The following is a 55797-nucleotide window of genomic DNA, read 5'->3' on the forward strand; positions in this document are numbered from 1 at the left end:
GCGAAAAAGGGGCTTCGACCGGCCCATATCGAAGTTTGCGTATCCACAAAATGAACAGCTTTTGATCCTTCCGCTCTACTCAACGCTCAATCTTCATCAACATCTCATCGATCTTGTCAAACAGAAGACCGTTATAATCCTGCTCAGCGTCCTTCAATTGCAACAACTGGCAAATGTCTTCCACCGACAAGCTCAAGATCAGCTTTCCGTGTTCGCGAAGCGCCCCTCTTGCTGCCATGAGAGCGCTCTTGTGGGGGCCCTTGGGCGAGATAATAACAGCGAAGCCGCGTAGCGCTCTTTGGTAGAGATACTTCTCGGTCGAATAGATTTCGGCCTGCCGGATGAATGAAGAGTAGTTCTTGCACTCAAAGACCACGTATTGGGATTGGAAGCGCTCTCTAATCATCTTCCATACGTCGTCGTTCGAGGATATTCTCGCTATGAGGTCGAACCGCGATATGCCGGTATCTGTCACCTTTTGCGACGACCAGGACACAAGATCTGTTGCGAATATGTATCTAAGCGCGACCTCTACGGCCACTTCGAACTGACGCGAAGTCTTTCTTGAAGCACTTATTCGCTTTAAATTGGTGCAGAAGCCAGAACCTGCCGATATCTCCGGATCAAATTGTTCAGGGAGTTGCGGTGTTGTCGCTGGTTCTTTTAGAACGTCGATCGTTGGCGGTTGGGTAGTTGATAGTTGTCCTTCGTCGTTATTGATCAAGGTTTCCCGAAGAAGCTCTTCGAGCTTTGATATTAATCGATAATGTCGTGCAGTGATCGCTCGTAGTGCATCCTGATCAAAAATCACAATACTGGGGGCGTCTTTTGTAAGAGCTTGCTTTGCAGTCGCCGGTATTCTTGTGGAAGTTACAAAAACACCCCAGTTGATGTTGTTCCGACGCCTCGCTTGCTCGATTCTGGCAATTATACGCGACAGCATCTCGGTGGGGAGCGACGACGAGCGGAATAGCTTTATCTCAACTACCGCCGTTGATTGCGTTGGTCCAAAACTTACCAGTAGATCGGCTTCGTGGATCTGCGCAGACTTGGTGGCGTAACGCCTTACGTCAAAACCTTCGACTTGAAATAGGTCGATAACCCAATCTTCGAATTCTAAATATCTATTCTTATGAGGCATTGCTGGGCCAATTGTCTAAACGTTTGTTGCTTAAGTCAAAAGCTCGCGATATTTGCGATGTAAAAGCTCTGCAATGTGCTCGTCTTGAAGCTGCGACTTCGCAGTCAACATTTCCATCATGTCGCTGTCAGTCAGGACGATGATGTATCCTTGTGAGCGCGAGGCCGCGTCCAGGCAACGGCGCTTTACCGTGCTGTAGTCCTCGATCTTACGGCATGTAATGATACCGAAGCGCCCACGATTATTATCAAACCTTCCGATGAGTTGGTCGAACTCCGGATTCGCAAGGTCATTCGAATAATTCTTGCATTCTACGATCACTAGGTTGGCACTCAGCTTCGGATCGTCGCGCCGCTGCGCAAAAAAGCCAATGTTGGCGTTGTTCGTGAATACGATGTCAATTCGTTTGCGACCGTCATTCACTTCCCACTCCTTTTGAGGAAGGATCAAGTCGGGGTAGAAAAGTGCGGTCAGGGCCCCCATTGTCAGGCGATGGTACGCGTCAGCATGCTTTGCGCCGGATGGTACTTTGGCGAATTCCTGCGCCAATCGAGCGCAGACTGTCGTGATGGTTGGAATGTCGTCGCGGTCGTCGAAGGTCGATAAGCTCCGCTCTCCTTGCGCAATGTTCTTGTACAACGCGAGAAGCTCGGGATGGGCTTTGACTACATCAGCAATAAATGCCTTCGATTTCGGGTTCTTCTCTCTTACGTCACGCTTGTAAACCTTGCGCTCGCCACTCTGTAGAACCTGCACAAGAGAGCTGTTTGCTCGTAGATTCTCCGCAACAAGAAAATCAGTTATCTGCTTGTTGTAGAATTCTTGACTGTCGAGGGAGAGCTTTCGTCGCACGATGTATTTGGGTACGAGCAAAATGGGAGTGCTCTTTATAAACGGTAGCTGGACGTATTTCGCGACCCAGTTCTTCCGATCGCCATCCCAAAGAGCCGGTCCGGAGTATCGCGTTGTCGGAACGTCGTACAGGTCGCACTGTTGTTGCGTGTAGTCGATCAGCAGTTCGCGGATAATATTTGTGGTCAGATCGGAGATCTTATCTCGATCGATGCCCTCGACGTAAAGGGCCATTTCTGAGAGGTCAGAGAGTAGACCTGTCTTGTACGCTTTGCTACGCGCAATCGCTGTGATCAACTGGCGGGCTTGGCGGGGGCCGACACCGCGACCCTGAGGATTTCCTGTTGAGACGCCGAGAAAGGTCTCTCTCGGCTCAGTAAGATGAGACATCAAGTTGACTGCCCGTTGCAGATCAGGCTTTCGAATTGCGTTCAATACTTCTTTGAAAAATCCTCTTATCAGCTCTGAAGCCTGAGACGCCCAAACATCGTTCTGTATTTCGATCGCAAACGGATCGACGTACACAGGCGTATCGAAAGTGTTGCTTACATCGACGAAATCGAGTTCGTGTTGTGTCAGGTTCAAAGAAAAGTGCTTTGAGAAGCGAGGCATATCCGGCGGCCACCCAAAATTGCATGCATTGCGATGCAACGATAGGTGGTGCTCGGGGCGTCACGCAAGGCGAAAAATGAGTTCTCCAACCTAGACTTTCGACCAGAGCATTAGGGAGCAAATAAGCCCTGCTCGGTGCACTCTGCTAGATGTGCTGCGCGCGCCCGTCTTGCTTAAGCGCGGGGCTTAACGTTCGGCCAAATAGGTGCATAAAGGCGTGTGGTTTACCTATCACTGCATTCTCGGTGTGACCGGGTCAGTTCTCAATCAACACTGAATGAAGAAAGTTACCCGATCGTTCCTGCTTGGTTGCAGACTCGGGTGCCTCGCATTAGGGCTTCTTCAAAGGGGAGCTGTCCGAAGTGATGCCCTTAATCTCGCTCCAAGGTACGAACCTCAAGTTGTTCGACGGGGATTCAAAGAACAGCAAACCTCGCTCGCCTGATCTCACAACTCTTGCCTTAAGCTCTGTCCCTTCTGCCTTCACCGTGTACTTATATAGGTCACTCTTGCGGTAAGCAGTTCCCTTGTCCAATCCGTATGCAAACGATCCCACGAAGCCATACGCGGCTAATATCGCCGCTACAGACCGGATGCTCACTTCCTCTGCACGGAAAAGGATATTGAGTCCCAGAAACAGGAAGGCGAAAACAGTCGAAGCCCAATAGAATACCGACGTTGGGTCGCTCCACACATCCGCTACATTCCAGAGCGCGATCAGCAAGAAGAACCAAAAGAAGCCGTCTTTGTAGAAGCGAATGCGTCTCTTCCCGGCTTCTTTCGAAGTGGCAGCCGCAATTGATCCTCTCTGGCTTCGTCTCTTCCGCATATAATCTAGACCTAAGGGCACAATCGTCAGCAGTATCACGATGGATATGGCGAACGGGAGAGCTTCGAGTGCAAAAGCCACATGTTCGCTGACGGAAAAGAGCGTGAAGTAGTTTATATCAATCCCATGCAAGTATCCCACGTCAAATGTAACCGCCACGGCTGTGCCGATAACGGGCAAAACAAGAAGGAAGTCCTTTGCAGTAGTATCAGCCATGCTATCTGCTCGTTCTCTTGCCGCGTGCGGTTACTCGCGCCGTCTTGAGTTGCGATAGCCAAATTTACACCAACAATTTTTAGCTGTGCAACTCGGGCTATTAGGATGATTGCTGCAATCATTCCATGTCGCCGCCACTGGTTGCCTCAATCCAGGGTCGGCAATTGCATTTCATACATTTAGCGACAGTTCGCGTCTAACATGCTTTCGCCGTGAACAGGTCACTTTCCGAATTCGCGGAATCCCACGGTTCGCTTGTGCGTTTCTTACCTATCGATAAATTCGGCTTGCGCGACGGGGGCGGTGTACTCCAAGGACAATCAGAATACTGACGTTGATCGTCCGGGGTGAGGATCAAGACACATCGGGCAGGAAAAAATGGATCCACGTAATAATGCTTTGCGTACCAGGTTAGCGCCGTTGAGGTAGCCGCAAGCAGCAAGCCGCCCCAAATCACCGAACGCCCGCGTGTCGCACTTATCGAGCGGAGGTAGAGGAAAGCTCCAATGAACGTTCCGTAGTTCCGCTTGAACTCACCGTTCAACTTGCTGATCTGGACTAACTCGGACGACGCGTCGGACATTGGAGAAACCCTCACCACGACCACGCAAGGATCGTACTTCGGATTTGGCGAAATTGCAAGCATTATTCTGGTTAGCGGAATTGCGATAATCGCTTTTCCGCACCCACGACCCCCAGTGTTTCGTTCCACTGCCAACACGCTACTGATTGACAATTTGCGGGTTGCTTATCGCTGCGCTTTTGTAGCGGCATGACCACCAAGTCCCGCGAGCGAATCTACGGTTCTTCAATCCGCGCCGCTGCCGAGAAGGCGAAGGAAGCACGTAAGGAAGCCGATCGGCTGGCTTGCGAAGCGTGGAACGCGCGCATGCTCGGCTACAAGGGACCGGCTCAACCATCCCCCACGTTGGGAGACGCGTTGAATGCAGGATACGGCTACCTTGAGGTCCGTTGCCTGGGCTGCGACACCAACCAGACCGTGGCGCTCGATATCGTGCGACGCGCAAAGAGCACGCCGGTTCATGAGTTAGAGCGGTATATGAGGTGTAAGGATTGCTCGCAGGCGCGAGGACATGCCTATAGACGAAGTTGCCTTGTGGCACTGAGGCCAACGAAAATTTCGGCAGGCCATCCATCGTCAATATGGTGGCCGGGAGAGCGGTGAAGCTTATGAAGAAAGAGCGCAGATCGAGCCATCGCACTCAGTGGACCGCGCAGTTTGCTGTGGCCAGCGAGTTATGCAAGCGCGGTTACGAAGTTGCCTTCACGATGGGAAATCATCCTTCCGTAGATTTGATGGTGCACAGCCCCAATCAAGAAGCGTTTCTGATCGACGTGAAGGGTCTCTACAAAAAGAACTACTGGGCCATCAGCACGAAGAAGGAAAAGCCGAACTTGTTCTACGTCCTCGCGTTCGTGCCCGACCACGACCACAATAGGTATTTCATTCTGACGCAGGCGCAGGTCAATAGTGAGGTAGAAGCTGATATCGCTGTCGCGCGGTCACGAAACGCTTCCGAGAATTTTACCGGAATTACTTGGAAACGCGCTGAACAGTACGAAGGCGCATGGCAGGTTCTGCCGAAGTAGTGCAAGGGATTGGCCGGACCAGGTCGTGGAGAACAAGCTCCCATGTGCAATCTCTACAGCATCACCACCAACCAAGCCGCGATTGCCACGCTATTTCGCGTGGTAAACCGCTACGTCGGTAATCTCGCGCCCATGCCCGGAGTTTTTCCCGACTACCCTGCACCAGTGGTCCGTAACACCGAACAGGGGACTGAACTGGCGTTGATGCGGTGGGGCATGCCACCACCGCCACGCACGGGTGGGCCGCCCGTAACGAACATCCGCAATACTTCTTCGCCGCACTGGCGCGGCTGGCTCAAGACTGAGAACCGCTGCCTTGTCCTGTTCAACAGCTTCGCCGAATACGCACCAGAACCGAACCCAGAGACAAAGAAAAAGGACGTGGTGTGGTTCGCGCTGAGCGAAGACAGGCCGCTCACCGCGTTCGCGGGCATCTGGACGACTGTCAATGGTGATCGAGGCACCAATTCCAAACCTGTACCTGGACCGCATCAAGTCTACGGATTCTTGACGACCTCGCCCAATGCTGTAGTTGAGCCAATCCATCCCAAAGCCATGCCGGTCATCCTGACAACGGATGAAGAGCATGACGTTTGGATGCGCGCGCCTTGGGACGAGGCCAAGGCGCTACAGCGGCCATTGGCAGATGATGCGCTCATGATTGTGAGGCGAGGTACTGATAAGGAAGATGTCGCAGGTGAGAATTGACGCATGAAGCGATGGGACAACCTGAATCACGCATTTGAGTATTTAAAGCGATATATCAATGGTAAGCCCCGCGAGACCCGATTCAAAGTTTCTGAGATTGATCTGGCGCTGGTCAGCAACTTCAAGGGAGGGAATGCTTCTGTGGTCGAGCCTGTCGATCGCCTCACGTTGAAATTGGTTTCATACGGTGATGTGCTCGGCACTTTGGCTGGCACGATCGATGGGAAGCCACTTCGGTCCTTTGTGGATACCGGCGAATTAGCAGGGCAAGCGACCGCGTTTCTTCGGTTGACGAAAGTTCGGGACACCGCAATCGCCGGGTTTGGCGCGTCCTACGCGTCGGCACTACTTGCTGCCTATTTCCCTGAGACGCTTCCGGTCCTGGATCGCAGGGTCTTGAGCGGCGCTCGAATTGATCATGCGCGCAATAGTCAGGGGCAAGTTCTCGAAATCGAGAAGCACTATCCAGAATTGATCGCGAGGTTTCACGCGGAAATGTTGCGGCGTCCGAACTTGCGTTTGCGTGATCTGGATCGAGAATGGTTTTCAATCGGAAACAACGAATCTCAATTGAAATCTGAGTGATAAGAATGCGAGTTCGAAAATTTTGGTCTATCTACAAAAAAATAGCAGTTGGGATCCTCGCGACTCTTCTGCCTTACACAGCCTCAATCGCTTTAGCGAAAGCCGATGAATGCGAAGCTCTGGCGGGCGAAGTAGCTGCTCGGGTCCCCGACGTTACTGTAGAGCGTAGAAGTTCAGTGGTCATGTTTCTCTCTCACCCTTCGGTCAAATACGCATCGATCGGCTGCTTGCCGTTTAGAAATTTCGTCGCAGTCGCGGAGGGGAAGTATCCAAAGAGTGGTTACTTTGACTTTCTTGCGTTAGCCGGGGCGATCGTATTGAGCGGCGACTCTGAGGTCGTCCGAGAGGGCGCGATCAGATGCCTAAAGCGAGCCTTATCGCGGTCTGACGATGACACAAGTCTGGACTATAAGTTGATGTCATTTAGCTGCTCTGCGGCAAAGCTCTCGTCCATCGTAACGGTGGAGAAGCGGCGATAGCCGACCGGATGTCGAAATTGGGGTTGCAAGCCGCTGTCGCGTTTGTCTTGTTTGTTTGCCTTTCGTGTCGATTGGTGGCTGGCGATCTGACCGGCCAAGCCAGCGTCACTGACGGCGACACGATCGATATCCACGGTCAGCGCATTCGTCTGTGGGGCATCGACGCGCCAGAAAGCGATCAGCTTTGTCGCGGCGACGACAGCATCCAGTATCGTTGCGGTGCGAAGGCAGCAAACGAACTCGATGCGTTCCTGGCGTTGCGGCTGGTTCGGTGTGTCCCGCTCAACACGGACCGTTACGGGCACTGTCGCGGCTTGTAGCGTGGATGGGACTGATTTGGCTCAGTGGCTTGTATCGCACGGTCACGCGTTAGACTGGCCCCGGTACTCGAAGGGCAAATACGCCGCAGATCAGCGAGCCGCCGAACAGGCCGGTCTAGGTATTTGGGCTGGTTCGTTCGCGGCGCCGTGGCAGTATCGCGACTGTGTCCGGGCGCGTGGCAAGTCGAGCAAGTGCCCGGATGAATAGAAGAATTTGGATAGAGCAGTGCAACATTCAATCGATGGCGATGGCATGAACGCAGTCAAGGCAAGCATCTTTGTAGATGCAATAGTAGCTCTTGTGAGAGCCAGAATTCCGTATAGCTTTTATGTCAGCAAGATACTGTGGGGGCTGTCGCTTTTCTTGCAGACTGGTTCATTTCGTGAATGCTGGCATGACTACCCGCGCATTAGCGATGAAGCCAAACGCATCAGAGAACTGCGGCGTCCAGAGTGGCGCAAACAGCTAACATTCGAGCACGCGAGACCGCTGAGTCAGATGTACGAAATGCTTTTCAGTCTTGGGTCCTCGGTCACGCGTGATGCGGTCGTGAAAATCGTCGGCGAGTATCCGCCAGTCCTAATTACGCGAAGCGAGAATGACGATCTGAATGCTAGGGGTTTTAAGGTGCTAGGTATGCCGCAAGAAAGATACGAGAACATTCCGATTTCAGGTTTCTCATTACGTGCTTCTGATGGATCAGAGGAGATTTGAAAGTGCCGACTGCCCGACAAATACTAGGCCACTTTGGCGAAACCGCGATTTATAAGAACTGTAATTGTCCTAAGTGCAAGCGGCCAAAAACGCTCAAACGTCTGCCAAATAATTTCAAATGCGCCGACTTAATCTGCGATTTTTGCGGCTACCTCGCGCAGGTGAAAACCGCCAGTGTCACGAATCACGAGATTATCCCAAAGGCCGTATTGGGCGCAGCGTGGGGTCCGCAGAAGGAGCGTATGGACGCTGCCATATACTTTCCGCTGTTTTTGGTTTTGGTCAGTGGCAGGAAGTTCGGCATCTATTATCTTTCGGCCGATTTGCAGGAGCCAAAAATATTCAAGTCGAGGAAGCCTCTTTCCCAAGCGGCTCGACGCGCAGGTTGGCAGGGGTTTGTCTACGATCTGGACGGTGTAACCGATAGGTTCGTTCGATTGAGATAAGTCTGGAGAAGTTCGGAAAGGGAATTCGGGTGCGTCGCCATAAGTTTTGGCTTGACGACGCAAACTAAATGCGGCCTGCACGGTCACCTTCGAACTATGCTGGAATTGCATCTAGCTTGCGTAGAACCGAGTCGCTTCTTGCGTGCGCATATCTCAGCAGCATCGTTGCGTCCCTGTGACCGCTAATCATTGCTACTTCTGGAATGGTCAAGCCCTGTTCGAAGAATCGACTGATTGCTTCATGGCGCAAGTCGTGAAATCGCAAGCCATCTATCTTGGCGCGATGCACCGCGCGACCGAACGCTAAATGGATTGCATTGCCAGTCATTGTGAAGACTAGATTATCCGGCTTGGACCGCTTCGGCAAAGTCCAGATGGCAGCATTGGACAGCGGGATCGTTCTGGCATGACCGTTTTTAGTTCGCGGGATTGTCAGTCGCCGTCTCTTCACGTCAACATCATGCCAGCGCATGGATGCTATTTCTCCTCGCCTCATGCCGGTTGCCAAGGCGAAGCGGATGATAGACGCGATGAGTGGAGTCCGACATTTGCGCGTCGCCTTGATTAGCCGATCGAGTTCGCCGGGATAAAGCCGCCGCGTTCGCAACCGGGGCGTCGCGACGAAGCGAAGGGACTTCACGGGGTTGTCCCTAATCGGGATCGCCCAATCGCGCTTCGCGACTTCAAACATATGCTGTATCGGATTTAGCTGTCGCTTGAGCGTTGTTGGTGCAACTTCGATTAATTTCCGATCGCGATACCCCGCGAACTCAGGCACTCCCAACTGCGAGAGGGGTGTTTTGCAGATCGGGTCGCGCAGCATTCGCGCTAGAACGGCGTCCTCAACGCGTGCGCCGCGCTTCTGCGGCGTGACATCATTCCGGTAGCGTTCGATCAGATCGGACAGCCTCAACGTCTTGAGGACGCTGGTATCGGCAGGCAGATCGGACCGGTCCGCCCGGACCTCCATATCCCTTGCCCAGGCTTCCGCATCCTTCCTCCTGAGGAAGGATTTGGAGAGCGGCCGGGCGCCTGACCGCCTGACCTGCACCTGCCATTTTGCGCCTCTTTGCCGGATCGTAGCCATGGGTCCTCTCGCTGTGACACAGTTGTGACAGCGAGGTTTTCGGGGGCTGGGACAGGTCGGATCCGACGGGCCAGAAATGCCAGCAAACAAGGCATTTTAGCACTGGCGCACCCGACACGATTCGAACGTGTGACCTTTGCCTTCGGAGGGCAACGCTCTATCCAGCTGAGCTACGGGTGCGTGCAGGCCACCATTTAGCTGATTGGCTCCGGGTCGGCAACGGCGTTGTCCGGCCGGTTAACGGCTGTAAACTGCCTGCACCAATATGACAGGCCTGCCGGAAACGGCCGTCTTTCGAGGGAGTTTGCCCATGCGTCCGCTGGAATTCGGCTGGTATCTGCCCACGCATGGCGACACCACGGCCTATGGGCTGATGGAGGCGCAGATCGCGGGGTCGCCGGAACTCTGCGACCGCGTGGTCAAGGCGGCCGAGGATGCCGGGTTCGAATATCTGCTGATCCCGGTCGGCTCGGTGTGCTGGGAGGCCTGGATATCCGGTGCCTTCATGGCGGCGCGCTCGGCACGGATCAAGCCGCTGATCGCAGCACGGCCCGGCTATATCAACCCGGTGCTGATGGCCAAGATGATCTCGACCTTCGACCAGATGTCGGGCGGGCGGATCTGCATCAATTTGATCGCCGGCCAGAACGAGAGCGAGGTCGAGGCCGAAGGCGTGCGCTACGCCAAGGAAGAACGCTACGCGCTGATGGAGGAGGAGGTCTCGATCCTTAAGGCGCTGTGGACGACGCGCGGGCCGGTGAACTTCCAAGGCAGGTTTCACACCATCTCGGGCGCGCATATCCGCCCGCGTCCGCTGCAGCAGCCGTTTCCAAAATTCTATCTCGGCGGCGGCTCGCGGCAGGCCTGGGAGGTGTCGGCGAAGCATTCCGACGTCCATCTGTTCTGGGGCGATCTGCCGGAGCGCATCGCGGACAATATCGCCGAGATCAGGCGGATGGCGCGGGCGCATGACCGCGAGGACGCGATCGGCTTCGGCATGCGGCTGCAGGTGATCTGCCGCGAGAGCGAGGCGGACGCCTGGGAGGCGGCCGACCAGCTGGTGCGCCACGCCACCGAGCGGCAGAAGCAGGAGATGAAGACGCTCTACGTCCGCTCCGAGGCCAATCAGCGCGTGCAGCAGCTCGCGCGCGACTATGGCGATCTCCTGATGCCGCATCTGTGGACCGGGATCACCAAGGTGCGGCCCGGTGCCGGCATCGCGGTTGTCGGCAATCCCGAGCAATGTGCCACGACCTTGCAGCAGTTCATCGACGCCGGCTGCCACTCGTTTTGCCTGTCCGGCTATCTGCACGACGAGGAGGCCGAGCGGTTCGGCCGCCTGATCCGTCCGATCCTCGCCGCGAATAACCGCGGGCGGCTCGCGGCGTGAGGTGTCTTGCCTTTCCGAAGTGTCCTGCCTTTCCGAAATTTCATGCGTGATCCGGCGTCCAATGCGCGATGATCCCGCCGGATCGCATCGCCGCTCGCGGCACCAACGGAGAATGAACCATGCATCATCGGGGCTGGCTTGCGGCGTTGACACTGCTGATCGCGACAGCTCACGCACCGGTCGCGTCGGCAACGCAGGCACAGATCGAGCGTGACAAAAAGCCGGTCAAGGAGATCGCGAGCGGTCGCATTGCCGTCGGCGGCGCGATGTTTCCCGTCTACCTCTCGGCCGACTGGTCCAATCCGCTGCCGGACGTCACCCGCGCGGTGCTGGTGCTGCACGGCGTGCTGCGCAATGCCGACGATTATTTTCGCGCGGCGCTGAGCGCGCAGGCCGCGGCCGGCGACGTTGGCAAGGGCACGCTGATGATCGCGCCGCAATTCTTGATCGAGCCCGACGTCGAGGCGTTCAAGCTGCCGGCGGAAACCCTGCGCTGGAGCCTCTATGGCTGGCAGGGCGGCGAGCCTGCGCTTGCGCCGAACCCGGCCAGCTCGTTCGAAGCGCTCGACGCGATCCTGGCCAGGCTCGGCGACCGCAAGCTGTTTCCCAACCTGAAACAGGTCGTCGTGTTCGGCCATTCCGGCGGCGGCCAGGTGGTGCAGCGCTATGCGATCGCCGTGAAGGGCGACCAGGTGCTGCTGCACGAGGGCATCGGCGTGCGCTACGTCGTCGCCAATCCGTCCTCCTACGCCTATTTCACCAAGGAGCGACCGGAGCCCGCGATCGCCGCGAAGTGCGAAGGCTACAACAGCTGGAAGTTCGGCATGGACGACCGTCCGCCCTATCTCGCCGAGCCTTCGCCAACGGCGCTGGAGCAGGCCTATGTCGCGCGCCGCGTGATCTATCTATTGGGAACGCTCGACACTAACCCAAATCATCCCGCGCTCGACAAATCCTGCATGGCGGAAGCCGAAGGGCCGTATCGCTACGCGCGCGGGCATTCCTATGTCGCGGCGATGCAGGCCCGCGACCACGGCGCGCCGAACCACAGCCTGTGGGATGTGCCCGGCGTCGGCCACGAGGGCGGCAAGATGCTCAACTCGCCCTGCGGCCTGACTGCGGTGTTCGACATCCCCGGCTGCGAGGCGTCGCGCTGATACCGCACACCGGAATTTGTGCGTGAAATCGGTGGCAAGCGGCGTGGGGATTGCCTACGCTCGTCTCGCGAATGGAGTATCAGAACCGACAGCTCGATGGAGAACATCATGAGAGCAGGTTTGATCACGCTTCTGACAGCCAGCGCGTTCCTCAGCTTGACCCCCGCCAACGCCGCAGAGGGATGTGGCGACGGTTGCCACAGGACCTCACGAGGTGCCTGCGTGATCGACGGCTGGGCCACCAGCGCGCCGGTCAGGAACGAGTGCCCCGCCACCTCGCGCCCACGTCCCCCCTGTGGTGGCGGCGGCTTCATCTGGCGGCGCGACTACCAGGCTTGCGCCCAGACGACGAAGGATTGGCTCTAGGCACCGAGGCCGCCGGTGCGTATGTCGCGCGGCGACCCGGTCCACGCGCCTTAGGACTTCGCGGCCGACGCCTGCGCCGGCCGATAGGCGGCGGCGTCCGTCGTGAACTCGGCGTGGCCGTAGTCCTTCAGCAGGCTTTCGATTCGCTTGACCAGCCGCCGGTCGGCTGCCTCGCGCAGGCCGGGAATCCGCGACGCCAGCCGATAGAGCGCAAGCCGGGTGAACAGGAAGATCCCGACCAGTGCCGTCACAGTGCGATCCCTCGCCGTGATCGGCACGCCGATCGATGCGGCCCTGGCCCTGTCGCCGTTCATGAAGCTGTTCAGGAAGAACGTTTTCGCGAAGCTGCGCTCGAATAATTCGAAGAGGCGGCTGCCGAAGGACTCGTCGGAGCGCAAGGTTGCCGCCATCGTGGCCCGGACCAGTTCGCCGCAGGTCCTGTCGTCATAGCCGGCCCGCAGCGTCGCGGAACGCAGCACCATGAGATCGACAATTCCCTTCGGCGTTTCGGCGAGCAGGTCCTCCGGCAGGCCGAGCAGGACGCAGCGGTAGCGCGCGAGCTCGACGCGGGCCCGTTCCTCCGGCGTGAACTGGGTGCGGCCGTCGGCCAGCACCTTCTGTGCCAGCAGGAAGATCGGGATCAGTCCGGCGGGCATCTGGTCGACCTGCGGAATCGGGATGCCGTAGACCGAGATGTCCCAGTTGTCGGCGCGGCGCATCACGTTGGCGCGCACCATCGAATGCATTAGCCGCACCATCGCCGCTGCCTTGAAGCCTGCGCCGAACCGGCCGAGCGCACCGGGCAGCACAGACGTCGCGAAGAATGTCGCGGTCTCCTTGACGCGTCGTGCCGACGAGCCGCTCGACAAGGCGTTGGTGATCGCCATCGGCAGCGCCGCATACTTGTTCATGAAGGTGGCGAGAAACGCGCCGCGGATGATGAAGGGACTGAGATTGGCGGCCGCGTTGCGATCGATCCGCGCGCCTTCCTCGACCAGCTTCATGTCGAGCCAGGCGGGCGTGCGCTCCATGTCGCGGATCAGCGCGATCAGCTCGGGCGGCGCATCGGCCACCGCCTCGACGCCGGCATCGCAGGCCTGAACCAGCATGGTGACCAGCCGGCGGAAGCCGTATTCGCGCATCAGCGCCGCATAGGCGTCCGCGGGCGGATCGCCCATCATCGTGTAGCTGCGGATGAACGCCATGCGGTCGGGATCGGTCAGCAACGCCGCGCGGGCGGCGGCGAATTTTTCAGGAAGCACGCTCGGGGTGCCGGCATCTTGCGCAAATCGTTCCGGGACGATGGAGAAATCGACCTTGCCGTAGATACCGGGATTCCTCTCCTTCTGCGCGGCGACGTTGCTGCGCAGCTTTTCCAGCGTTCCGGCCTGCATCCGCGGCTCTCCCTGATCTTGATTGGCTGCTGCGAATTTATATCAAGCGATAGAAAATGCAATAAATAATATCGTGTGATATGATTTTCCGATGAGCGCACGAAACAGCCCCCTCCCGCCGCCGACGCGATCGGCCATGACCCCCTACAAGAAGGGTGACGAGACCCGCGACCGCATCCTCAACGCCGCACTCTTAGCGTTCGGCAACAGCGGCTTTGCGCGGGTGACGACCCGCCAGATCGCCGAGGAGGCGGGCATCAATCTGCCGGCGCTCAACTATTATTTCGGCAACAAGGAAGGCCTCTATCTCGCCTGCGCCCATGAAATCCTGGCGCGCTATCGCGAGAGCATGGCAGCGGTCGGCGGGGCCGCCCTCGCATCGCTAGAGGGGCCACCCGATCCGGACGGCGCCCGCGCGCAGTTGAAGCTGCTGCTCACGGCGCTGGCGCGGTTCCTTCTGACATCGGCAAGCGAGCAGAATCGGCTGTTCGTCCAGCGCGAGCTGGCGGACCCCGGGCGGGCATTCGAGGTTCTCTATGCCGGGCTGTGGCGGCCGGGAATCGAGCTCGTGGCCCAACTGATCATCGCAGCTTCCAGCGCGCGATTGACGACGGCGCAGGCGCGTGTCCGCGCCGTGATGATGATTGCCGGGCTAACCGGCTTCCAGTCCGGCGCGCCGATCATTTCGCGGACGATGGGCAAGGCGGCCTCGCTGACGATGGTGATCGAAGCGCTCGAAGCGCAGGTCGACGCGCTGGCGCGCTGACGAGCGCCTCGCGATCCGCCTGCAGACTGCGCCTTACGCCGGCACGATCACCTTGCCGATCGGCCACAGCGCGATGCCGGCAAGCTTGAGATGCGCCCAGGCGAAGGGGATGCCGATGATGGTCACCGCAAGCAGGATCGCGGTGATCAGATGGCCGATCGCAAGCCACCAGCCGGCCAGGATGAACCAGATCAGATTGCCGATCACGCCGAGCGGTCCGGTTCCGATATCGGACATGCCGGTGACTTCATCGCGGCGCACCGCACGCGAGCCGAACGGCAGCAGCGTGTAGACCGCGATGTTGAAGGCCGCGCGCGCCCAGGGCAGCCCGATAATGGTGACCGCCATGATGACGGCGGCGATCAGCCAGCCGAACGCCATCCACGCGCCGCCGATCAGGATCCATAGGATATTGAGGAGGATAGACACAGGCTGCATGGCTGACACCTTCGCGCCGCTTCGGACGCCCTCAATATAGGCTGATGTCGGCTGCGGCGGTAGGTGCGGCCCGAACGCGCGCCGACCTCGTTGCATCTCTTTTGATCGCGACTAAGCTCGCGCCGCCGCGCAGGACCCGAGAAGCCTGCATCGGAAAGGGAGAGCAACAATGAGAAAATTACTTGGGCCAACTATTCTGGCGGCACTGGCATTTTCAGTGCAGGCCGCGCGCAGCGAGGACGCCGCGCGTTTCGCACCACTCAAGGCCGAGGAGCTGTCGCCGCCGCAAAAGGCCTGGGCCGACCTGATCAGCGCACCGCCGCGCAACGCCAAATTCGCCGCGCCGCCTTACCGCGCCTATATCCGCAATCCCGATCTGGCGCCGAAGCTGTCGAACCTGTCGGATTATCTTCGCTGGAACACCTCGCTGCCGCCGCGGCTGAGCGAAATGGCGATCCTGATCACGGCGCGGCACTGGACCGCGCAATATGAATGGTCCGCGCACTACCCGCTGGCGATGAAGGGCGGGCTCGATCCCAAGATTGCAGACGGGATCGCCAAGGGCACGCGGCCCGACGGCATGAAGGACGACGAGGCCGCGCTCTACGATCTCGGCATCGCGCTCTATCGCGACAGGAAGGTCAGCGACGCCGTCTACAAGGCCGCGCAGGAGAAATTCGGCGAGCGCGGCATCATGGATATCATAGGCATCATGGGCTATTACGATTTGGTCTCGATGACGCTGATCACGATGCAGGCCGGCTCCGCCAACGACAGCGTGCCGCCGCTCCCGGTGCTGGAGAAGTAGCTGCGTCCGCAGCTGTCTCACTATCCTACCTCGTCCGCTTGCGGGTAGGGCAATCGCATCACAGTCTAAGGGGCTATATCCTTGTCCCCCGTCGTCATCGCCCGGCCTGTGCGCAATTGCGCACATGGACCGGGCGATCCAGTACGCCGCGGCCTCTCGGCTCAAGCACTGCTGCCTCTGGAATACTGGATCACCCGCATGCGCGGGTGATGACGCCGCGTGGCGATGCTGGAACGACGAGTTCCTTCAACAAGGTCCGCCGCGTCGAACGCCGGCAGTCGCCGGCTACTTTGCATGGGGTTGTTTTCGATATTTTGGCAGCGCGCCCCCGGGCAAGCCATCGCATCCGGTTTTCGGCCTCGATCCATGGCCCGGCCATGACGACGTGGACACGTCAGTTGCGGGAGAGGGAGTGCAGTCCCGTCGCGATTGCACCCTGACTCGCGTCAGCGCCTGAAACCGCTGGCGCGGGAGTAGCTCTGGCGGCCTTCCTGGGCCGGGCGCGCGGCCATGCTGGCGCGGGTCTCGCTGGCGACCGGCGTCGCGGGCTTCAGGTCCTCGAGGAAGATCGGCTTGGCGAAGTAGAAGCCCTGGGCGTAGCGGATCTTGGTCGCCGCCTGCAGATAGGTCAGCTCCTCGTAGGATTCGATGCCCTCGGCGATCACGGTCATGCCGAGCGCCTCGCTCAGCGATTCGATCGCGCGCAGGATGCCCTGGCTGCGCGGCCGCTGATGGATGTCGGTGATGAAGGAGCGGTCGATCTTGATCTCGTCGGCGGTGATGTCGGCGAGGGCCGACAGCGACGAATAGCCGATGCCGAAATCGTCGATCGAGATGCCGACGCCGATGCCGCGCAGGATCGGCAGGATCTGGTCCTGGAAATGCGACCGGGTCACGAACGCGTCCTCGGTCACCTCGATCATGAATCGTTTCGGGAATCCGGTCTCCTCGATCGCGCTCGCGAAGCGGCGCATGAACTCGAGGTTGGAGGCCTGCTTGGCGGCGACATTGATGCTGATCGTCGCCGTGGGGCCGAACGTGTCGTTGATCAGGTCGATCGACTTGACGATCTCCGCCAGCACCAGAAACGTCAGCTCGTCGATCAGGCCGAGCTCCACCGCGAGGTCGATAAAGGTGCCCGGCGCCTGGATCACGCCCTCGTCGTCGCGCAGCCGCACGAGCGCCTCGATGCCCTTGACCTCCAGGGTGCGGATATCGACCTTGGGCTGGAAGGCGCAGCAGAAGCGCTTTTCCAGGATCGCCAGCCGCAGCGACTGCTCGATCTTCATCCGCGCCAGCGCCTCGCGCTCCATGCTGTTGTCGAAGAACGCGATCGAGCCCTTGCCGTTGTTCTTGACGCGGTACATCGCGATGTCGGCGTTCTGGCGCAGCGCCTCGTAGCCCCGGCCATGCACCGGGTAGAGGCTGACGCCGATCGAGGTCGAGGCGAAGATCTCGGAGTCCTCGATGAAGAACGGCGCCTTCAGCCGCTCCTGCATGACATGGATGAATTCGGCAACCTCGTCATTGCCGCTGATCGGGTTCAGCAGCAGCAGAAACTCGTCGCCGGAGATCCGGGACAGGATATCGGTCTCGCGCAGCGCGTGGCCGAGCCGCTTGGACAGTTCGACCAGCAGTGCGTCGCCGATCGCGTGTCCGTAATAGTCGTTGATGTGCTTGAAGTTGTCGACGTCGAGGAAGGCGAGCGCGAATTGGCTCTGCGAGGAGTCGCGGATCAGGCCGTTGACGCGATGCTCGATCACCCGCCGGGTCGGCAGGCCGGTCAGTTCATCGTAGTAGGCCGAGCGGAACAGCTGGTCCTCGAACGCCTTCTGCTCGCTGATGTCGGTCGAGGTCGAAATCAGGAGATTGCGGCCGGCGATCTGCACCGGCCGGTGCGAGGTGAGGAACACGTATTTGGATGCGCCGCAGGCGAGGACTTCCTCGATCACCACCGGACGGCCGCTGCGCAACAGGTCCAGATTGGCGGCATGGCGCTCGTCGACCGGCGACGGCTGGCTCGCACCGGCCGCCAGCTGCAACTGGCTCTCTGCCGCTTCGTTCACCAGGATGAACTGGCCCTGCTCGTCCTGGACGGTGACGCCGGCCGGCAGCAGCTGGAGAAGATCGCGCAAGATGCGCAATTCATTGCTGGAAATGTCGTCCTGCCCGGTCGCTGCCGTGCCCGTCTGAAAATCGTTTTTGGTAAAACTATGCATGTGCCGACCTTGGCAAAGTCCGTTGTAGTTTTGGTTAAGCGGACTTGCGAAATGCCGTGACAGAAAGAGACCCGGGCTGCTTTCGCAAGCCGCCGCGGCAATCGTCATTAACAGAGTATCAATGTCGGCATCGGCCGCCGGTGAAAGCGATTGCGCAGCGCGCGGTTGCATCGGCACGCGCAAATAAAGCGCATGTGCCGAAAAGCAGGCTTATCAACAGTTGGGAAGATTGCACTGCATGATGCAGTGAACACCGGTCTTCAGGTAACTGATCTCGGTCTTGCCGTCGAACGGCCGCAGCGCCGACTTCAAGAGCTTGGTGCCGAAGCCGGCTTCGCCGATGACCTCGACCACCGGTCCCTCGGTTTCGTCCCAGATCACGTTGAGACGCCCGTCGTCCACCGACCACGACACCTGCAGAAATCCGCGCGGCGAGGAGAAGGCGCCGTACTTTCCGGCATTGGTTGCGAGCTCATGGAAGATCAGCGCCAGCGAGACGGCGAGCTTGGCGGGCAGGAACAATTGCTCGCCATTGAGATTGAACCGCACATGGCCGTAGGGGCCGAGCTCCGAGCGCAGCAAATCCTTGATATCGCAGCCATAGCCGTCGACCCGCGCGATCAGGTCGTCGGTCGCCGCGAGCGCGCGGATGCGATGGTCGATGCGCTGCCAGACGTCGGGCCGGTCCTGCAGCGCCTGATGCAGCACGGCGTGAATGGTCGAGGATTTGTTCTTCAGCCGGTGCTGCAATTCGTCGACCACGATTTTGCGGTACTGCTCCTCCTCAATCAGACGCTTGGAAACCTCGCGCTGCTGCGCGACCAGGGAACGGTAGTGCTCCACCCCCCAGATCGCGATGCCGCATACCACCCAGAAGATCATCAGCAGCGCAAAGCGCGCCGGGTCGGCGTGCGCGCTGCTGAAATTGAGCAGGACGCCGAGCAGGCCGCTGGCCAGCGCGGTCGCGATCCCGATCCGGAAGCCGCCAAGCGCGGTGGCGAAGAATACCGCCGGGAAATAGGGCGTGAAGAACACGTCTGGCCTGATCTGGGCGAGCCCGAACCGCGCGGTCGTGGCCAAAACGAGACACAGCACGGCGAAGGCCACCGCAAGCCGCAGCGATGGCTGCGCATCGCCCCGCCAACTCGCCCTGAAATCGTCGATCCACTTCTCCATCGGTCGCTCCAGTTCACGTGAACAGGCGACCCAAAATAAGGCCGCTGCGACCGAAAAACCGCAGTTGTGGCCTTCTGGCCACAGGTGGACCTCGCCGGCCGTTAACCGCGCCTGCGCTTGCGTTGGCGGGAGCGGCTGGGGAATATCCGCAACATCAAACGTCAAAGGGGGACCGGCATGGGACGGCTGGACGGCAAGGTCGCGATCATCACAGGCGCGACCAGCGGCATCGGGTTGCGCACGGCCGAGATCTTTGTCGCGGAGGGCGCGAGGATCGTGATCGCCGGGCGCCGCGCGCCGGAGGGCGAGGCACTGGCGTACCGGCTCGGCGGCAACTGCATCTTTCGCCAGACCGACGTCACGGTCGAGGAGCAGATGCAGGCGCTGATCGCGCTCGCGGTAGAGAAGTTCGGCCGGATCGACTGCCTGTTCAACAACGCCGGCGGCCCGGCGCAGACCGGCGGCATCGAGGGCCTCGACGTCGAGCGGTTCGACGCTGCGATGGCGACGCTGGTGCGCAGCGTCATGCTCGGCATGAAGCATGTTGCGCCCATCATGCGCCAACAGGGATCCGGCAGCATCATCAACAACGGCAGCATCGCCGGACGGCTCGCCGGCTTCTCCTCGTCGATGGTCTATGGCGCCGCGAAGGCGGCGGTGATTCACTTCACCAAATGCGTGGCGATGGAGCTTGGCGAGTCCGGCGTCCGCGTCAACTCGATCTCGCCCGGCGCGATCGCCACCGGCATTTTCGGCAAGGCGCTGGGGTTGTCGACCGAAGCCGCCGAGCAGACCCCAGCCGTGATGCGCGAGGTCTACAAGGCGGCGCAGCCGATCCCGCGCGCGGGCCTGCCCGACGATATCGCGCATGCCGCGGTGTTCCTGGCGAGCGACGAATCGAGCTTCATCAACGGCCATGACCTCGTCGTCGACGGCGCCATGACCGGCGGCCGCAACTGGAGCCAGCAGCAGGCGGGCTACGTCGCGCTGCGCAAGGCGTTCGATCAGGGGGCCGGGTAGTCGCATCCGTCATTGCGAGCGAAGCGAAGCAATCCGTCGTGCCGCCGGCCGGGAAGTCGATTGCTTCGTCGCTTCGCTCCTCGCAATGACGCGGGGGGAGGGCACACGATGGCATACGGAATTGCGATCTGCTGTTGGCCGCGTTTCGCATGAACGCGAAGCTTGAACGCCGGCTGCGCTATCTCGTCGCCGTCATTGCCGCGGGCGCGGTGGCGAGCATCGGAATCAATCTCGTGCAGGGCCGTCATACTCTTGGGCCGCTGGTTGCGGGATTCGCTTATGCCTTCGTAACCTGTGTGGCGATCGGAGGGGTCGAACTATTCATCCTTCAGGGCCCGATGATGGAACGGCTTAATCGCTTGTCCTTTGTCGGGCTTCTTGCCGTACGCAGCACGATCTACGCTGTCATCATCATCGTCATACAATTGCTCCAGGTCGGCGAACGGGTTGCCGGGTTTCCGCTGCAGACCTCGATCGCGGATTTCGGCGTCAGCATCGCCTATTCCGCCGCGGTCTCGGTGCTGCTGAACCTGGGCTTCAGCATCGCCAATCTGATCGGCCCGCGCGTCTTCATGAACTTCGTCTCCGGCCGCTATCACTCGCCGGTCGAGGAGAACCGCTTCGTGCTGTTCGTCGACATAGCCGGGTCGACCGGGCTTGCCGAGCGGCTCGGCGGCATCGGCATTCACCGCTTTCTCGACCGGACCTTTCGTCTGCTCACGGAATCCGTCGTGGATTATCGCGGTGAGGTGCTGAACTATGTCGGCGACGAAATCATCGTGACCTGGCAGGAACGCGTGGGAGCGATCGACTGCCGGCCGCTGCGCTGCTTCGTGGCGATGCGCGCAGCGCTGCAGAAGGCGGCGCCGCAATTCGACCGCGAATTCGGCGCGGCCCCGCAGATCCGGGGCAGCCTGCATTTTGGCCCAGTGATCGTTGGCGAGATCGGCGACATCAAGCCGGCCATCGTGTTCAACGGCGATGTCATGAACACCGCGGCACGACTGGAGGAGCTGAGCCGCAAGGTCGACGGCGGCTTTCTCGCTTCGCGGACTGCGATGGCGCGCTTCGCCGCGCCGCCGCCGTTTCCGGTGAACGATCTCGGCCGGCTTCCGATCCGCGGCCGTGTCGACGGCATCGACGTCGTCGGGATCGGAGCGGTGGCGTAACGCGTCTGGATTCGCGCGTTGCGACAGAGGAGGGCGGAACGAAGAGCAAAGCTCGGGCAAATCGTGTCGCGAGAACTCGGATGTTTGACTCACAAACCGCGCCACACATTCGATGTCGTCCTGGCGAAAAGCCAGGACCCATTACCCCGAGCATCAGTCGTTGCGCGACGTTGGAGCCACGATCTCGTTCACAACCAAATGCGGTGGTTATGGGTCCTGGCTTTCGCCAGGACGACGCGGGGAGGGAGGTGCGCGCGCAACTCCATCCCCGTCATACCCGCGCAACGGCTTCGCCATTGTTGCTGCGCGAGCGCCGCAGGATGACGGGTCAACCAGCCGTACGCGGGCAACGCGACGAACGGCGCAGCGCTCACACCTTCTGCTTCGCCGCTTCCTTCGCGAGGTCGGGCGCATTCACGGCCGGGATCGCGACGCGGCCGGTGCCGGTTTGCTGAAGCGCTGCGGCGGCCTTGTCGTTCTGCATGATCTTCGCCATGACAGCCTGGCCGGCGCGCTCGAACACCGCGCGATTGTCGATCACGAACTGGCGCGACTTGCGCAGGCCGTCGATATAGCCGTTGATCTCGGGCACGACATAGCGCGCGACCATGTCCCAGCTACGCCGGGTGTTTTCGGGGTTGGCCCAGTCATGGGCGAAGCCGATGATCGAGCCGACGCCGCCGGAGACGTCGACCAGGTTCTTGATCATCTTGATCAGATCATCCGGCGTGCCGATGGTGGAGGCAGCACCTTCGACGAAGGCGGTCTTGTCGACGGCTTCATCCGGCGAGGCGAACGCGGTCAAGCCCGGCCGCATCAAGGTGCCGACGTTATATTCGTTGTGCCAGCGCAGCAGCCCGGCACCGGCCTCGCGCCGTGCCTGCTCGCGGGTCTCGGCGATGTGCCAGGACAGCAGCACACGCCAGTTGGCGCGGCTCACCGTGGTGCCCGCCTTCGCGGCGGCGTCCTCGGCGAATTGCCACTGCTGCGGCAGCGCCATCAGGCCCTGGGTCGACATCGAGCCGAGCGAGATGATGCCGATGCCGTACTTGCCGGCGAGCGTCATGCCCGACGGCGAGATCTGCGAGGCCACCACGAACGGCATGTCTTCCTGCAGCGGCAGGATCTGCAACGCGGCGTCGTGCATCTCGAACCAGTCGGTCTTGGCGGTGACGCGCTCGCCGTTGAACAGGCGGCGGATCACCGCGATCGCCTCGTCCTGGCGGTCGCGCTGGGTCATCGGGTCGATGCCGAGCGTATGCGCGTCGGAGGCGAGCGCGCCGGGGCCGGAGCCGAAGATGGCGCGGCCGCCGGTCATGTGGTCGAGCTGCACCATGCGCTGTGCGACGTTGAAGGGATGGTGATAGGGCAGCGAGATCACGCCGGTGCCGAGCTTGATGCGCTTGGTGCGCTCGCCGGCTGCGGCCAGGAACATTTCCGGCGAGGCGATCGTCTCCCAGCCTGAGGAATGGTGCTCGCCGCACCAGAATTCGTCGTAACCGAGCGCGTCGAGCTGCTCGACGAAATCGAGGTCGCGGCGGAATTGCAGCATCGGATGCTCGCCGATCGGGTGATGCGGGGCGAGGAAGGCTCCGAACTTGAGGCGCGCCATTGGTCGTTCTCTCCGGATGATTGTTATCGGGGGCTTTCCGCCAACCTACGGGGTGGCCCGGGGCAAGGCAATGCTCCGGGGTTGCGGCGCCCGCATGGTTGTTGCGCGAATCGGCGGCGATTGCCGCCCTCCGGAATGTTTCCCAGCGCATCAACGCAAATTGGCGCCGGTTCGCGCGTCCGTGATCCCAGGCCTACCTTGCAGGTAATCGAAGCGATGACGGGAATCTGCTGATGTCGGTCACGACGTCATTTCGGGCAGGACAGGGCATGCACCAGATCGTTTCGACGCGGGCGGAGACCTCCCGCCGCTGGTGGGTGCTTGCGATCGTGGTCGCCGCGCAGTTCATGTTCGGCGTCGATGCCTTCATCGTCAACGTCGCGATCCCGACGATCGCGGCGGAGCTGCACGCGACGCCGGCGCAGATCGAGGCCGTGATCGCGATCTATCTGATCGCCTATGCCACGCTGGTGGTCACCGGCGGCCGGCTCGGCGACATCCATGGCACAAGGAACGTGTTCATCGCCGGCGTCGCGGGCTTTTCGGTGACCTCGCTGTGGTGCGGTCTCGCGCAGTCCGGACCCGAGCTGATCATCGCCCGGCTGGCACAGGGCGCGACGGCGGCGCTGATGGTGCCGCAGGTGCTGGCGACGCTGCATCTGCTGTTCTCCGATGCCGCCCGCGCACGGGCGTTCGGCATCTACGGCATCGTGCTGGGGCTCGCCGGCGTCACCGGATTTGCGCTCGGCGGCGTGCTGGTGACGCTCGATCTCGCCGGCCTCGGCTGGCGCGCGGTGTTCTTCGTCAACGTGCCGTTCGGCGTCATCATCATCGCAGCCGCGCTGAAGATCATGCCGACGGTGCCGCGCCGATCCGGCACGCGGCTCGATATCCCGGGCGCGATCGTGCTGTTTGCGGGTCTGTTGTGCCTGATCGGGCCGCTGCTGTTCGGTCACGATCTCAACTGGACGGCGTGGATCTGGCTGGTGATGGCTGCCGGTGTTGCGATCATCGCGGCCTTCGTGCGGCTCGAGCGCAGCGTCGCGCGCCGCGGCGGTATGCCGCTGATCGACTTGGCGCTGCTGTCCGATCGCGCCTTCATGCGCGGCCTGGTCGCGGTGTTTTTCTTCTTCTTTGCGAACCTGTCCTTCTACCTGATCATGACCATGTTCATGCAGAAGGGCTTGCAGATTCCGCCATTGCAGGCCGGGCTGGTGTTCGTGCCGCTGGCGCTGACCTTCGTGATCGCCTCGCGGCACAGCGGCATCCGCGCGAAGCATCGCGGCACGCTGGTGCTGATCGAGGGCTGCGCGCTGCAGGTCGTCGGACTCGGTGTGCTGGTCGTGACGGTTCAGGCGATCGCAGCGCCATCGGCACTGCTGCTCGCACTGGTGCTTGTCATCTTCGGCTACGGCCAGGGTCTGGTGATGGCGCCGCTGTCGAGCGCGGTGCTGTCGAGCGTGAAGCCTGCGAGCGCCGGCGCCGGCTCCGGTATGTATGGCACGACGACGCAGATCGGCAACGCAGCCGGCGTTGCCGCGATCGGCGCAGTGTTCTTCGCTGTCGAGAGCGCGACGTCAGCGCATCTGGCGCTCTATGCGGCATGCGCATTGTTTGGGCTGTCGATCATTATTTCAGCCGCATTTCTGTCATGGATGCGCCGCGCCACAGCGTGAATCCGCAGGCATCTGGCGCGCATTCTTGAAAAGTTGGTGCTCAAACAAGGTGCTAAGGCAACTGTTTCGACCAGCCCGCAGCGCGATCACGCGTTAACGCCGATTCTCACATTTCCGCAGGGAAAGGCAGCGCACGGCCTTTTCATTTTGCAGTGCAGCAATTATCTGATCGGGTGACACAGAAGAATGAATCACCTCAGGAGTTGCTGTTGTCCCTGGTCAACAACGTCGAATTCTTGCGTCATCTGCCCAAGATGAACGCGTTCAGCGGTCTCGGCGCGCTTGCGCCGGCCGTGCCGACGCCGCTCGTCGAGACGACCGAATTCGGCGTCAACCCCGGCGATCTGAAGATGTTCTCGTTCGTGCCCGCGCAGCTTGCGCGGTCGCCCGCGCTCGTCGTGGTGCTGCATGGCTGCGGCCAGACGGCTGCGTCGTATGATCTCGGCGCAGGCTGGTCGACATTAGCGAAGCATTACGGCTTTGCGTTGCTGATGCCCGAGCAGCAGGCGATCAACAACGGCAACACCTGCTTCAACTGGTTCAATCCGCAAGACATCGCGCGCGGGCAGGGTGAAGCCTGTTCGATCCGGCAGATGATCGCGCAGATGGTCGGCGCGCATCAGATCGATCCGCAGCGCATCTATGTGACGGGACTGTCCGCCGGCGGCGCGATGGCCTCGGTCATGCTCGCGACCTATCCGGATGTGTTCGCGGCGGGCGCCATCATTGCCGGCCTGCCGTTCGGCGTCGCCACCGATCTGCGCGAGGCGCTCAATGCGATGATGCATGCGAGCGCACTGTCCGCGCCCGAGCTCGGCGGTCTGGTCCGCAACGCGTCCACGCATGACGGCGCCTGGCCGAGGATTTCGGTGTGGCACGGCAGCGCCGACCGCACCGTGCATCCCGGCAATGCCGATGCGATCGTCCGGCAGTGGCTCGACGTTCACGGCCTGCCGCCGGCTGCGATGTCGAAGGCGGATGTCGACGGCTATCCGCGCGAGGTCTGGTGGAATGCCGACGGCGAAACGCTGGTCGAATCGTTCAGCATCACTGACATGGCGCATGGCACGCCGCTCGGGTTGGCCGACAATGACGAGCGGTATGGCGTGGAGGGCGCGTTCCTGATCGAGGCCGGAATCTCCTCGTCGTATCACATCGCGAGCTTCTTCGGCCTGACCGACAAGGTCCGTCAGCCGCATATCGCGCCGACCGGAATCCCGCGCGAGCGCGCCGACACGATCTCGATGACGATCCCGGTGCCTGCGGCCGAGCCCGAGCCTGAGCCCGCATCCGGCCGCAAGAGTGACCGGCCGCGCAAGCGACGGAGCAAGGGTGTCGACGTCGGCGGTGTCATCACGCGGGCGCTGACCGCCGCAGGCCTGATGAAGTAACGGCGGATGAAGTAGCTAGAGGTTCGGTTCTGATTGAATCAGAACCGAACCTCTAGATTCTTGTTTTGACGCGTTTTCTTCACGCGAACCGGTTTCCACTTCGCTCGAAAACGCTCTACATCTCGCCGGTCAGGAACGGGTTCGTCATCCGCTCCTGGCCGATGCTCGATCCGGCGCCGTGGCCGCAGATGAAGCCGACGTCGTCGCCGAGCGGCAGCAGCTTATCCTTGATTGACTTGATCAGTTCCGGATGGCTGCCGCCGGGCAGGTCGGTACGCCCGACCGAGCCGGCGAACAGCACGTCGCCGACATGAGCGAAGCGCAGCTCCTTGTTGAAGAACACCACACTGCCAGGTGAATGGCCGGGGCAGTGCAGGATGTCGAAGGTGAGGTCGCCGATCGAGACTTGATCGCCCTCGTCGAGCCAGCGGTCCGGCCCGAAATTGCGCACCCCGGTCATGCCGAAGCGCTCGCCGCTCGAGACCACGTTGTCGAGCAGATATTTGTCCGCGATATGCGGGCCCTCAATCTTGACCTGCAGCGCATCGCGCAATTCGGCGGCGCCGCCGACATGGTCGATATGGCCGTGGGTCAGCCAGATCTTCTCGACCGTCACGCCGGTCTGCTTGATCGCGGCCTGGATCTTCGCCACGTCGCCGCCGGGGTCGATCACCACGGCCTTCTTGGTCGGCTCGTGCCAGATGATGGTGCAGTTCTGCTCGAACAGCGTCACCGGCACGATGATCGCGCCGGCCTTCGGTTTGGTGTCGGTTGTCTCGTTCATGGGCGCACCATAGGCTACCGGAAAATGCCGTCAACACGCTCGGCAAATGCTTTTGCCCCGGCGTGTGCTCCCAAAACGGACCGTGATAAGGTCACCTCCAGCAGAACACCTTCGTGAGCAGGCCGGTAAACGGTTGCTCTCGATCATGCGTTAAGTCCTCGCAGTCCGGAACTTCATGACCCAGGCCCCCAATTCACCGCTCGGCGGACCCCGGACCACCGCCCGCGCCTTCTTCGTCGCGGACCGCATCAACACGTCCGGCCTCGAGCGCGGCGACGTGCTGGCCACGACGCCGCTGGCGTTTCGCGTCAATGACAATGGTGTGGCGATCCTGTTCCGCTATGGCGTCGTCGTCCTGATCGGTCTCAACGCGCTGGAGGAGGATGAATTCCTGCGCAGCCTGCAGTCGCGCATGACCGGCCTGTTCACACGGCGCGAGGAGGAAATCGCGATCATCGAGGTCGCGACTGACAGGGAAGACCAGATTCCGCCGGGCGGTCCGATCTATCTGCAAAGCCTGTCGCCGGAGCGGCTGATCCTGGTCGGCGAGGCGCTGGCGAAAAGCGTGGTGCTGGCGCGGCATGAGCGCGAGGTCCGGGCGGTCTTCGACACCACCGAGCCGCTGGCGCGCGAGCTCGCCAAGGGTGGCCAGGTCCGAGGCGGCCGGGTCGCGATCCTCAAGCACATCGGCAACGCGCTGTTGGTGCGGCATCGCGTGGCCGGCCCGGTCGAAGTGTCGGAGAAGCCCGACATCCTCTGGGACAAGCCGCATCTCGAGCGGCTCTATGCCCGGCTCGAGGACGAGTACGAATTGAAGGAGCGTGCGGAATCGCTGAACCGCAAGCTCGCCGTCGTGGCCGAGACCGCGCAGGTGCTGACCGATATCATCGACACCAGCCGCTCGCTGCGGCTGGAGCTGATCATCGTCTTCCTGATCCTGTTCGAGGTGCTGATCACGATCTATCAGCTCGCAATCGCCCGCCACTGACGCATTGCAGCCATTTTTCCGTCCCGAATTATGCGTCATCCCTGAACCGACAGACCGCCCCGGGGCGCGGGGCGGCCTGGACCGGGCTGCGAGCTTGGGGGACGGGATGGATCGGGACGACAGGGACTGGTGGCGGCGTGGCATCTTCTATCAGGTCTATCCGCGCTCGTTCGGGGATAGCGACGGCGATGGCGTCGGCGATCTCAGAGGGATCATCGCGCGGCTGCCCTATCTGACGCGGCTTGGCGTCGACGCGGTCTGGCTGTCGCCGATCTTCCCGTCGCCGATGGCCGATTTCGGTTACGACATCTCCGACTACACCGGCATCGACCCGCTGTTCGGGACGATGGAGGATTTCGACGAGCTGGTCGCGACTGCGCACGATTCCGGCCTCAAGCTGATCCTCGATTTGGTGCCGAACCACACATCGGATCAGCATCCCTGGTTCATCGAGGCGAAGAGCTCGCGCGATAGCCCGAAGCGCGACTGGTACATCTGGCGCGACCCGGCGCCGGATGGCGGTCCACCCAACAACTGGTTGTCGGAGTTCGGCGGCAGCGCCTGGGCCTATGACGAGGCTTCCGGCCAATATTACTATCACGCCTTCCTTGCGCAGCAGCCTGATCTGAATTGGCGCAATCGCGAGGTCCGGGACGCGATCTATGACGTGATGCGATTCTGGTTGCGCAAGGGTGTCGACGGTTTTCGTGTCGACGTGATCTGGCACCTGATCAAGGATGCCGAATTCCGCGACAATCCGCCGAACCCGCATTATCGCGAGGGCCGACCGCCGCACGAGAAGGTGCTGACGCAATATTCGACCGATCAGCTCGAAGTGCACGCCGTCATCACCGAGATGCGCCGCGTCACCGAGGAGTTCGACAACCGCGTGCTGATCGGCGAGATCTATCTGCCGCTGCATCGGCTGGTCGCCTATTACGGCAACGATCTGCGCGGCGCGCAGATGCCGTTCAATTTCGCGCTGCTGTCGACCTTGTGGAGCGCGCGCTCGGTCGAGATGATCATCGCCGATTACGAAAAGGCGCTGCCGCCGGGCGCGTGGCCGAACTGGGTGCTCGGCAATCACGACCGGCCGCGGGTGGCGAGCCGGGTGGGGCCCGCGCAGGCGCCGGTCGCCGCGATGCTGCTGCTGACGCTGCGCGGCACGCCGACGCTGTATTACGGCGACGAGATCGGGATGCGCCAGGTTGCGATCGCCCCTGGCGAGGTGCGCGATCCCTTCGAGAAGAACGTGCCTGATATCGGCGTCGGTCGCGATGGCTGCCGCACGCCGATGCTATGGAGTGCCGAGCGTTATGCCGGCTTCTCGACGGTCAGGCCGTGGCTGCCGCTCGCGCAGGATTTTGCGAGCGATAATGTCGCAAGCCTCGAGGCGGAGCGGGCGTCGATCCTCAACCTCTACAAGGCGCTGATCGCGTTGCGGCGAAAGCTGCCGCAGCTGGTCCATGGCAGCTATGAGCCGGCGACGGCGCACGGCGACGTTCTGCTCTACAGACGGCGCAGTGCCGAGGGCGTGGTCGTGATCGCGCTGAACTTCGGCGCGGCTCCCGCGTCGGTCTCTTCCAGCGCCATTGGTTTCAGCAACGAGGTTCTGCTGTCGACCTTCATGGATCGGCAGGGCGAGAAGGTCGAAGGCGTCCTCGACCTGCGCGGCAATGAGGGCGTGATTCTCGGTCCGCCTCATGGCGACTAACGGGGCTTGCGGGGCTCGTTGGTATCGATATCGCTGCGCTTGAGCAGGTAGTCGAGCCCGCCGACCCTGTACCAGCGATAGCCATAGGCCTCGATCAGAAGCTTGTGACGGCCGCCATCGTCGGCGCGGCTGTGATCCTCGGTCAGAAGGTTGACGAGGTGATTGCCGGCGTCGTCGGGCAGCCCAACGTCGAACGATATCTCGAGCGGCTTTTCCGCGAAATTGTGTACGAACAGCACCGAGTTGTTGCGCCAGTCGTAGCGCATGATCAGGACGGCAGGATTTCGGGTTGCAATGATCTTGAAATCCCCCCAGCCGACCTCGGGGACTTCCTTGCGCATACGAATGATGCGCTCGGTCCAGTTCAACATCGAATTGGGGTCGCGCCGCTGCTTGGCGGCGTTGACGTGTTCATAGCCGTAGGGTCCCTTGTCGATCACGGGTACGCATGGCCGATCGCTCTCGGTAAAGCCGCTGTGCGGTTCGGTCGACCATTGCATCGGCGTGCGCGCGCAAGTGCGCTCGGGCAGGTCGAGATCATCGCCCATGCCGAGCTCATCGCCGTAGCGGATCACGGGCGTGCCGGGCAGCGTGCACATCAAGCTATAGGCGAGCTCCAGGCGCCGTCGGTCGCCGCCGAGCATCGGCGCGAGGCGCCGACGGATGCCGCGATTGTAGAGCTGCATGCTCTTGTCGGGACCGAATGCCTTGAACACCGCCTCACGCTGCGCCTTGGTGAGGCGGCCGAGGTCGAGTTCATCGTGATTGCGCAGGAACAGGCCCCATTGCGCGGTCGCAGGCCGTGGCTTGGTCGCCGTCAAGGCTTTCGCCAATGGCTTCGAATCGGCTGACGCCAGCGCGTAGAACAGATGCTGATTGACGTGGAAATTGAACATCATCTGCATGCGGTCGCCGTCGCGCCCGAAATACTCCATGTCCGTCTCGGGCAAGACATTGGCTTCGGCGAGGATGATCGCGTTGCCCTGGCGCCATTGCAGGAATTCGCGGAACGATCGCAGCATGTCGTATTGCTCGACCGGCTTGCGCACGGAGGCGCCCTTGGTTGCGATCACGAAGGGCACGGCGTCCATGCGGAAGCCCGAGACGCCGAGCTGAATCCAGAACCCCATGATCTTGAGGATCTCGGCCTGTACGTGCGGGTTCGATGTGTTGAGGTCCGGCTGGAAATCGTAGAAGCGATGGAAATACCAGGCGCCTGCCTGCTTGTCGCGCGTCCAGGTCGATTTCTGGACCCCGGGAAACACCATGCCCGTGTTGGCATTGGCAGGCTTCTTGTCCGACCAGACGTACCAGTCGCGGTAAGGCGAGTCCTTCGAGCTGCGTGCGGATTTGAACCAGGCGTGCTGGTCCGAGGTGTGATTGACGACGAGATCGATGATCACGCGGATGCCGCGTTGCCGGCAGCCATGGGTAAATTCCACGAAATCGCCCAGCGTGCCGTAGCGCGGATCGACGCCGTAGTAGTCTGCAATGTCGTAGCCGTCGTCCTTGCAAGGCGAAGGCTGAAGCGGCATCAGCCAGATCGCAGTGATGCCGAGCCCGTGCAGATAATCCAGACGCCGCAGTAGGCCTCTGAAATCGCCGATGCCGTCGCCGTTGGCATCCATGTAGGTGCCGACGGACAGGCAGTAGATCACGCCATTCTTGTACCAGAGGTCGTCGATCACCAGGCAGCCCTCATCGGTCCGCCCATGGTGGCGGCCATGGGATAAGCGGCGAGGCGGCGGCGGGTTCCTGCCCGGAGCGCCGTCCCACTTTTCCGGATCATGCTCTCGCGGAATCGGCTACTCTGGAGAGATGGAATCGCCCGCCCGCCAGATCGCGCTTGTGCCCGCGCCCGACCGACGCCAGTCGGAAACCGCGCTTGCGATCGCGCGCGGCACTGCGCGACTTCTGAGATCGCTGGGATTTTCCTGCATCAGCGAATTGCCGCTGCCGTCCGGCCGCCGGGCCGATCTGGTGGCGCTGAACGAACGCGGCGAGATCTGGATCGTCGAGATCAAGTCATCGCTCGAGGATCTGCGCGCCGACCAGAAATGGCAGGACTACCGAATGCATTGCGACCGGCTGTTCTTCGCTTTCACGCAGGATCTGCCGTGCGAGATCTTCCCCTCGGACACCGGCCTGATCATCGCCGACGCTTATGGCGCACATCTGCACTGCGAGGCGCCGGAGCACCGCCTGCCGGCGGCCACCCGCAAGGCGATGACGCTGCGCTTTGCGATGGCGGCAGCGCAGCGGATCAATCGCCTGATTGATCCGCAAGGGCATGAGGAGCTTTAGGCAAGGGCGCGATGTTGACCCGTCATCCTGAGGAGCCGCGAAGCGGCGTCTCGAAGGATGCACGGCCCGGCTAGTGGCCGTCGACCCTTCGAGACGCGCGCAAGAGCGCGCTCCTCAGGGTGACGGTGATAGCGCTCTACCCATCCTACGAAACGAAAAAAGCAAATGGCCGGGACGAGCCCGGCCATCGCCAAAACAAAAGTGATGCGATCGCTTAGCGCGGCGCGCGCTTGGCGAGGATCCGCTGCAGCGTCCGGCGGTGCATGTTGAGACGGCGCGCGGTCTCCGAGACGTTGCGGTTGCACATCTCGTAGATGCGCTGGATGTGTTCCCAGCGCACGCGGTCCGCCGACATCGGATTGGCCGGCAGCTCGGACTTCTCGGTGCCGGTCGCAAGCAGCGCGGCGACCACGTCATCGGCGTCGGCGGGCTTCGACAGATAGTCGACGGCGCCCATCTTTACCGCGGTGACGGCGGTGGCGATGTTGCCATAGCCGGTCAGCACGATCGCGCGCGCCTCGGGGCGCTTGCGCTTCAACGCCGAGACGACGTCGAGGCCGTTGCCGTCGCCGAGGCGGAGGTCGACGACCGCGAAAGCGGGTGCGGAACGGCCGATCTCGGCGAGACCATCGGACACCGTGTCGCATGACTTCACTGCGAAACCGCGCGTCTCCATCGCGCGCGACAGGCGTTCCAGGAACGGCTTGTCGTCCTCGACGATGAGGAGCGAGCGGTCGGCATGGTCATTCAGTTCAGTGATGGCGTTCACGGTCCATTTTTCCCTGTGGCAGACACCTAATATATGGGGTCCTACTGCGGCGCTGCCAAGGCAGCCGAAAGTCGCGTGCCATTCCGGAAAGAGTGCTGCATCCGGTATGCCAGAGGTGCGATTAAGAATCGTTCTCAGGCTTCGGTTTCATCGGTCGGCGCCGCTTCCTCGAAGCGCTCGCGGGGCCAGACGATCTGCACCACGGCGCCGTGATCGGGGAAGGTGCGATTGGTAAACGACACCTTGGCTCCGGTGCGTTCCAGCAGCGTTCTTGCGATGAAAACGCCCAAGCCCAGGCCGCCACGCGCGTTTTGGGCCTCATCTGCGCCCCGGCGGCGGGACAAATACGGCTCGCCGATCCGTTTCAGCATGTCGGGCGCGATGCCTGGGCCGTCGTCGGAGACCACGATCTCGATGGTTTCGGCGTTCCACCACGCATTCACCTCGACAGTTTGGTGCGCGAAATCGACCGCATTTTCCAGAATGTTTCCGACGCCATAAAGGATCGCGGGATTGCGCGCGGCGACCGGTTCGCGCGTTGCTGCGACAGCAAGCCGCACCTTGATGTTGATGCCGAAATCGCGATGCGGCGCCACCGCCTCCTCGATCAGGGTCGACAGCTTCATGGTGTCGAACGGCGCGCCGCTCGATGACAGTTGCGCAATCTTGCTCAGGATGTCGCGGCAGCGCTGCGCCTGCTCGCGCACCGTCTTGAGGTCGTCGGTAATCGCCGGGTCGTGCACCGTCTTCTCGAGCTCGCGCGAGATCAGGAAGATCGTCGACAGCGGCGTGCCGAGTTCATGCGCGGCGGCGGCGGCGAGGCCGTCGAGCTGGGTCAAATGCTGCTCGCGCGTCAGGATCAGCTCGGTCGCGGCAAGCGCATCGGAGAGCTGGCGCGCCTCCTCCGTCACCTGGAATGCGTAAAGGCTGGTGACGCCGATCGCGAGCAGGATCGAGAGCCAGACGCCGATCAGGTAGATCGGCGGCAGCACCAGCGGATCGTCGCCGTCCCAGGGCAGCGGCAGATGGTAGAAGAACAGCGCCGAGGCGCAGGCGACCGCAAGACAGCCGAGCGCGATCGTCAACCGGATCGGCAGCACGGTGGCCGAGATCAGCACCGGTGCCAGGAACAGGAACGAGAACGGGTTCTGCAAACCCCCGGTGAAGTACAGCAGACCGCCGAGCTCGACGATGTTGAACGCGAGCAGGGCCGCGGCATAGACCGGCTCCAGCCGCTGCATCGGGTTGAACGCGATCTGCAGCGCCAGATTGAGCAGCGCCGAGAACGTCACGATGATGACGCAGGGGACGATCGGAACGTCGAATTCCAGTCCCTGGGCCACGATGAAGATCGCGACGAGCTGGCCGAGCGCGGCGAGCCAGCGCAGCCGCAGGATCGTATCCAGGCGGACATAGCGGCGGGGTTGGCGGAAATCGGAAGCGAAGTCGGTCATCTCTGGACTTTAGCTGTGCCGTGGGCGGCGCACAAATTCGCGACTTAGCGCAAGCACGCCGGGCAAGCCTTGCGCTTATTGTCGCAATGCCCCAATGACGGCCATATGCAACAGCGCGGGACAGGTCAGGCGCAAGCGCCTAGTCAGCCGCCCGCGGCCGATCAGGGTGGATCGGCCGCGATCGACGTTGCGCATCTGGTCAAGGTCTACAAGACCACCCGCGCGGTCGACGACATCTCCTTCCGTATCGCGCGCGGCAGCATCACCGGCCTGCTCGGCGGCAACGGCGCCGGCAAGACCACGACGATCGCGATGATCATGGGGCTGGTGCTGCCGACCTCGGGCAGCGTCGCGGTGCTCGGCGCGAAAATTCCCGAGCAGCGCTATGAGGTGCTCGGCCGGATGAATTTCGAGAGCCCCTATGTCGACATGCCGATGCGGCTCACGGTGCGGCAGAACCTGACCATCTTCGGCCGCCTCTATGCCGTGAAGCATCTGCGCGAGCGGATCGACCAGCTCGCGGCCGATCTCGATCTGAAGGAATTTTTGGACCGTTCCAACGGCAAGCTCTCCGCCGGGCAGAAGACCCGCGTCGCGTTGGCGAAGGCGCTGATCAACGAGCCGGACCTGCTGCTGCTCGACGAGCCGACCGCCTCGCTCGACCCGGATACGGCCGACTGGGTGCGGCAGCATCTCGAGACCTACCGCAAGACCCATAACGCGACCATCCTGCTGGCCTCGCACAACATGCTGGAGGTCGAGCGCCTCTGCGACCGCGTCATCATCATGAAGCGCGGCAAGATCGAGGACGATGACAGCCCCGAGGGGATCATGGCGCGCTACAACCGCGACACGCTGGAAGAAGTGTTCCTCGACGTGGCGCGCGGCCGCCTTCGGGAGGGCGCGCCGGAGGGCACATCATGAGCGAGATCGTCAGCCATCAGCCGCGCGGCATTTCACTGCAACGCATCAACGCGATGGTGCTGCGCTATTGGTATCTGCTGATGTCGTCATGGCCGAGGCTGCTGGAACTGGTCTACTGGCCGGCCTTGCAGATCATCACCTGGGGCTTCCTGCAGAATTACATCTCGCAGGCGTCCGGCTTCTTCGCCAAGGCGGGCGGTACGCTGATCGGCGCCGTGATCCTGTGGGACATCCTGTTTCGCGGCCAGCTCGGCTTCTCCATCTCGTTCCTGGAAGAGATGTGGGCGCGCAATCTCGGCAACCTGATGATGAGCCCGCTGAAGCCGATCGAATTCCTGCTCTCGCTGATGATCATGAGCCTGATCCGGCTCGCCATCGGCGTGATCCCGATGACGCTGCTGGCGCTGTTCTTCTTCGGCTTCAATTTCTACGCCATCGGGCTGCCGCTGATCGCGTTCTTCTGCAATCTGATCTTCACGAGCTGGTCGGTCGGCGTGTTCGCCTCGGGCCTTGTGCTGCGCAACGGGTTAGGAGCGGAAAGCATCGTCTGGACGCTGATGTTCGCGGTGATGCCGCTCGCCTGCATCTACTATCCGGTCGAGGTGCTGCCGAGCTGGCTGCAATATGTCGCCTGGACGTTGCCGCCGACCTACGTGTTCGAAGGCATGCGGTCGCTGCTGATCGATCACGTCTTCCGCGCCGACCTGATGGCCTGGGCGCTGGTCATCAACGCCATCCTGTTCACTGCCTCTTTTGCGGTCTTCCTTGCCCTTTTGCAGAGCGCCAAACGCAACGGATCGCTGCTCGGGGGTGGTGAATAAATGTCACTTTCCCGTGGATTCTCGGTGTTTTAGCCCGATATCGCCCCCAGATTCGGCTCGCGGCGCATTGACGCATTGTTACGCATTGGTCAGTATGCTGCGGCGCAAAACAGGGGTCTGAAAATACTATGCCCATCGGTGAATTTGGCGGTGCCCCGCCACTAGCGGCGGAAGGCAGCCCGGCACTCACGACGCCGATGTACTGGATGTACGAGATGGCGCATGCGTCGCTCAATCCGGTACGCGCCGTGACCGACGCCACCAAGATCCTGTTTCAGAACCCGCTCAATCCGTGGACGCACACCGAGTTCGGCAAGTCGATCGCCGCCGGCTGCGAATTGTTCGAGCGCACCACGCGCCGCTACGGCAAGCCCGAATGGAACCTGCCGACGACCGAGGTCAATGGCATCCGCACCGCGGTCGAGGTTCGCACGGTCTGGGAAAAGCCGTTCTGCCGCCTGCTGCATTTCGATCGCAAGCTGACGCGCCCGTTGCGCTCGCCGCAGCCGCGCGTGCTGATCGTGGCGCCGATGTCGGGCCATTATGCGACGCTGCTGCGTGGCACGGTCGAAGCGTTCCTGCCGACCCATGAAGTCTACATCACCGACTGGGCCGATGCGCGCATGGTGCCGCTCGCGGCCGGCCGGTTCGATCTCGAGGATTACGTCGATTACCTGATCGAGATGCTGCACGCGCTCGGCGGCAACATGCACATCGTCGCGGTGTGCCAGCCTTCTGTACCTGTCGTGGCAGCTGTTTCGGTGATGGAAGCCAGCAACGACCCGTTCGTGCCGCTGTCGATGACGCTGATGGGCGGTCCGATCGACACAAGGCGCAATCCGACCGCGGTCAACAACCTCGCGGAAGAGCGCGGCATCGAGTGGTTCCGCAACAATGTCATCACCAAGGTGCCGTTCCCGCATCCGGGCGTGATGCGCGACGTCTATCCGGGCTTCCTGCAACTCAACGGCTTCATCAGCATGAACCTGGATCGGCACATGGACGCGCACAAGGCGCTGTTTGCCAATCTGGTGAAGGGTGACGGCGATCTCGTCGACAAGCACCGTGAGTTCTACGACGAATATCTCGCGGTGATGGACCTCACCGCCGAGTATTACCTGCAGACCGTCGACCTCGTCTTCGTCAAGCACGCGCTGCCGAAGGGCGAGATGACCCATCGCGGCAATCCGGTCGATCCGTCGAAGATCCGCCGCGTCGCGCTGATGACGGTCGAAGGCGAGAAGGACGACATCTCCGGTCTCGGCCAGACCGAGGCAACGCACGCGCTCTGCACCGCGATTCCGAACCATCGCCGCGTGCACTACGTGCAGAAGGGCGTCGGCCACTACGGAGTCTTCAACGGCTCGCGGTTCCGCTCCGAAATCGTGCCGCGGATCTCCGATTTCATGGTTTCGGCGGCCAATACGCGGCTTTCGCTGGTCGCCGCGGCCGAATAGGTATCACCCCGGCCGCGATTGTTGCAGTCGCGCAAGTCACTGATTTAACTAAAAGAATCTCAAATCAGCCAAGGCTCAAGTGATGAATTTAATTTCATCTCTTGGGCCTTTTTCGTGACTCTGATTCATCAGAAAAAATCCGGTTCCGCCCCCTGCCGGTAGAGGTCAATTAACGGCCAACCCCTGTATATTGGGCAAATGATTTGTTTTTGCGCCGAGCGCTTTCCCTGGCGGCGGATATGGCAAAGTTCGGGCGAACTCCTGCTCCCCGGACTCTCAGAAATGGCTACTCGCGCGCTCCTCTATCGGCGGCCTGCCGAACCCGCGACCGTATTGGTCAGACACGGCTCCCAGTTCTTCACTGTCAGGCTGCGCCGGCATCGGCGCGCGCGCCGCTATACGCTCAGGATTCACCCAACCGACCGCGAAGCGATCCTGACCATGCCGCCGCGCGGCACGATCGTGGAAGCCAAGGAGTTCGCCAATATCCATGGCGGCTGGATTGCCGCCCGTCTTGGCCGCTTGCCGAAGGCGGCGCCGTTCCAGCCCGGCACCGTGGTGCCGTTGCGCGGCGTACCGCATCGGCTGGTGCATCGTTCGGGCGAACGCGGCACGGTCTGGACCGAGACGCGCGACAGCGGCGAGAAGATCATTTGCGTCGCCGGCGGCGTCGAGCACATGGATCGCCGGGTGCATGACTTCCTCAAGCGCGAGGCGCGCAAGGATCTGCAGAAGGCGGCGCAGCTGCACGCCGCGGAACTCGGCGTGCGGGTGCGGCGAATTTCGATCCGCGACCAGTCCAGCCGCTGGGGCTCGTGCACCTCGGCGGGTTCGCTGTCGTTCTCGTGGCGGCTGATCCTGGCGCCGCCCTTCGTGCTCGATTACCTCGCCGCCCATGAGGTCGCGCATCTCGTCGAGATGAACCACTCGGCGCGGTTCTGGCGGGTGGTCGACAAGGTCTGCGCGTCGGTCACGCGCGCCAAGAACTGGCTCGACACCTACGGCAACGACCTGCACCGCTACGGGATTCAGGAGTAGGCGAACTCTTCGCCCCGGCCTCTGCTGTCATCGCCAGCGAAAGCGGGCGATCCAGTATTCCAGAGGCATTCGTGTTCAACTGATAAGCCGCGGCGCACTGATCCCCCGCATTCGCGGGGGATGACAGTTGGGGTTGCGGGGCGACCTTCGGCCTAACGCCTACCGAAACAACCGATCCGCCAACCAGCCATCCAGCCCTGCCGCAGCCTCCGGCCGCGCGTTCGGGTTTGGTGGCGCCGAGGCGCGGGCCGGCGTCGGCGGTGGCTGGCGATAATAGCCGCCGCCGGACGGGACCGGCGCGGGCGGCGGCGTCTGCATCGGCGGTTGAATCTGCAGCGGTGCCGCCGGTGCTGAAGGCGCTGATATCTGCGACGAGATCTGCATTAGGTTCGCCGGCGCCCAACTACCTTGCGAGTTCGGGATCGCTGCGACCGGCACGCCCTGATGCGCGGCCTTCATGAAGCGGGTCCACACTTCCACCGGCAGTCCGCCACCGGTTGCCTTCTTGGTCGGCGAATTGTCGTCATTGCCGAGCCAGACGCCGGTGACGAGCTTGGCGGTGTAGCCGATGAACCAGGCGTCGCGATAATCCTGGCTGGTGCCGGTCTTGCCGGCGGCGGTCCAGCCGGGGATTTCCGCCTTGCGCGCGGTGCCCGAGATCAGCGTCTCGCGCATCATGGCGTTCATCATCGCATCATAGCGCGGCTCGATCACCTGGTTGGGCGGATCCGTCGGGCGGTCATAGAGCAGCTTGCCGGAGCTGGTCTTGATCTTGGTCACCACATGCGGCGACACGGCGTAGCCGCCATTGGCGAACGGCGCATAGGCGCCGACCAGCTCGAGCACGGACACTTCCGAGGTGCCGAGCGCGATCGAGACGTTGGGCTCCAACTTGGAGGAGATGCCGAGCCGGTGCGCGGTGCGCACCACGTTCTTGGCGCCGACCTCGACGCCGAGCCGCACCGCCACCGTGTTCAGCGACATCGCCAGCGCCTGGGTCAATGTCACCGAGCCGAAATATTCGTGGGTGTAGTTCTCCGGCTTCCAGCCCTTGATATCGAGCGGCGCGTCGGTGCGGATGGTGTCCGGCGTCAGCCCGGATTCGACTGCGGTAAGATAGACGAACGGCTTGAACGACGAGCCCGGCTGCCGTTTCGCGGTGACGGCGCGATTATACTGGCTCTCGGCATAGTTCCGGCCGCCGACCATGGCGCGCACCGCGCCGTCGGGCGTCATCGCCACCAGCGCGCCCTGGCTGACATTGAACTTCACGCTCTTGGCGGCGAGCTCGTCGATGACGGCGGCTTCGGCGACGTTCTGCAGCTTCGGATCGATCGTGGTCTGCACCACGATGTCCTGGTCGATCTGGCCGACCAGATCGTCGAGCACTTCGCCGATCCAATCGGCGACATAGTTCACGGTGCCGGCGCCGGCCGGCTTCACGGCAATCGAGGGCTGCCCGATCGAGGCCTTTGCCTGCGCTTCGGTGATGAACTTGGCATCGGCCATCGCCGCGAGCACGACCTGCGCGCGCTGCTCGGCGCCCTCGGGGTTGCGGTTTGGCGCCAGCCGCGACGGCGACTTGACGAGGCCCGCGAGCATCGCGGCTTCCGGCAAGGTGACGTTCTTCGCCGACTTGCCGAAATAGCGCTGTGCGGCGGCCTCGACGCCGTAGGCGCCGGAACCGAAATAGACGCGGTTGAGATAGAGCTCGAGGATCTCGTCCTTGGAATGCTTGCGTTCCAGCCACAGCGCGAGCTCGGCCTCCTGCAGCTTGCGCTGCATGGTGCGCTCCTGGGTCAGGAACAGGTTCTTGGCGAGCTGCTGCGTCAAGGTCGAGCCGCCCTGCGACACACCCCGATGCAGTACGTTGGTGACGGCTGCGCGTAAAATGCCGACCGGGTCGACACCGAAATGCGAATAGAAGCGGTGGTCCTCAATGGCGATGAACGCCTTCGGCAGAAAGGGCGGCAGGTCCTTCAACGCGATGTTGGCGCCGGCCATTTCGCCGCGCTGCGCCAGTACGCTGCCGTCCATGCCGACGATCTGGATCGTCGGCGGACGCTTGGGAATTTCCAGGGACTGGATTGGCGGCAGATGCGCGCCGACCCACACCACGACACCGATCACCGCAATGCCCGCCCACAGGCCGAGCACCGCGGTCCAATAGAACAGGCGGCCGATGCCGAAGCCGCGCGATTTGCTCCGCCGCTTGCTGCCGCTGCGCGACGGGCGCGGTTTCTCGCTGCCGGAATCGCTGCTTTTGGGTTTGGATTTGGCGGGTTTGTCGTCGCCGCCGCCTGGAACGCGATCGGAGGGTGACAGGCGGAGGTCGGCAAGCGCAGCCGGAAGCCCGAACAGCGGCTCCTTGCGCGCACCGCCTTTTTTACGTCCCCACGCCATCCGCAACGCTCACACCCTGACAGGGGCGCACGCTAGCGTTCCCGGTTTAAGGGGCGGTTACGCAAAGCTTAACGGGGGATTAGGAGGTGAGGCGGCGCGTGCTAGATATAGTCGGAACAACAAAACAAAGGAGCGCCGCATGGGCCATATCGATCCGACGAAGGACGTGTTTGCGCAATTCCGGGACAACAACCGGCCGGGCCCGATCCACATGCTCAATCTGGTGCGCTTGCGCGAATGGGCCGCCTATCCCGACGGCCGCAAGGCGACCGGTGCGGAGGCCTATGCCGCCTACGGCCGCGAGAGCGGGCCGGTGTTCGAACGGCTCGGCGGCCGCATCGTCTGGCAGGGCCGCTTCGAGCTGATGCTGATCGGTCCGCAGGAGGAGCGCTGGGATCACTGCTTCATTGCGGAGTATCCAAGCGTCGCCGCCTTCGTCGAAATGATCCGCGATCCCGTCTATCGCGAGGCGGTGAAGCACCGCCAGGCCGGCGTCGAGGATTCGCGGCTGATCCGGCACGCGGTGCTGCCGGTCGGGAAGAATTTTGGTGAGATACCGAAGTGAGGTCGCGTTAGCGCGAGACGAATCTCTATCACCGTCACCCTGAGGAGCGCGCAGCGCGTCTCGAAGGGTGCACGGCCACAGCCGGGCCGTCGACCCTTCGAGACGGCCGCGTTGCGGCCTCCTCAGGGTGACGGAGTGCACTGTTCCATCCACGTCATTGCGAGCGAAGCGAAGCAATTCATGTCTCGGCTTGCGGAGCGATGGATTGCTTCGTCGCTATCGCTCCTCGCAATGATGGTGATAGGGCGAAGCCCCAAAACAAAATCGGCGGCCCGCAGGCCGCCGATTGCATTTCAAATCCGCAAGAGCCGCTAGCCCGCCGGGCCGGCGTCCTCGAGGATCGGGCCGAACAGCTCCCAGCGTTCGCCGTTGAACTTCATCATCTGCAGCTGCTTGTTGACGCGATAGTCGTTCGGCGTGGTGTTGCCCTTGATGCCGGGCAGCGCCATGTCGAGGTCGACGTTCTTCAGGTTGGTGGCCTGCTTCAGCACGTTCTCGCGCGTCAGCTCGTCGCCGCACTGCTTCAGCACATGCACCATCAGCTGGGCGGTGGAGTAGCCGTAGGTGTTGAAGTTCGAGTTCTTGTCACCGTCGGGATAGTACTTGGCCATGAAGTCGAAATAGCGCTTCATGCCCGGATCGTCCTTCCACTGCGGGTCGGCGGGATCCTTGCCGTAGTTGGTCGAGATCAGGCCCTTGGAGGCCTCCAGACCCGCCGGCTGCAGCACGGCGCCGACCGAGGTGGCGTTGATGTCGACGATGTGGACCGGATGCCAGCCGAGCTCGGCGATCTTCTTGATCGCCTGCGCTGCCTGCTTCGGCGTCGAGGCCGAGAAGAACAGGTCGGCGCCGGCGTCCTTGATCTTGATCACCTGGGAATCGATGGTCGGGTCGGAGACCTCGTAGGAGGCTTCGGCCACAATCATCTTGGCCGCCTTGTCGCCGAGGCCGGCCTTGATGCCGTTCAGATAATCCTTGCCGAGGTCGTCGTTCTGATAGAGCACGCCGATCTTGGCGTTCGGATGCTCCTTCAGGATGTACTGGCCGTAGATGCGGCCTTCGACGAAGTAGTTCGGATTGAAGCCGAGCGTCCACGGGAAGTTCTTCGGATCGGTGAACTTCGAGGCGCCGGTGGCCGCGAACAGCTGCGGCACCTTCTTGGCGTTGAGATATTTCTGCACGGCGGCGTTCGACGGCGTGCCGACGATCTGGAAGGTCAACAGCACCTCGTCGCTCTCGACGAGCTTGCGCACCTGCTCGACGGCCTTGGGCGGCGAATAGGCGTCGTCATACTGGATCAGGTTGATCTTGCGGCCGTTGATGCCGCCCTGATCGTTGATCATCTTGAAATAGGCCGCCTGGGTCTTGCCGATCGAGGCATAGGCGGAAGCCGGTCCGGAGAAGGGGACGGTCTGGCCGATCTTGATCTCGGTATCGCTCGCGCCGGGATCGTACTTCTTCTGCGCGGAGGCCGACGTTGCAGACAGCGCGATCGCGAGCGCCGTTGCCGTGACCAGGTGGAAAATCCCATTCCTCATAATGCTGTTTCCCTCACGTGACTGATGGTTGGCCGATGATCTTGTCCGCGGGTTCAAGGTCCCGCGGTCGCCATCGCTGGGCCGGGATACTGGAGGAACCGTTGCTGCGATGCAAGGCGACGGATGCCGAAAAGGTGAGCGATTTCAGTCAACCAACGTAGGGGGCGGCGCAAAAAGGAACGGCGCAGCGGGGATGCGCTGCGCCGGCTTTCGTGGCCGGAGATGGCTGCGAGCCGCTAGCCCGCCGGTCCGGTGTCCTCGATGATCGGGCCGAACAGCTCCCAGCGCTCGCCGTTGAACTTCATCATCTGCATCTGCTTGTTGATGCGATAGTCGTTCGGTCCGGTCGTGATCGACATGCCCGGCAGCGCGAGGCTCGGCACGAACTTCTTCAGGCTGGTCACCTGCTTCATCAGGTTCTCGCGGGTGAGGTCGTCGCCGCACTGCTTGAGCACCTGGATCAAAAGCTCGGCCGTCGAATAGCCGTAGGTGTTGACGGTGTTGAGCTTGTCGCCCTCCGGGTAATACTTGTCCATGAAGGCGAAGTAGGCCTTCACGCCGGGATCGTCCTTCCACTGCGGATCGGCGGGATCCTTGCCGTAATTGGTCGAGATGATGCCCTTGGAGATGTCGAGGCCGGCCGGCTTCAGCGTCGCCGACACTGGGCTCGCATTGATGTCGAGGATGTGCACCGGGTGCCAGTCGAGGTCCGCGACCTTGCGGATCGCCTGAGCTGCGAATTTCGGCGTCGACGCGTTATAGAGCAGGTCGACGCCGGCGGCCTTCAACTTGACGATCTGGGAATCGACGGTCGGGTCGGTCAGCTCGTAGGACACCTCGGCGACGATCATGCTCGCGGCCTTGTCGCCGAGCCCGCTCTTCAGGCCGGTGATGTAGTCGCGGCCGAGATCGTCGTTCTGGTAGAAGATGCCGATCTTGGCGTTGGGGTGATTGGCCAGGATGTATTTGGCGTAGATGCGTCCTTCGGACTGGTAGTTCGGGTTGAAGGCGATCGTCCACGGCGCGTTCTGCGGATCGGAGAAGCGCGAGGCGCCGGTGGAGGCCAGCAGCTGCGGCACCTTCCTGGCATTCAGATATTTCTGTACGGCGGCATTTGAGGGCGTGCCGATGATCTGGAAGGTGAACAGCACCTCGTCGCCTTCGACCAGCTTGCGCACCTGCTCGACCGCTTTCGGCGGCGAATAGGCATCGTCATACTGGATCAGGTTCAGCTTGCGGCCGTTGATGCCACCCTGATCGTTGATCATCTTGAGGTAGGCCGCCTGGGTCTTGCCGATACCGGCATAGGCGGATGCGGGGCCCGAGAACGGCACGGTCTGGCCGATCTTGATCTCGGTGTCGGTCGCGCCGACGTCGTATTTCTTCTGCGCGGTGGCCGATGTAACCGACAACGCGATGGCAAGCGCTGTCGCAGCGAGCAATTGCACGCTCCTCATGTCCGTGACCTCCCATGTTGCCGGTGATCTTGTCCGCAAGCGTCAAGCCGGCGGATGTCACCGTTGAACGGGATGATGGAGGAACGGTGAGGGCATTGCAAGGCGATGGCCCTGCGCGCGATGTCGCGTCAGCGTACGTCTTCTCCCTCTCCCCGTTCTTACGGGGAGAGGGTTGGGGTGAGGGGCTCTCTCCACCTGCGATGTCAGTGGACGTACCTGTACCCCCTCACCCGGATCGCATCTAACGATGCGATCCGACCTCTCCCCGCAAACGGGGCGAGGTGAAGCGGAGCCCGCGCTTTAAGCGAGCCAGAGCAGGATCAGTGCGAGCGCCGCGGGCGCCGCCTGCACATAAAGAATGCGGCGGCTGACGGTGGCGGCGCCATAGGCACCGGCGACGATCACACAGAGCAGGAAGAATGTCTTGATCTGGAACGCAAAGGCAGCATTGCCGTGCACCAGGCCCCAGATCAGTCCGGCGGCGAGGAAGCCGTTATAGAGCCCCTGATTGGCGGCAAGCACGGCCGAATCATTGGCCTTCTCGATCGAGTTGCGGAAGGTCTTCAGCCCGAGCGGCTTGGTCCAGAGAAACATCTCGAGCACGAGGAAGTAGATGTGCATCGCAGCCACCACCGTGACCAGAAAATTGGCTATCCAAAGCATACTCGGTCCCCCAAGAGCTTTGGTTCTGATTGAATCAGAACCAAAGCTCAAGATTCTTGTTTTGACGCGCTTTCTTCACGCGACCGGTGTCAATCCCGAATCAAGTCCGGGACAGGCTTTCGCTCGAAAACGCTCCAGCCGGAATTCGGGTGGACGCTAGCACGCGCACGGTGAATTGTATGCCGAGCGACCTGTTTCCAGGGCGATGACTTTCCAGAGTACTGATATGGCCGACCGCAAGACCGCACAGACCTTCAACATCGACCGCCTCAAGACGCCGATCGGCACCGCGCTGCTGGTGACCGACGACGATGGCGTGCTGCGCGCGCTCGACTGGGACGACTATGAAGGGCGCATGCTCGACCTGCTGCGGCTGCACTATGGCGCCGTGACGCTGAGGGACGGCCGCGCACCGGCTGCGATGCGCAAGGCGCTCGGCGATTACTTCAACGGCGATCTCGATCGGCTTGCGGATGTCGAATGGCGCGTCGCCGGCACGCCGTTCCAGCAGAAGGTCTGGCACGCGTTGCCGAAGATTCCGCCGGGCACCACGATGAGCTACGGCGCGCTGGCGGCAAGACTGAAAGTGCCGAACGCGATGCGCGCGGTCGGCCACGCCAACGGCTCCAACCCGATCAGCGTCGTCGTGCCCTGTCACCGCCTGATCGGCGCCAACGGCTCGCTGGTCAAATATGGCGGTGGACTGGAGCGCAAGCGCTGGCTGCTGCGCCACGAGGGCGTTGAGGTGTAGCGGCCGAACTCAGCCGCAGCGAGACGATCAATCGAGATCCTCGCGCGGCATGTTTCGCAGATCACGCACGATGTAGAGGAATACAATCAGCGAAGGTACCCACGCGAGGATCGCTCCTACCAGCATCGCATCGACCGTCGTCATCGGATCTCCTTGAGCGCGTCAGATCAGCTTTTTCGATGGGCCACCGGTTCTCGGGAGGGGATAGAGCCACTTCCAGTAGACCTTGTTGCGCTCCAACTGCCGCCTGTAGATCTCGCGGCACTTCGTCGAGCAGAACTGCTCGAAGTACCAGCTATGCCGGATCAGCCCGAACGGCCGCCGGCAACCTGGATTCCCGCAACGGCCCGTCATGATGCTGCCTCCGCATTCGCTCGCCAAAGCCAGCGAATGAAGTCCTCCTGACCCTTGTGAAGACAGAGCCGTCCGCAGTAGCGTTCACCCGCCGGATTGCGCAGGCAGATGATCTTGGCATCTTCACTGTCACACTGGGCGCAGCGCGGTTCCTTACGCATGGCGACTTCCCTCCAAGGAACTGCCATTGGCCAATCAAGAATGTCTGATGCTGTCGTTGCCGCCGGTCTTCTTGAAGGACGGCGCCCCGAAATCTTGCGCTGCCACCGTCGATGCGCAACTTGTCCAGATGTTTCCCGGCATCATCCTTGCGTATATTCGACTTGAACTCACGCGCTCGTCGTTGTGCCCTGCCTTGCGAGCGCGGCATCGAGGCATTTGACCAGCGCATCTCCGTCGAACGGCTTGATCAGAAAGCAGATCGCTCCCGCCTCCATGGCGCGGGCCCGATCGGTTTCGACAGAGAAGGCCGTGATGAAGATGAACGGAACGCGCCGTCCGTCGGCAATCAGGCGGGCCTGCAGGTCGAGCCCGCTCATGGCCGGCATCCTGACATCGGCGATCACGCAGGAGGTGTCGTCCAGCTGCGGCGAATGCAGGAATTCTTCGGCCGATGCGTAGGTCTGGACCGCGTAGCCCAGCGACCTGACCAGATTGTCGGTTGCGGTGCGGACCGACATGTCATCGTCAACGATTGATATCACCGGGTTGGACAAGAAGGGTTTCCTGGAACGGCCAGAGGGGCCTCTGGTGTCTGCTCTCACGGCGCCACAGTGCGTCGTCGGCCGCGGCCGGAGAATCATACTTAGGTTTGCGCGCCGCCGGACGCCTGCTTGACCCCGAGGATCTGCGCCATCCTGACCAGATCAGGCAACGACTTCGCCGCCATTTTTCGCATGATGTGCCCGCGGTGTATCTTGACCGTGATCTCGGCGACGCCGATTTCGGCGGCGACCTGCTTGTTCATCAGCCCCGCGGTGACAAGGCTCATGATCTGGCGCTCACGCGGGGTCAGGGTCGCGAAGGCTGAGCGCAGGTTCGCGAGCGCCCTGGCCTCATTGCGGCGCGTTCTGTCGCGTTCGATCGCAGTCGTGACGGCATCCAGCATGTCCTGATCGCGGAACGGCTTGGTCAGGAAGTCGACAGCGCCGGCCTTCATGGCTCTGACCGTCATCGGGATATCGCCATGGCCGGTCATGAAGATGATCGGAATATGAATGTCGGCCTTGGCCAGCTCCGCCTGGAAGTCGAGACCGCTCAGCCGCGGCAGCCTGATGTCCAGGATCAGGCAGCTCGGAACATCGGGGAGCTTGTGCTGCAGAAATTCATGGGCCGACCCGAACGCGGCGGTGCGCAGGCCGACCGACCGGAGAAGATTGTTCAGCGAGTCTCGCACGGACGCGTCGTCGTCGACGACGAACACGATCGGCTCGGTGTTCGCGAGAGCGGGAGACGATGCCGCGTGTCCAATCACCATGCATGATCCTCTTGACGCAGCGGCAGGGTGAACTGGAACGTCGTGCCGGGGCCGATATTTCTGGACATGGACAGGCGCCCTCGGTGGGCTTCGACGATCGAGCGACAGATCGACAGCCCCATTCCCATGCCGCTGGCTTTGGTGGTGTAGAAGGCGTCAAACAGCCGCTCGGCATGCTCTGTCGCAACCCCGACGCCACAGTCGGTGACCGTGACCAGGATCTGCCCGGCATCGTCCTGGCGGGTCCGGATCACGAGTTCCCGTGGCCTGTCCGTGACCGGCTGCATGGCCTCGATGCCGTTGACGACGAGGTTGAGGATGACCTGCTGCAGCTGGACGCGGTCGGCGACAACCGGCGGGAGCGCGGGAGCGAGGTCGAGCTGCAGGGATACAAGGTGGCTCTGCAGCTCGTGCTGCACCAGGCCGATCACCTGGTTGATGGCTTCATTGATGTCGAGCGGCGCCATCTGACCGGTTGTCTTGTTCACCAGCGCGCGGACGCGCTGGATGACCTCGCCCGCCCGGTTGCCGTCGCTGATGATCGACCTCACCGCCCCGCGCGCTTCATTCAGATCGGGAGCCGCACGGTTGAGCCAGCGCAGGCATGCCGCGGCGTTGGCGACCACGGCGGCAAGCGGCTGGTTCACTTCATGGGCGATCGATGCGGCGAGCTCGCCGAGTGCCGTCACGCGCGTGACGTGCGCGAGGTTGGTCTGCGCTTCATGCAATTCTGCCTCGGCACGCTTGCGGGCGGTTACGTCGGTGACCGCTCCGATGAATTCGGTGTCGCCCGAGGGGGTGGTCACCGCATGCGCCCTGGCGTGAACATATTTGATCGCGCCGTCCGGCATCTGCAACCGGTAGCCGTGCTCGAAGTCCTTGCCGTCGAGCGAGACGCGGTCGATGGTCCGTTGCACGCGGGTGCGATCATCCGGATGGATGCGTTGAAGAACCGTGGCATGCTTGATGGAAGGCGCCCTGTCGAATCCGAAGATCCTGAACGTCTCTTCCGACCAGATCACCTCACCGCTGGCGACGTGCCAGCCAAAGCTGCCGGTGTGGCTCAATCGCTGGGCTTCGCTCAGGTACATTTCACTCTGCAGCAGCGCATTTTCGGCCTGTTTGCGCTCGGTGATATCCTCGCATGCGATCAGCACGATCAATCGATCGTCCTGCCGCCGCACGGCCTTGGCATTTTCACGAACCCAAAGTCCTGAGCCGTCCTTGCGGACCTTCCGGATCTCCCAATTGTGGGTCTGGCCGATGTTGTCGAGGCACGCCGCGACGTTGCGCTGCACCGCCTGATGGTCTTCGGCGGCAAAGACCCGCAGCACGGATTGCCCGAGCAAATCGTCGACGGTGTAGCCGAGTTGCGCCGCGCCGAACGTGTTGACCGACAGCACGAGACCCGTTGCGTCGACCATGAAGTACATGACCGGGTTGTGCTCGAACACCTCCCGCCATTGCGCTTCGCTGTTGCGCAGAGCCTCGACCGCGCGCTCTTCGCCGCTGACCCGGCCGCGCAACATGGCTTCCATCTGCCTGTGGGTGCGGCCGACCACCCCCATCATCAGCAATGCGGCGGCAAGCGAGGCGATCAACAGCGCCAGCGCGATCAGATGGGCGGAAGCGGCAGGCTGCGGACCAAGCAGCAGCCCAATGCAGGTTGCGGCCAAAGCCAACACCATGCCGCCGAGCAGCCATTGCTCGGCCGACCAGGACCTCGTGGTCGGGATGCGCATCATCGGCAGCACCAGCACTTGGCCATCATGGGCCGCGCTGCGTCGCTAGGTGACCGCTATCATCAGCGGCGACAACGTCGCCCTCCTTACAAACTGCACATTAGCAGCTTTCTCGACGTCCGAACCGGATCGTGGGGGCGATTTTTGGCGATCCACACGCATCGCGTGAGATCGCGCGGAAAGCGCAATCGTCGGACCAACGCAGGCCCAGGTTGCGGCTAAACCAAAGTATGTCGTCCCCATCCGAATGTAACGGCTGGATCAACTTCCGTTCAATGGCCGGTTTCCTCCCGGCGGCTACGCTTATTGGGTAACTCGATGACAGTAGAGGCCTCCGGGGTTCAGCAATCGTCAATCCGAGACGGGAGATTGAAATGCCCAACACGCGCCTGCATCTGATCCTCTGTTCCGACGATGTCGGGCGCGAGACCACGCCTCAGAGGCGTAACCGCAGCTTCCAGCCCTTCGTTATCGATGGCGGCAGGCAAGCCGCGAGCGTGCCGGCCGGCAACCCCTGGATCGATCTGCTCGACGTCTTCGATTTGGGCGCTGTGCTCTGTCAGGCGAGCTACCTGGCCTTGCTGGGGGCGAGCCTCGCGACGCTGCAGTCGCAATTGAACGTGCCGGATCCAGGATCGTAGCCCGCTCTGGATCCAAGTCCGGCAGGCTGCCGGGACCGACGCGCTGGCTGCTCACGCCTGGGTCGCGCAAAACGGGTCCGACAACAGCCTCCGTGAGAGCCCGGAATCCACTCCCCGTCTAGCCCCGGCCCTGATGGATTCCGGGCTCAGTTTCTCGGTTGTCATTCCCCGATGCGCAATTGCGCATCTGAGGGCTCGCGAAGCGAGAGCCCGGAATCCATTTCATCGCAGAACGTGAGGTCTGATGGATTCCGGGTTCAGCCCTGCGGGCTGCCCCGGAATGACGGATAGAGGGGGAGTCGGCCGTTACGCCGCCGGCTTCGCCGCCTGGTCCTCGCTCGACAACAGATGCAGCAGCGCGCTCTTGATCGCGGCCTGCCGGGTCGGCGCGGTGATCTGGGCGCCGAGCAGGTCGGTGACATAGAACACGTCGCGGGCGCGCTCGCCGAAGGTCGCGACATGCGCCGAGGCGATGTTGAGATTGAGTTTCGAGATCGCGGTGGTCAGCTGGTAGAGCAGGCCGGGGCGGTCGAGACCGGAGACCTCGATCACGGTGTAGCGGTCGGACCATTGGTTGTTGATGGTCACTTCGGGCTCGACGATGAACGGCCGTGCCTTGCTGCGCACCGCGCGCTTGGCCACCGCCTCGGGTAGCCTGAGCTTGCCTTCCAGCACCTGCTCGATCATCTCGCCGATCCGCGTCGCGCGGCGGCCTTCATCATCGTCGCGGTCGTACTCGCGCGAGATCGAGATGGTGTCGAGCGCGCGGCCGTCGGTCGTGGTGTAGATCTGCGCGTCGACGATGTTGGCGCCGGCCGAGGCGCAGGCGCCCGCGATGATCGACAGCAGCCAGGGATGGTCGGTCGCGAGAATCGTGAGCTCGGTGACGGCGCGGACCTCGTCGAAGCCGACATTGATCGCGAGCTTGTGGCCGGCCTGCTCGCTGGCGCGGATGAAGCGGGCCTGGCGGATCTTGCGTTGCAGCTCGACCTTGAGCCAGTAGGCCGGATAGTGCCGGCCGATATAGGCGTTGAGCTCGACCTCCGGCCATTCGGTGAAGGCGCGGCGGAATTCGGCCTGCGCCACCGCGATGCGCTGGGCGCGGTTGACCTCCGAGAAGCCGCCGGTCAGCACCGGCTCGGTCTCGTAATACAGTGTGCGCAGGAGCTGCGCCTTCCAGCCGTTCCACACGCCCGGGCCGACGCCGCGGATGTCGGCGGTGGTCAGGATCGTGAGCAGCTTCATCTGCTCGACGGACTGCACCACGGCGGCGAAATTCTCGATGGTCTTGCGGTCCGACAGATCGCGCGATTGCGCCACTGTCGACATCGTCAGATGTTCCTCGATCAGCCACGCCACCAGTTCGGTATCGGCGGCCGAGAAGCCGAGCCGCGGGCACAGCCGCCGCGCCACCTTGGCGCCGGCGATCGAATGATCTTCCGGTCGGCCCTTGGCGATGTCGTGCAGCAGGGTTGCGATATAGATCACCGGGCGATGTTCGGGACGGATCTTGCGGAACAGGTCGCTGGCGACCGTGAACTCCTCATTGCCGCCGCGCTCGATGTCCTGCAGGTAGCCGATGCAGCGGAGGAGATGCTCGTCCACCGTATAATGGTGGTACATGTTGAACTGCATCATCGAGACGATCTTGCCGAAGGCGCGGATGAAATGGCCGAGCACGCCGGTCTCGTTCATCCGCCGCAGCACGGTCTCGGCATCGTTCGAGGTCAGGATCTCCATGAACAGGCGGTTGGCTTCCTCGTTGTCGCGGAGCTGGGTGTTGATCAGCTTCAGCGAGCGGGTCACCGTGCGCATCGCATCGGGATGGAAGGCGAGGTTGTTCTGCTGCGCGAGGCGGAAGATCCGGATCAGATTGACCGGATCGTGCTTGAACACATCAGGGGCGGCGAGGTTGATGCGGTTGTTGTCGACGATGAAGTCGTCGCTGCCGGCCACCCGCCGCCGCTTGGCGCCGGGCCGCAGCCGCGCCACCATCCGGCTCAGCACCGGCGCCGGCTTGTTGTGCTCCTCCTCGAGCTTGGCGCACAGGATCGCGGTGAGATCGCCGACGTCCTTGGCGATCAGGAAGTAGTGCTTCATGAAGCGCTCGACGTCCTGCATGCCGGGATGCGAGGTGTAGCCGAGGCGGACCGCGATCTCGCGCTGCATGTCGAACGACAGCCGCTCCTCGGCGCGCCCTGCAAAGAAGTGCAGATTGCATCGGACCGACCACAGGAAGTCGGCGCAGCGGCGGAAGGTGCGGTACTCCTGCGCGTCGAACACGCCGCGCTCCAGCAGCTCGTCGGTCTCGCGCACGCGGTAGACGTATTTCGCGATCCAGAACAGCGTATGCAGGTCGCGCAGGCCGCCCTTGCCGTCCTTGACGTTGGGCTCGACCAGATAGCGCGACTGGCCGGCGCGGCGATGCCGCTCCTCGCGCTCGGCAAGCTTGGCGGTGACGAATTCCGCTGCGGTGCCCTGCACCACTTCCTTGTCGAAGCGTTCGACCAGCTCGTCGTAGAGCGGCTGGTCGCCGGTTAGGAACCTGGTTTCCAGGATCGCCGTGCGGATCGTCATGTCGCCGCGCGCCTGGCGGATCGATTCATCGACCGAGCGCGTGGCGTGGCCGACCTTCAGCCCCATGTCCCAGAGGCAATAGAGGATGGCTTCGGCGACCTGCTCGCCCCAGGCGGTCTGCTTGTAGGGCAGGATGAACAACAGATCGATGTCTGATTCCGGCGCCATCAGCCCGCGGCCATAGCCGCCGGTCGCGACCACGGCCATGCGCTCGGCGCCGGAGGGGATCGGCGAGTGATAGAGATGCCGGGTCGCCGCCGCGTAGAGGATGCGGATGATCTCGTCCTGCACGAAGCACAGCCGTTCCGCGCAGCGGCGGCCGTGGCGGTCCTTCAGCAGCAGCGTCTGCGCCGTGGCGCGCGCGGCGATCAGCTCGGCCTTGAGCAGTTGCGCCATCGCGGCGCGGAACTGGTCCTCGCGGCCGGCATGCTGTTCGGCGAGTGCATTGACCGCCGCGGTGATCCGCTCGGTCTCGAAACGATCATCCGCGTCAGGGCGGACTTCGGCTACGACGCTGTCCATACGTTCTTCCGATATCGGACGGAGCTGTTGCTGTCACTGACCAAAGTATTACGACAGCAGCTCCATGCTCTCCTGACGACACCGTGAGCAAGATCGTTCTCGCGCCGTCGCCTAAAGGGTAGAGATTTTCTCGTTGACCGCAAGGCTAACTCATTGAATTAAAAGACTGTTTATTAATCAACCCGAGGGGGTCGACCAATGCAGAATTTTTCCCGGCGCGCTTTCGCGACGCTGTTCGCGATCTCCGCGTTGCTGCCCGGCACAGCGCTTGCCGCCGACGCGCTGAAGGAGATCCGGATCGACTGGGCGACCTACAATCCGGTGTCGATGGTCCTGAAGCAGAAGGGGCTGCTGGAGAAGGAGTTCGCCAAGGACGGCATCAGCATCGTCTGGGTGCAGTCGGCCGGCTCCAACAAGGCGCTCGAATTCCTCAACGCCGGCTCGATCGATCTCGGCTCGACCGCAGGCTCGGCCGCTTTGGTCGCCCGGATCAACGGCAACCCGATCAAGTCGATCTATGTCTATTCGCGTCCCGAATGGACCGCGCTGGTCACCACCAAGGACTCCAAGATCGCGTCGGTCGCCGACCTCAAGGGCAAGCGCGTCGCGGTGACGCGGGGCACCGACCCGCACATCTTCCTGGTCCGCGCGTTGCTCGGCGCCGGTCTGACCGAAAAAGACATCACGCCAGTGCTGTTGCAGCACGCCGACGGCAAGACCGCACTGATCCGCGGCGATGTCGACGCCTGGGCCGGCCTCGACCCGATGATGGCGCAGGCGGAAGTCGAGGACGGCGCCAAGCTGTTCTACCGCAAGGCCGACGCCAACACCTGGGGCATCCTCAATGTGCGCGAGGAGTTCCTGAAAGCGCATCCGGACATCGTCCGCCGCGTCCTCGCGACCTATGAGGAGGCGCGGAGATATTCGCTGGCGAACTATGACGAGCTGAAGAAGACCTTCATCGCGGTCACCAAGCTGCCCGATGCGGTGGGGGACAAGCAGCTGAAGGAGCGCACCGAGTTGACCCACAGCCGGATCGGCGCTCCCCAGCGCGAGTCGATTTTGGCCGCGGGCCTCGCCTTGCAGCAGGCCGGCGTGATCGACGCCAAGACCGACGTGAAGGCGGCGCTCGACAGCCTGATCGACGATCAGGTCCCGCTGCCGACCAACTAACCGCCGTCGCCAAACTAACTCCGTCGTCCCGGACAAGCGAAGCGCGATCCGGGACCCATAACCACAGGGCTTTGTTGTTGAACAAGGCCGTGGCTCCAGCTTTCTCTCTCGCCACGGCCTGTGGTTATGGGTCCCGGCCTTCGCCGGGACGACGTGGATAGAGCGGAGTCCGTTCCCCCACCTTGCAATCCCGCCGGAAGAATAGTTCTTGCTATGGCTATGACTGTTGACCTGCCCGCGCTGGAACAGACGGCCGCGCCGCGTGCGGCGGCGGCGGGGTGGTCGCGTTATGCGCGCCCGGTGCTGGGGCTGGTGCTGCCGGTCGCGCTCGCGCTGGGCTGGGAACTCATCGTTGCTCTCGGCTACTCCAACGGCCGCCTGGTGCCGCCGCCGTCGAAGGTGTTCGAGACCATCGTGGCGCTCGCCAGAAGCGGCGAGCTGTGGCGCCATATCCTGGCGACGCTCTGGCGCGTCGGCGCAGGCTTTGCGCTCGGCGTCGTCGCCGGCACCGTCATGGGCGCGGTCTCCGGCTACTGGGGCCTGGCCCGGCGGCTGCTCGATCCGACCGTGCAAGCCTTGCGCGCGATCCCCTCGATTGCCTGGGTGCCGCTGTTCATCCTGTGGCTCGGCATCTTCGAGACCTCGAAGGTCGCGCTGATCGCGGTCGGCGTGTTCTTTCCGATCTATCTCGGCGTGATGGGCGCGATCCTGTCGGTCGATCGCAAGGTGGTCGAGGTCGGCCGCGTGTTCCGGCTGTCCGGCTTTGCGATGATCCGCCGCATCCTGCTGCCCGCGGTGCTGCCGGCCTATGTGGTGTCGCTCCGGGTCGGCCTCGGTCTCGGCTGGATGTTCGTGGTCGCCGCCGAATTCATGGGCGCCTCCGAAGGGCTCGGCTATCTCCTGATCGATGGCCAGCAGCTCGGCAAGCCGGCGCAGATCCTCGCCGCGATCGTGATCTTCGCGATCCTCGGCAAGCTGACCGACTGGCTGATCGAGGTCGCAACCGCGCCGCTGCTGCGCTGGCAGGATGCGTTCGGCGCGCGGGGAGGGCAGTGATGCTGGCGCTGAAGGATGTCGGCAAGACTTATCCGAACGGCGTTCACGCGCTGGAGCGCTTCTCGGCCGAGATTTCGCCCGGCGAGATCGTCGCGATCATCGGCGGCTCCGGTTGCGGCAAGTCGACATTGCTGCGCGCCATCGCCGGCCTCGATCGCGCCAGCACCGGCAGCGTGACGCTCGACAATGCCGTGATCACGTCGCCGCACGCCGAGATCGGCATCATCTTCCAGGAGCCGCGGCTGCTGCCTTGGCTCAGCGTCGCCGACAATATCGGCTTCGGTCTCGCCGACCTTCCGGCTGATGTGAGGCGCGAGCGGGTCGCGGCGGCGCTGGCCCGCGTCGGCCTTGCCGACAAGGCCGTGGCGTGGCCGCGCGAATTGTCCGGCGGGCAGGCGCAGCGGGTCGCGATCGCCCGCGCGCTGGTGCCGCAGCCCGAAGT

At 62.2% G+C, this 55797-nt stretch carries 52 protein-coding genes and 1 tRNA gene (1 of these 53 running past the window's edge); 29 read left to right on the top strand and 24 right to left on the bottom strand.

The window, feature by feature from the left end:
• Positions 1-79 precede the first annotated feature (79 nt).
• From BraRD5C2_RS23230 to BraRD5C2_RS23240, 3 genes are all read right to left on the bottom strand, one after another.
• The gene (locus tag BraRD5C2_RS23230) at positions 80-1141 is read right to left on the bottom strand and encodes a restriction endonuclease (RefSeq protein WP_223971837.1); all 1062 of its coding nucleotides are present in this window, start codon (positions 1139-1141) and stop codon (positions 80-82) included.
• A gap of 30 nt (positions 1142-1171) precedes the next feature.
• Positions 1172-2605: a hypothetical protein gene (locus tag BraRD5C2_RS23235; protein ID WP_223971840.1), complete on the bottom strand. Its 1434-nt coding sequence runs from the start codon at positions 2603-2605 to the stop codon at positions 1172-1174.
• A gap of 331 nt (positions 2606-2936) precedes the next feature.
• Positions 2937-3650, bottom strand: coding sequence for a hypothetical protein (locus BraRD5C2_RS23240; RefSeq protein WP_223971843.1), 714 nt, complete (start codon positions 3648-3650; stop codon positions 2937-2939).
• Between the two features lie 772 nt (positions 3651-4422).
• On the opposite strand from BraRD5C2_RS23240, the gene BraRD5C2_RS23245 reads away from it, so the two are divergent.
• Genes BraRD5C2_RS23245 through BraRD5C2_RS23260 form a run of 4 tightly spaced genes read left to right on the top strand, consistent with a single transcriptional unit; the run spans position 4423 to position 6554 of the window.
• Positions 4423-4836, top strand: coding sequence for a hypothetical protein (locus tag BraRD5C2_RS23245; protein WP_223971846.1), 414 nt, complete (start codon positions 4423-4425; stop codon positions 4834-4836).
• Entirely contained in the window at positions 4833-5261 is a 429-nt protein-coding gene (locus BraRD5C2_RS23250) for a hypothetical protein (RefSeq protein ID WP_223971848.1), read from the top strand. The genes BraRD5C2_RS23245 and BraRD5C2_RS23250 overlap by 4 nt, the downstream gene beginning before the upstream one ends.
• Positions 5262-5303: 42 nt before the next feature.
• Positions 5304-5969 carry an SOS response-associated peptidase gene (locus BraRD5C2_RS23255; protein WP_223971852.1) on the top strand — a complete coding sequence of 222 codons (666 nt, stop codon included), beginning with the start codon at positions 5304-5306 and terminating at the stop codon, positions 5967-5969.
• Positions 5970-5972: 3 nt separating this feature from the next.
• Complete coding sequence (locus tag BraRD5C2_RS23260) at positions 5973-6554, top strand: hypothetical protein (protein WP_223971854.1); 582 nt, start codon at positions 5973-5975, stop codon at positions 6552-6554.
• Between the two features lie 406 nt (positions 6555-6960).
• On the opposite strand, the gene BraRD5C2_RS39550 is transcribed toward BraRD5C2_RS23260, so the two are convergent.
• Positions 6961-7338, bottom strand: a complete 378-nt coding sequence (locus BraRD5C2_RS39550) for a hypothetical protein (protein ID WP_308444451.1) — start codon at positions 7336-7338, stop codon at positions 6961-6963.
• 241 nt (positions 7339-7579) lie between these two features.
• Between BraRD5C2_RS39550 and BraRD5C2_RS23270 the strand changes: the two genes are divergently transcribed.
• Together BraRD5C2_RS23270 and BraRD5C2_RS23275 are read left to right on the top strand one after the other, a co-directional pair.
• The gene (locus tag BraRD5C2_RS23270) at positions 7580-8068 is read left to right on the top strand and encodes a hypothetical protein (protein WP_223971857.1); all 489 of its coding nucleotides are present in this window, start codon (positions 7580-7582) and stop codon (positions 8066-8068) included.
• A 2-nt stretch (positions 8069-8070) separates the two neighbouring features.
• Positions 8071-8514, top strand: coding sequence for a DpnI domain-containing protein (locus BraRD5C2_RS23275; RefSeq protein ID WP_223971860.1), 444 nt, complete (start codon positions 8071-8073; stop codon positions 8512-8514).
• A gap of 94 nt (positions 8515-8608) precedes the next feature.
• Here the strand turns inward: BraRD5C2_RS23275 and BraRD5C2_RS23280 are convergent, their stop codons facing one another.
• Positions 8609-9601, bottom strand: coding sequence for an integrase (locus BraRD5C2_RS23280; protein ID WP_223971862.1), 993 nt, complete (start codon positions 9599-9601; stop codon positions 8609-8611).
• Between the two features lie 103 nt (positions 9602-9704).
• Positions 9705-9781: transfer RNA gene (locus BraRD5C2_RS23285), tRNA-Arg, on the bottom strand.
• A 130-nt stretch (positions 9782-9911) separates the two neighbouring features.
• Between BraRD5C2_RS23285 and BraRD5C2_RS23290 the strand changes: the two genes are divergently transcribed.
• The 3 genes from BraRD5C2_RS23290 to BraRD5C2_RS39715 all read left to right on the top strand — a co-directional run bounded on the left by BraRD5C2_RS23290 (position 9912) and on the right by BraRD5C2_RS39715 (position 12514).
• Entirely contained in the window at positions 9912-10991 is a 1080-nt protein-coding gene (locus tag BraRD5C2_RS23290) for an LLM class flavin-dependent oxidoreductase (protein WP_223971864.1), read from the top strand.
• Between the two features lie 119 nt (positions 10992-11110).
• Complete coding sequence (locus BraRD5C2_RS23295; RefSeq protein WP_223971866.1) at positions 11111-12148, top strand: alpha/beta fold hydrolase; 1038 nt, start codon at positions 11111-11113, stop codon at positions 12146-12148.
• 108 nt (positions 12149-12256) lie between these two features.
• Entirely contained in the window at positions 12257-12514 is a 258-nt protein-coding gene (locus BraRD5C2_RS39715; protein WP_374708036.1) for a GCG_CRPN prefix-to-repeats domain-containing protein, read from the top strand.
• A 50-nt stretch (positions 12515-12564) separates the two neighbouring features.
• Here BraRD5C2_RS39715 and BraRD5C2_RS23300 read toward each other — a convergent pair whose 3' ends face one another.
• Positions 12565-13908, bottom strand: a complete 1344-nt coding sequence (locus BraRD5C2_RS23300) for an oxygenase MpaB family protein (protein WP_223971868.1) — start codon at positions 13906-13908, stop codon at positions 12565-12567.
• A gap of 136 nt (positions 13909-14044) precedes the next feature.
• On the opposite strand from BraRD5C2_RS23300, the gene BraRD5C2_RS23305 reads away from it, so the two are divergent.
• A complete protein-coding gene (locus tag BraRD5C2_RS23305) occupies positions 14045-14674 on the top strand; it encodes a CerR family C-terminal domain-containing protein (RefSeq protein WP_223971870.1) in 630 nt (209 codons plus the stop codon).
• 33 nt (positions 14675-14707) lie between these two features.
• On the opposite strand, the gene BraRD5C2_RS23310 is transcribed toward BraRD5C2_RS23305, so the two are convergent.
• On the bottom strand, positions 14708-15112 hold the full coding sequence (locus BraRD5C2_RS23310; RefSeq protein WP_092120423.1) for a YccF domain-containing protein: 405 nt from the start codon (positions 15110-15112) through the stop codon (positions 14708-14710).
• A gap of 169 nt (positions 15113-15281) precedes the next feature.
• Here BraRD5C2_RS23310 and BraRD5C2_RS23315 point away from each other — a divergent pair, with 169 nt between their 5' ends.
• A complete protein-coding gene (locus BraRD5C2_RS23315; RefSeq protein WP_223971872.1) occupies positions 15282-15920 on the top strand; it encodes a carboxymuconolactone decarboxylase family protein in 639 nt (212 codons plus the stop codon).
• Between the two features lie 446 nt (positions 15921-16366).
• Here BraRD5C2_RS23315 and BraRD5C2_RS23320 read toward each other — a convergent pair whose 3' ends face one another.
• Positions 16367-18139, bottom strand: coding sequence for a putative bifunctional diguanylate cyclase/phosphodiesterase (locus BraRD5C2_RS23320; RefSeq protein WP_223971874.1), 1773 nt, complete (start codon positions 18137-18139; stop codon positions 16367-16369).
• 213 nt (positions 18140-18352) lie between these two features.
• Entirely contained in the window at positions 18353-19315 is a 963-nt protein-coding gene (locus tag BraRD5C2_RS23325) for a sensor histidine kinase (protein ID WP_223971876.1), read from the bottom strand.
• A 177-nt stretch (positions 19316-19492) separates the two neighbouring features.
• On the opposite strand from BraRD5C2_RS23325, the gene BraRD5C2_RS23330 reads away from it, so the two are divergent.
• Entirely contained in the window at positions 19493-20335 is an 843-nt protein-coding gene (locus tag BraRD5C2_RS23330; protein WP_223971878.1) for an SDR family NAD(P)-dependent oxidoreductase, read from the top strand.
• 149 nt (positions 20336-20484) lie between these two features.
• Positions 20485-21504, top strand: coding sequence for an adenylate/guanylate cyclase domain-containing protein (locus BraRD5C2_RS23335; protein WP_223971880.1), 1020 nt, complete (start codon positions 20485-20487; stop codon positions 21502-21504).
• Between the two features lie 370 nt (positions 21505-21874).
• Here the strand turns inward: BraRD5C2_RS23335 and BraRD5C2_RS23340 are convergent, their stop codons facing one another.
• The gene (locus BraRD5C2_RS23340) at positions 21875-23116 is read right to left on the bottom strand and encodes an LLM class flavin-dependent oxidoreductase (RefSeq protein WP_223971882.1); all 1242 of its coding nucleotides are present in this window, start codon (positions 23114-23116) and stop codon (positions 21875-21877) included.
• Positions 23117-23385: 269 nt separating this feature from the next.
• Between BraRD5C2_RS23340 and BraRD5C2_RS23345 the strand changes: the two genes are divergently transcribed.
• Positions 23386-24792 carry an MFS transporter gene (locus tag BraRD5C2_RS23345; protein ID WP_223971884.1) on the top strand — a complete coding sequence of 469 codons (1407 nt, stop codon included), beginning with the start codon at positions 23386-23388 and terminating at the stop codon, positions 24790-24792.
• A 209-nt stretch (positions 24793-25001) separates the two neighbouring features.
• On the top strand, positions 25002-26183 hold the full coding sequence (locus BraRD5C2_RS23350) for an extracellular catalytic domain type 1 short-chain-length polyhydroxyalkanoate depolymerase (RefSeq protein WP_223971886.1): 1182 nt from the start codon (positions 25002-25004) through the stop codon (positions 26181-26183).
• Between the two features lie 115 nt (positions 26184-26298).
• Here the strand turns inward: BraRD5C2_RS23350 and BraRD5C2_RS23355 are convergent, their stop codons facing one another.
• A complete protein-coding gene (locus tag BraRD5C2_RS23355) occupies positions 26299-26967 on the bottom strand; it encodes an MBL fold metallo-hydrolase (protein WP_223971887.1) in 669 nt (222 codons plus the stop codon).
• Positions 26968-27142: 175 nt separating this feature from the next.
• On the opposite strand from BraRD5C2_RS23355, the gene BraRD5C2_RS23360 reads away from it, so the two are divergent.
• Together BraRD5C2_RS23360 and BraRD5C2_RS23365 are read left to right on the top strand one after the other, a co-directional pair.
• Entirely contained in the window at positions 27143-27955 is an 813-nt protein-coding gene (locus tag BraRD5C2_RS23360; protein ID WP_223971890.1) for an RMD1 family protein, read from the top strand.
• Positions 27956-28061: 106 nt separating this feature from the next.
• Positions 28062-29669, top strand: a complete 1608-nt coding sequence (locus BraRD5C2_RS23365; RefSeq protein WP_223971893.1) for an alpha-amylase family glycosyl hydrolase — start codon at positions 28062-28064, stop codon at positions 29667-29669.
• On the opposite strand, the gene BraRD5C2_RS23370 is transcribed toward BraRD5C2_RS23365, so the two are convergent.
• The gene (locus BraRD5C2_RS23370; protein WP_223971896.1) at positions 29666-31357 is read right to left on the bottom strand and encodes an alpha-amylase family protein; all 1692 of its coding nucleotides are present in this window, start codon (positions 31355-31357) and stop codon (positions 29666-29668) included. The two genes, BraRD5C2_RS23365 and BraRD5C2_RS23370, sit on opposite strands and share 4 nt — an antisense overlap.
• A gap of 130 nt (positions 31358-31487) precedes the next feature.
• On the opposite strand from BraRD5C2_RS23370, the gene BraRD5C2_RS23375 reads away from it, so the two are divergent.
• Positions 31488-31973 (top strand): MmcB family DNA repair protein, encoded by a 486-nt coding sequence (locus BraRD5C2_RS23375; protein ID WP_223971898.1) that lies wholly within the window; start codon positions 31488-31490, stop codon positions 31971-31973.
• Positions 31974-32187: 214 nt separating this feature from the next.
• Here the strand turns inward: BraRD5C2_RS23375 and BraRD5C2_RS23380 are convergent, their stop codons facing one another.
• Both BraRD5C2_RS23380 and BraRD5C2_RS23385 read right to left on the bottom strand, forming a co-directional pair.
• The gene (locus tag BraRD5C2_RS23380) at positions 32188-32742 is read right to left on the bottom strand and encodes an ActR/PrrA/RegA family redox response regulator transcription factor (protein ID WP_092120369.1); all 555 of its coding nucleotides are present in this window, start codon (positions 32740-32742) and stop codon (positions 32188-32190) included.
• Positions 32743-32876: 134 nt separating this feature from the next.
• Entirely contained in the window at positions 32877-34196 is a 1320-nt protein-coding gene (locus BraRD5C2_RS23385; protein ID WP_223971900.1) for an ActS/PrrB/RegB family redox-sensitive histidine kinase, read from the bottom strand.
• A 105-nt stretch (positions 34197-34301) separates the two neighbouring features.
• Here BraRD5C2_RS23385 and BraRD5C2_RS23390 point away from each other — a divergent pair, with 105 nt between their 5' ends.
• The 4 genes from BraRD5C2_RS23390 (at position 34302) to BraRD5C2_RS23405 (ending at position 38436) form a co-directional block, all read left to right on the top strand.
• A complete protein-coding gene (locus tag BraRD5C2_RS23390; RefSeq protein ID WP_223971902.1) occupies positions 34302-35120 on the top strand; it encodes an ABC transporter ATP-binding protein in 819 nt (272 codons plus the stop codon).
• Complete coding sequence (locus tag BraRD5C2_RS23395) at positions 35117-35941, top strand: ABC transporter permease (protein ID WP_223971905.1); 825 nt, start codon at positions 35117-35119, stop codon at positions 35939-35941. The genes BraRD5C2_RS23390 and BraRD5C2_RS23395 overlap by 4 nt, the downstream gene beginning before the upstream one ends.
• A 128-nt stretch (positions 35942-36069) precedes the next feature.
• Positions 36070-37398: a polyhydroxyalkanoate depolymerase gene (locus BraRD5C2_RS23400; RefSeq protein ID WP_223971907.1), complete on the top strand. Its 1329-nt coding sequence runs from the start codon at positions 36070-36072 to the stop codon at positions 37396-37398.
• A gap of 198 nt (positions 37399-37596) precedes the next feature.
• Complete coding sequence (locus BraRD5C2_RS23405; RefSeq protein ID WP_092120354.1) at positions 37597-38436, top strand: M48 family metallopeptidase; 840 nt, start codon at positions 37597-37599, stop codon at positions 38434-38436.
• 159 nt (positions 38437-38595) lie between these two features.
• On the opposite strand, the gene BraRD5C2_RS23410 is transcribed toward BraRD5C2_RS23405, so the two are convergent.
• A complete protein-coding gene (locus tag BraRD5C2_RS23410; RefSeq protein ID WP_223971909.1) occupies positions 38596-40839 on the bottom strand; it encodes a transglycosylase domain-containing protein in 2244 nt (747 codons plus the stop codon).
• Between the two features lie 139 nt (positions 40840-40978).
• On the opposite strand from BraRD5C2_RS23410, the gene BraRD5C2_RS23415 reads away from it, so the two are divergent.
• Positions 40979-41404: a DUF1330 domain-containing protein gene (locus BraRD5C2_RS23415; protein ID WP_223971912.1), complete on the top strand. Its 426-nt coding sequence runs from the start codon at positions 40979-40981 to the stop codon at positions 41402-41404.
• Positions 41405-41715: 311 nt separating this feature from the next.
• Here the strand turns inward: BraRD5C2_RS23415 and BraRD5C2_RS23420 are convergent, their stop codons facing one another.
• The 3 genes from BraRD5C2_RS23420 to BraRD5C2_RS23430 form a co-directional block, all read right to left on the bottom strand.
• Entirely contained in the window at positions 41716-42942 is a 1227-nt protein-coding gene (locus tag BraRD5C2_RS23420) for an ABC transporter substrate-binding protein (protein WP_207834440.1), read from the bottom strand.
• 236 nt (positions 42943-43178) lie between these two features.
• Positions 43179-44399, bottom strand: a complete 1221-nt coding sequence (locus BraRD5C2_RS23425; RefSeq protein WP_092120343.1) for an ABC transporter substrate-binding protein — start codon at positions 44397-44399, stop codon at positions 43179-43181.
• 300 nt (positions 44400-44699) lie between these two features.
• Complete coding sequence (locus tag BraRD5C2_RS23430; protein ID WP_223971915.1) at positions 44700-45062, bottom strand: DUF1304 domain-containing protein; 363 nt, start codon at positions 45060-45062, stop codon at positions 44700-44702.
• A 226-nt stretch (positions 45063-45288) separates the two neighbouring features.
• Between BraRD5C2_RS23430 and BraRD5C2_RS23435 the strand changes: the two genes are divergently transcribed.
• Positions 45289-45813: a methylated-DNA--[protein]-cysteine S-methyltransferase gene (locus BraRD5C2_RS23435; protein WP_223971918.1), complete on the top strand. Its 525-nt coding sequence runs from the start codon at positions 45289-45291 to the stop codon at positions 45811-45813.
• Positions 45814-45975: 162 nt separating this feature from the next.
• Here BraRD5C2_RS23435 and BraRD5C2_RS23440 read toward each other — a convergent pair whose 3' ends face one another.
• The 4 genes from BraRD5C2_RS23440 to BraRD5C2_RS23455 all read right to left on the bottom strand — a co-directional run bounded on the left by BraRD5C2_RS23440 (position 45976) and on the right by BraRD5C2_RS23455 (position 49245).
• Positions 45976-46167 (bottom strand): hypothetical protein, encoded by a 192-nt coding sequence (locus tag BraRD5C2_RS23440; protein ID WP_223971921.1) that lies wholly within the window; start codon positions 46165-46167, stop codon positions 45976-45978.
• A gap of 329 nt (positions 46168-46496) precedes the next feature.
• On the bottom strand, positions 46497-46931 hold the full coding sequence (locus BraRD5C2_RS23445) for a response regulator transcription factor (protein WP_374708037.1): 435 nt from the start codon (positions 46929-46931) through the stop codon (positions 46497-46499).
• Between the two features lie 41 nt (positions 46932-46972).
• Positions 46973-47644 (bottom strand): response regulator transcription factor, encoded by a 672-nt coding sequence (locus tag BraRD5C2_RS23450; protein ID WP_223971924.1) that lies wholly within the window; start codon positions 47642-47644, stop codon positions 46973-46975.
• A complete protein-coding gene (locus BraRD5C2_RS23455) occupies positions 47638-49245 on the bottom strand; it encodes a PAS domain-containing sensor histidine kinase (protein ID WP_223971927.1) in 1608 nt (535 codons plus the stop codon). Before BraRD5C2_RS23455 ends, BraRD5C2_RS23450 begins: the two co-directional genes overlap by 7 nt.
• A 58-nt stretch (positions 49246-49303) precedes the next feature.
• On the opposite strand from BraRD5C2_RS23455, the gene BraRD5C2_RS39425 reads away from it, so the two are divergent.
• Both BraRD5C2_RS39425 and BraRD5C2_RS23460 read left to right on the top strand, forming a co-directional pair.
• Positions 49304-49435 carry a hypothetical protein gene (locus BraRD5C2_RS39425; RefSeq protein ID WP_263009986.1) on the top strand — a complete coding sequence of 44 codons (132 nt, stop codon included), beginning with the start codon at positions 49304-49306 and terminating at the stop codon, positions 49433-49435.
• Between the two features lie 325 nt (positions 49436-49760).
• Entirely contained in the window at positions 49761-50027 is a 267-nt protein-coding gene (locus tag BraRD5C2_RS23460; RefSeq protein ID WP_223971929.1) for a hypothetical protein, read from the top strand.
• Between the two features lie 306 nt (positions 50028-50333).
• On the opposite strand, the gene BraRD5C2_RS23465 is transcribed toward BraRD5C2_RS23460, so the two are convergent.
• On the bottom strand, positions 50334-53126 hold the full coding sequence (locus tag BraRD5C2_RS23465) for a [protein-PII] uridylyltransferase (protein WP_223971931.1): 2793 nt from the start codon (positions 53124-53126) through the stop codon (positions 50334-50336).
• 198 nt (positions 53127-53324) lie between these two features.
• On the opposite strand from BraRD5C2_RS23465, the gene BraRD5C2_RS23470 reads away from it, so the two are divergent.
• The 3 genes from BraRD5C2_RS23470 to BraRD5C2_RS23480 form a co-directional block, all read left to right on the top strand.
• Positions 53325-54299: an aliphatic sulfonate ABC transporter substrate-binding protein gene (locus BraRD5C2_RS23470; protein ID WP_223971933.1), complete on the top strand. Its 975-nt coding sequence runs from the start codon at positions 53325-53327 to the stop codon at positions 54297-54299.
• A gap of 219 nt (positions 54300-54518) precedes the next feature.
• The gene (locus BraRD5C2_RS23475) at positions 54519-55355 is read left to right on the top strand and encodes an ABC transporter permease (protein ID WP_223972546.1); all 837 of its coding nucleotides are present in this window, start codon (positions 54519-54521) and stop codon (positions 55353-55355) included.
• Positions 55355-55797 carry the 5' portion of an ABC transporter ATP-binding protein gene (locus BraRD5C2_RS23480; RefSeq protein ID WP_223971935.1) on the top strand. 343 nt of this gene lie beyond the right edge of the window, so 443 of the gene's 786 nt are visible here — the first part of the coding sequence; the start codon lies at positions 55355-55357; its stop codon lies beyond the right edge, outside the window. Before BraRD5C2_RS23475 ends, BraRD5C2_RS23480 begins: the two co-directional genes overlap by 1 nt.

The organism is Bradyrhizobium sp. RD5-C2 (assembly GCF_019972155.1).
Lineage (GTDB): Bacteria > Pseudomonadota > Alphaproteobacteria > Rhizobiales > Xanthobacteraceae > Bradyrhizobium.

What these genes read in the sequence shown, in the direction of transcription:
- BraRD5C2_RS23230 (WP_223971837.1), bottom strand. Translation starts at nt 1,141, where the DNA reads ATGCCTCATAAGAATAGATATTTAGAATTCGAAGATTGGGTTATCGAC.
- BraRD5C2_RS23235 (WP_223971840.1), bottom strand. Translation starts at nt 2,605, where the DNA reads ATGCCTCGCTTCTCAAAGCACTTTTCTTTGAACCTGACACAACACGAA.
- BraRD5C2_RS23240 (WP_223971843.1), bottom strand. Translation starts at nt 3,650, where the DNA reads ATGGCTGATACTACTGCAAAGGACTTCCTTCTTGTTTTGCCCGTTATC.
- BraRD5C2_RS23245 (WP_223971846.1), top strand. Translation starts at nt 4,423, where the DNA reads ATGACCACCAAGTCCCGCGAGCGAATCTACGGTTCTTCAATCCGCGCC.
- BraRD5C2_RS23255 (WP_223971852.1), top strand. Translation starts at nt 5,304, where the DNA reads ATGTGCAATCTCTACAGCATCACCACCAACCAAGCCGCGATTGCCACG.
- BraRD5C2_RS23260 (WP_223971854.1), top strand. Translation starts at nt 5,973, where the DNA reads ATGAAGCGATGGGACAACCTGAATCACGCATTTGAGTATTTAAAGCGA.
- BraRD5C2_RS23280 (WP_223971862.1), bottom strand. Translation starts at nt 9,601, where the DNA reads ATGGCTACGATCCGGCAAAGAGGCGCAAAATGGCAGGTGCAGGTCAGG.
- BraRD5C2_RS23290 (WP_223971864.1), top strand. Translation starts at nt 9,912, where the DNA reads ATGCGTCCGCTGGAATTCGGCTGGTATCTGCCCACGCATGGCGACACC.
- BraRD5C2_RS23295 (WP_223971866.1), top strand. Translation starts at nt 11,111, where the DNA reads ATGCATCATCGGGGCTGGCTTGCGGCGTTGACACTGCTGATCGCGACA.
- BraRD5C2_RS39715 (WP_374708036.1), top strand. Translation starts at nt 12,257, where the DNA reads ATGAGAGCAGGTTTGATCACGCTTCTGACAGCCAGCGCGTTCCTCAGC.
- BraRD5C2_RS23300 (WP_223971868.1), bottom strand. Translation starts at nt 13,908, where the DNA reads ATGCAGGCCGGAACGCTGGAAAAGCTGCGCAGCAACGTCGCCGCGCAG.
- BraRD5C2_RS23305 (WP_223971870.1), top strand. Translation starts at nt 14,045, where the DNA reads ATGACCCCCTACAAGAAGGGTGACGAGACCCGCGACCGCATCCTCAAC.
- BraRD5C2_RS23310 (WP_092120423.1), bottom strand. Translation starts at nt 15,112, where the DNA reads ATGCAGCCTGTGTCTATCCTCCTCAATATCCTATGGATCCTGATCGGC.
- BraRD5C2_RS23315 (WP_223971872.1), top strand. Translation starts at nt 15,282, where the DNA reads ATGAGAAAATTACTTGGGCCAACTATTCTGGCGGCACTGGCATTTTCA.
- BraRD5C2_RS23320 (WP_223971874.1), bottom strand. Translation starts at nt 18,139, where the DNA reads ATGCATAGTTTTACCAAAAACGATTTTCAGACGGGCACGGCAGCGACC.
- BraRD5C2_RS23325 (WP_223971876.1), bottom strand. Translation starts at nt 19,315, where the DNA reads ATGGAGAAGTGGATCGACGATTTCAGGGCGAGTTGGCGGGGCGATGCG.
- BraRD5C2_RS23330 (WP_223971878.1), top strand. Translation starts at nt 19,493, where the DNA reads ATGGGACGGCTGGACGGCAAGGTCGCGATCATCACAGGCGCGACCAGC.
- BraRD5C2_RS23335 (WP_223971880.1), top strand. Translation starts at nt 20,485, where the DNA reads ATGAACGCGAAGCTTGAACGCCGGCTGCGCTATCTCGTCGCCGTCATT.
- BraRD5C2_RS23340 (WP_223971882.1), bottom strand. Translation starts at nt 23,116, where the DNA reads ATGGCGCGCCTCAAGTTCGGAGCCTTCCTCGCCCCGCATCACCCGATC.
- BraRD5C2_RS23345 (WP_223971884.1), top strand. Translation starts at nt 23,386, where the DNA reads ATGCACCAGATCGTTTCGACGCGGGCGGAGACCTCCCGCCGCTGGTGG.
- BraRD5C2_RS23355 (WP_223971887.1), bottom strand. Translation starts at nt 26,967, where the DNA reads ATGAACGAGACAACCGACACCAAACCGAAGGCCGGCGCGATCATCGTG.
- BraRD5C2_RS23360 (WP_223971890.1), top strand. Translation starts at nt 27,143, where the DNA reads ATGACCCAGGCCCCCAATTCACCGCTCGGCGGACCCCGGACCACCGCC.
- BraRD5C2_RS23365 (WP_223971893.1), top strand. Translation starts at nt 28,062, where the DNA reads ATGGATCGGGACGACAGGGACTGGTGGCGGCGTGGCATCTTCTATCAG.
- BraRD5C2_RS23375 (WP_223971898.1), top strand. Translation starts at nt 31,488, where the DNA reads ATGGAATCGCCCGCCCGCCAGATCGCGCTTGTGCCCGCGCCCGACCGA.
- BraRD5C2_RS23385 (WP_223971900.1), bottom strand. Translation starts at nt 34,196, where the DNA reads ATGACCGACTTCGCTTCCGATTTCCGCCAACCCCGCCGCTATGTCCGC.
- BraRD5C2_RS23390 (WP_223971902.1), top strand. Translation starts at nt 34,302, where the DNA reads ATGCAACAGCGCGGGACAGGTCAGGCGCAAGCGCCTAGTCAGCCGCCC.
- BraRD5C2_RS23395 (WP_223971905.1), top strand. Translation starts at nt 35,117, where the DNA reads ATGAGCGAGATCGTCAGCCATCAGCCGCGCGGCATTTCACTGCAACGC.
- BraRD5C2_RS23400 (WP_223971907.1), top strand. Translation starts at nt 36,070, where the DNA reads ATGCCCATCGGTGAATTTGGCGGTGCCCCGCCACTAGCGGCGGAAGGC.
- BraRD5C2_RS23405 (WP_092120354.1), top strand. Translation starts at nt 37,597, where the DNA reads ATGATTTGTTTTTGCGCCGAGCGCTTTCCCTGGCGGCGGATATGGCAA.
- BraRD5C2_RS23410 (WP_223971909.1), bottom strand. Translation starts at nt 40,839, where the DNA reads ATGGCGTGGGGACGTAAAAAAGGCGGTGCGCGCAAGGAGCCGCTGTTC.
- BraRD5C2_RS23415 (WP_223971912.1), top strand. Translation starts at nt 40,979, where the DNA reads ATGGGCCATATCGATCCGACGAAGGACGTGTTTGCGCAATTCCGGGAC.
- BraRD5C2_RS23420 (WP_207834440.1), bottom strand. Translation starts at nt 42,942, where the DNA reads ATGAGGAATGGGATTTTCCACCTGGTCACGGCAACGGCGCTCGCGATC.
- BraRD5C2_RS23425 (WP_092120343.1), bottom strand. Translation starts at nt 44,399, where the DNA reads ATGAGGAGCGTGCAATTGCTCGCTGCGACAGCGCTTGCCATCGCGTTG.
- BraRD5C2_RS23430 (WP_223971915.1), bottom strand. Translation starts at nt 45,062, where the DNA reads ATGCTTTGGATAGCCAATTTTCTGGTCACGGTGGTGGCTGCGATGCAC.
- BraRD5C2_RS23435 (WP_223971918.1), top strand. Translation starts at nt 45,289, where the DNA reads ATGGCCGACCGCAAGACCGCACAGACCTTCAACATCGACCGCCTCAAG.
- BraRD5C2_RS23440 (WP_223971921.1), bottom strand. Translation starts at nt 46,167, where the DNA reads ATGACGGGCCGTTGCGGGAATCCAGGTTGCCGGCGGCCGTTCGGGCTG.
- BraRD5C2_RS23450 (WP_223971924.1), bottom strand. Translation starts at nt 47,644, where the DNA reads ATGGTGATTGGACACGCGGCATCGTCTCCCGCTCTCGCGAACACCGAG.
- BraRD5C2_RS39425 (WP_263009986.1), top strand. Translation starts at nt 49,304, where the DNA reads ATGCAGGTTGCGGCCAAAGCCAACACCATGCCGCCGAGCAGCCATTGC.
- BraRD5C2_RS23460 (WP_223971929.1), top strand. Translation starts at nt 49,761, where the DNA reads ATGCCCAACACGCGCCTGCATCTGATCCTCTGTTCCGACGATGTCGGG.
- BraRD5C2_RS23465 (WP_223971931.1), bottom strand. Translation starts at nt 53,126, where the DNA reads ATGGACAGCGTCGTAGCCGAAGTCCGCCCTGACGCGGATGATCGTTTC.
- BraRD5C2_RS23470 (WP_223971933.1), top strand. Translation starts at nt 53,325, where the DNA reads ATGCAGAATTTTTCCCGGCGCGCTTTCGCGACGCTGTTCGCGATCTCC.
- BraRD5C2_RS23475 (WP_223972546.1), top strand. Translation starts at nt 54,519, where the DNA reads ATGACTGTTGACCTGCCCGCGCTGGAACAGACGGCCGCGCCGCGTGCG.